44 protein-coding genes and 1 riboswitch (1 of these 45 only partly in view) are annotated in these 57,671 nt (G+C 60.1%); of the genes, 19 read left to right on the top strand and 25 right to left on the bottom strand.

The window, feature by feature from the left end; genetic code table 11:
- Window positions 1–27 precede the first annotated feature (27 nt).
- The 14 genes from INR99_RS15095 to INR99_RS15030 all read right to left on the bottom strand — a co-directional run bounded on the left by INR99_RS15095 (window position 28) and on the right by INR99_RS15030 (window position 13,699).
- Window positions 28–1,137, bottom strand: a complete 1,110-nt coding sequence (locus INR99_RS15095) for an MraY family glycosyltransferase (protein WP_194117202.1) — start codon at window positions 1,135–1,137, stop codon at window positions 28–30.
- Window positions 1,138–1,176: 39 nt separating this feature from the next.
- On the bottom strand, window positions 1,177–1,911 hold the full coding sequence (locus INR99_RS15090; RefSeq protein ID WP_194117201.1) for a glycosyltransferase family 2 protein: 735 nt from the start codon (window positions 1,909–1,911) through the stop codon (window positions 1,177–1,179).
- Window positions 1,908–3,143 (bottom strand): glycosyltransferase family 4 protein, encoded by a 1,236-nt coding sequence (locus INR99_RS15085; protein WP_194117200.1) that lies wholly within the window; start codon window positions 3,141–3,143, stop codon window positions 1,908–1,910. The genes INR99_RS15090 and INR99_RS15085 overlap by 4 nt, the downstream gene beginning before the upstream one ends.
- Entirely contained in the window at window positions 3,140–3,634 is a 495-nt protein-coding gene (locus INR99_RS15080) for an acyltransferase (RefSeq protein ID WP_194117199.1), read from the bottom strand. The genes INR99_RS15085 and INR99_RS15080 overlap by 4 nt, the downstream gene beginning before the upstream one ends.
- A gap of 9 nt (window positions 3,635–3,643) precedes the next feature.
- Complete coding sequence (locus INR99_RS15075; protein ID WP_194117198.1) at window positions 3,644–4,951, bottom strand: hypothetical protein; 1,308 nt, start codon at window positions 4,949–4,951, stop codon at window positions 3,644–3,646.
- A complete protein-coding gene (locus tag INR99_RS15070) occupies window positions 4,951–6,231 on the bottom strand; it encodes a lipopolysaccharide biosynthesis protein (RefSeq protein WP_194117197.1) in 1,281 nt (426 codons plus the stop codon). Before INR99_RS15070 ends, INR99_RS15075 begins: the two co-directional genes overlap by 1 nt.
- A complete protein-coding gene (locus tag INR99_RS15065; protein ID WP_194117209.1) occupies window positions 6,228–6,950 on the bottom strand; it encodes an acylneuraminate cytidylyltransferase family protein in 723 nt (240 codons plus the stop codon). Before INR99_RS15065 ends, INR99_RS15070 begins: the two co-directional genes overlap by 4 nt.
- On the bottom strand, window positions 6,922–7,980 hold the full coding sequence (locus INR99_RS15060) for a nucleotidyltransferase family protein (protein WP_194117196.1): 1,059 nt from the start codon (window positions 7,978–7,980) through the stop codon (window positions 6,922–6,924). The genes INR99_RS15065 and INR99_RS15060 overlap by 29 nt, the downstream gene beginning before the upstream one ends.
- A gap of 11 nt (window positions 7,981–7,991) precedes the next feature.
- On the bottom strand, window positions 7,992–9,155 hold the full coding sequence (gene neuC, locus INR99_RS15055) for a UDP-N-acetylglucosamine 2-epimerase (protein ID WP_194117195.1): 1,164 nt from the start codon (window positions 9,153–9,155) through the stop codon (window positions 7,992–7,994).
- Complete coding sequence (gene neuB / locus INR99_RS15050; protein ID WP_194117194.1) at window positions 9,149–10,183, bottom strand: N-acetylneuraminate synthase; 1,035 nt, start codon at window positions 10,181–10,183, stop codon at window positions 9,149–9,151. Before neuB ends, neuC begins: the two co-directional genes overlap by 7 nt.
- Window positions 10,180–10,800, bottom strand: a complete 621-nt coding sequence (locus INR99_RS15045) for a NeuD/PglB/VioB family sugar acetyltransferase (protein WP_194117193.1) — start codon at window positions 10,798–10,800, stop codon at window positions 10,180–10,182. The genes neuB and INR99_RS15045 overlap by 4 nt, the downstream gene beginning before the upstream one ends.
- Window positions 10,797–11,957, bottom strand: coding sequence for a LegC family aminotransferase (locus tag INR99_RS15040; protein ID WP_194117192.1), 1,161 nt, complete (start codon window positions 11,955–11,957; stop codon window positions 10,797–10,799). Before INR99_RS15040 ends, INR99_RS15045 begins: the two co-directional genes overlap by 4 nt.
- Window positions 11,957–12,976, bottom strand: coding sequence for an NAD-dependent 4,6-dehydratase LegB (locus INR99_RS15035; protein WP_308431504.1), 1,020 nt, complete (start codon window positions 12,974–12,976; stop codon window positions 11,957–11,959). The genes INR99_RS15040 and INR99_RS15035 overlap by 1 nt, the downstream gene beginning before the upstream one ends.
- Before the next feature lie 66 nt (window positions 12,977–13,042).
- Window positions 13,043–13,699, bottom strand: coding sequence for a protein-L-isoaspartate O-methyltransferase family protein (locus tag INR99_RS15030; RefSeq protein WP_194117191.1), 657 nt, complete (start codon window positions 13,697–13,699; stop codon window positions 13,043–13,045).
- Between the two features lie 90 nt (window positions 13,700–13,789).
- Window positions 13,790–13,904, top strand: a riboswitch (TPP riboswitch).
- Window positions 13,905–13,950: 46 nt separating this feature from the next.
- Between INR99_RS15030 and thiC the strand changes: the two genes are divergently transcribed.
- Window positions 13,951–15,867, top strand: a complete 1,917-nt coding sequence (gene thiC / locus INR99_RS15025; protein WP_194117190.1) for a phosphomethylpyrimidine synthase ThiC — start codon at window positions 13,951–13,953, stop codon at window positions 15,865–15,867.
- Window positions 15,868–16,010: 143 nt separating this feature from the next.
- A complete protein-coding gene (locus tag INR99_RS15020) occupies window positions 16,011–16,844 on the top strand; it encodes a calcium-binding protein (protein WP_194117189.1) in 834 nt (277 codons plus the stop codon).
- Between the two features lie 180 nt (window positions 16,845–17,024).
- On the opposite strand, the gene INR99_RS15015 is transcribed toward INR99_RS15020, so the two are convergent.
- Window positions 17,025–19,172, bottom strand: a complete 2,148-nt coding sequence (locus tag INR99_RS15015; RefSeq protein ID WP_194117188.1) for a TonB-dependent siderophore receptor — start codon at window positions 19,170–19,172, stop codon at window positions 17,025–17,027.
- Window positions 19,173–19,372: 200 nt separating this feature from the next.
- Between INR99_RS15015 and INR99_RS15010 the strand changes: the two genes are divergently transcribed.
- From INR99_RS15010 to INR99_RS14975, 8 genes are read left to right on the top strand one after another with little or no spacing between them, the layout of a single operon-like run.
- Window positions 19,373–20,686: a lysine N(6)-hydroxylase/L-ornithine N(5)-oxygenase family protein gene (locus tag INR99_RS15010; RefSeq protein ID WP_194117187.1), complete on the top strand. Its 1,314-nt coding sequence runs from the start codon at window positions 19,373–19,375 to the stop codon at window positions 20,684–20,686.
- Entirely contained in the window at window positions 20,677–21,852 is a 1,176-nt protein-coding gene (locus INR99_RS15005; RefSeq protein ID WP_194117186.1) for an MFS transporter, read from the top strand. Before INR99_RS15010 ends, INR99_RS15005 begins: the two co-directional genes overlap by 10 nt.
- Entirely contained in the window at window positions 21,839–22,435 is a 597-nt protein-coding gene (locus tag INR99_RS15000; RefSeq protein WP_194117185.1) for a GNAT family N-acetyltransferase, read from the top strand. Before INR99_RS15005 ends, INR99_RS15000 begins: the two co-directional genes overlap by 14 nt.
- Window positions 22,432–24,255 carry an IucA/IucC family protein gene (locus INR99_RS14995; RefSeq protein ID WP_194117184.1) on the top strand — a complete coding sequence of 608 codons (1,824 nt, stop codon included), beginning with the start codon at window positions 22,432–22,434 and terminating at the stop codon, window positions 24,253–24,255. The genes INR99_RS15000 and INR99_RS14995 overlap by 4 nt, the downstream gene beginning before the upstream one ends.
- Before the next feature lie 15 nt (window positions 24,256–24,270).
- Window positions 24,271–25,014 (top strand): siderophore ferric iron reductase, encoded by a 744-nt coding sequence (locus INR99_RS14990; protein WP_194117183.1) that lies wholly within the window; start codon window positions 24,271–24,273, stop codon window positions 25,012–25,014.
- Between the two features lie 36 nt (window positions 25,015–25,050).
- Window positions 25,051–25,815, top strand: a complete 765-nt coding sequence (locus tag INR99_RS14985; protein ID WP_194117182.1) for an ABC transporter ATP-binding protein — start codon at window positions 25,051–25,053, stop codon at window positions 25,813–25,815.
- A complete protein-coding gene (gene fhuB, locus INR99_RS14980) occupies window positions 25,812–27,776 on the top strand; it encodes a Fe(3+)-hydroxamate ABC transporter permease FhuB (protein WP_194117181.1) in 1,965 nt (654 codons plus the stop codon). The genes INR99_RS14985 and fhuB overlap by 4 nt, the downstream gene beginning before the upstream one ends.
- Window positions 27,773–28,633: an iron-siderophore ABC transporter substrate-binding protein gene (locus tag INR99_RS14975; protein ID WP_194117180.1), complete on the top strand. Its 861-nt coding sequence runs from the start codon at window positions 27,773–27,775 to the stop codon at window positions 28,631–28,633. Before fhuB ends, INR99_RS14975 begins: the two co-directional genes overlap by 4 nt.
- Before the next feature lie 231 nt (window positions 28,634–28,864).
- Here INR99_RS14975 and INR99_RS17840 read toward each other — a convergent pair whose 3' ends face one another.
- On the bottom strand, window positions 28,865–32,347 hold the full coding sequence (locus INR99_RS17840) for an Ig-like domain-containing protein (protein WP_194117179.1): 3,483 nt from the start codon (window positions 32,345–32,347) through the stop codon (window positions 28,865–28,867).
- A gap of 822 nt (window positions 32,348–33,169) precedes the next feature.
- On the opposite strand from INR99_RS17840, the gene INR99_RS14965 reads away from it, so the two are divergent.
- Window positions 33,170–34,525, top strand: coding sequence for a TrpB-like pyridoxal phosphate-dependent enzyme (locus INR99_RS14965; RefSeq protein WP_194117178.1), 1,356 nt, complete (start codon window positions 33,170–33,172; stop codon window positions 34,523–34,525).
- Between the two features lie 60 nt (window positions 34,526–34,585).
- Here the strand turns inward: INR99_RS14965 and INR99_RS14960 are convergent, their stop codons facing one another.
- Complete coding sequence (locus tag INR99_RS14960; protein ID WP_194117177.1) at window positions 34,586–36,163, bottom strand: inorganic phosphate transporter; 1,578 nt, start codon at window positions 36,161–36,163, stop codon at window positions 34,586–34,588.
- A 188-nt stretch (window positions 36,164–36,351) separates the two neighbouring features.
- Here INR99_RS14960 and INR99_RS14955 point away from each other — a divergent pair, with 188 nt between their 5' ends.
- Together INR99_RS14955 and INR99_RS14950 are read left to right on the top strand one after the other, a co-directional pair.
- Window positions 36,352–38,334: a peptidase U32 family protein gene (locus tag INR99_RS14955; protein WP_194117176.1), complete on the top strand. Its 1,983-nt coding sequence runs from the start codon at window positions 36,352–36,354 to the stop codon at window positions 38,332–38,334.
- A gap of 110 nt (window positions 38,335–38,444) precedes the next feature.
- Complete coding sequence (locus tag INR99_RS14950; RefSeq protein WP_194117175.1) at window positions 38,445–39,323, top strand: PilZ domain-containing protein; 879 nt, start codon at window positions 38,445–38,447, stop codon at window positions 39,321–39,323.
- Between the two features lie 5 nt (window positions 39,324–39,328).
- Here INR99_RS14950 and INR99_RS14945 read toward each other — a convergent pair whose 3' ends face one another.
- Window positions 39,329–40,405, bottom strand: coding sequence for a calcium:cation antiporter (locus INR99_RS14945; RefSeq protein WP_194117174.1), 1,077 nt, complete (start codon window positions 40,403–40,405; stop codon window positions 39,329–39,331).
- Window positions 40,406–40,630: 225 nt separating this feature from the next.
- Here INR99_RS14945 and INR99_RS14940 point away from each other — a divergent pair, with 225 nt between their 5' ends.
- From INR99_RS14940 to INR99_RS14930, 3 genes are all read left to right on the top strand, one after another.
- The gene (locus tag INR99_RS14940; RefSeq protein ID WP_228098351.1) at window positions 40,631–41,314 is read left to right on the top strand and encodes a glutathione S-transferase family protein; all 684 of its coding nucleotides are present in this window, start codon (window positions 40,631–40,633) and stop codon (window positions 41,312–41,314) included.
- 454 nt (window positions 41,315–41,768) lie between these two features.
- The gene (locus tag INR99_RS14935; protein ID WP_194117173.1) at window positions 41,769–42,089 is read left to right on the top strand and encodes an energy transducer TonB; all 321 of its coding nucleotides are present in this window, start codon (window positions 41,769–41,771) and stop codon (window positions 42,087–42,089) included.
- Window positions 42,090–42,140: 51 nt separating this feature from the next.
- Window positions 42,141–42,602: a DMT family transporter gene (locus INR99_RS14930; protein WP_194117172.1), complete on the top strand. Its 462-nt coding sequence runs from the start codon at window positions 42,141–42,143 to the stop codon at window positions 42,600–42,602.
- Window positions 42,603–42,607: 5 nt separating this feature from the next.
- Here the strand turns inward: INR99_RS14930 and siaD are convergent, their stop codons facing one another.
- From siaD to siaA, 4 genes are all read right to left on the bottom strand, one after another.
- A complete protein-coding gene (siaD, locus tag INR99_RS14925; protein WP_308431503.1) occupies window positions 42,608–43,393 on the bottom strand; it encodes a biofilm regulation diguanylate cyclase SiaD in 786 nt (261 codons plus the stop codon).
- Entirely contained in the window at window positions 43,390–43,773 is a 384-nt protein-coding gene (gene siaC, locus INR99_RS14920; protein WP_194117171.1) for a biofilm regulation phosphoprotein SiaC, read from the bottom strand. The genes siaD and siaC overlap by 4 nt, the downstream gene beginning before the upstream one ends.
- Window positions 43,774–43,856: 83 nt before the next feature.
- A complete protein-coding gene (siaB, locus tag INR99_RS14915) occupies window positions 43,857–44,402 on the bottom strand; it encodes a biofilm regulation protein kinase SiaB (RefSeq protein ID WP_194117170.1) in 546 nt (181 codons plus the stop codon).
- A gap of 2 nt (window positions 44,403–44,404) precedes the next feature.
- Window positions 44,405–46,447, bottom strand: a complete 2,043-nt coding sequence (gene siaA / locus INR99_RS14910; protein WP_194117169.1) for a biofilm regulation protein phosphatase SiaA — start codon at window positions 46,445–46,447, stop codon at window positions 44,405–44,407.
- A gap of 153 nt (window positions 46,448–46,600) precedes the next feature.
- Between siaA and INR99_RS14905 the strand changes: the two genes are divergently transcribed.
- From INR99_RS14905 to INR99_RS14895, 3 genes are all read left to right on the top strand, one after another.
- Complete coding sequence (locus INR99_RS14905) at window positions 46,601–47,311, top strand: TIGR01621 family pseudouridine synthase (RefSeq protein ID WP_194117168.1); 711 nt, start codon at window positions 46,601–46,603, stop codon at window positions 47,309–47,311.
- 280 nt (window positions 47,312–47,591) lie between these two features.
- Window positions 47,592–49,640 (top strand): glycoside hydrolase family 19 protein, encoded by a 2,049-nt coding sequence (locus INR99_RS14900; RefSeq protein WP_228098350.1) that lies wholly within the window; start codon window positions 47,592–47,594, stop codon window positions 49,638–49,640.
- 314 nt (window positions 49,641–49,954) lie between these two features.
- Complete coding sequence (locus INR99_RS14895) at window positions 49,955–52,177, top strand: carbohydrate-binding protein (protein ID WP_194117167.1); 2,223 nt, start codon at window positions 49,955–49,957, stop codon at window positions 52,175–52,177.
- Window positions 52,178–52,290: 113 nt separating this feature from the next.
- On the opposite strand, the gene INR99_RS14890 is transcribed toward INR99_RS14895, so the two are convergent.
- From INR99_RS14890 to topA, 3 genes are all read right to left on the bottom strand, one after another.
- Window positions 52,291–53,508: a cyclic di-GMP phosphodiesterase gene (locus tag INR99_RS14890; protein ID WP_194117166.1), complete on the bottom strand. Its 1,218-nt coding sequence runs from the start codon at window positions 53,506–53,508 to the stop codon at window positions 52,291–52,293.
- A 151-nt stretch (window positions 53,509–53,659) separates the two neighbouring features.
- Window positions 53,660–56,284, bottom strand: a complete 2,625-nt coding sequence (locus tag INR99_RS14885; RefSeq protein ID WP_194117165.1) for a bifunctional diguanylate cyclase/phosphodiesterase — start codon at window positions 56,282–56,284, stop codon at window positions 53,660–53,662.
- 20 nt (window positions 56,285–56,304) lie between these two features.
- Window positions 56,305–57,671 carry the 3' portion of a type I DNA topoisomerase gene (gene topA, locus INR99_RS14880; RefSeq protein WP_194117164.1) on the bottom strand. The gene runs 916 nt beyond the window's last position, so 1,367 of the gene's 2,283 nt are visible here — the last part of the coding sequence; its start codon lies beyond the right edge, outside the window — the gene reads right to left on this strand; its stop codon occupies window positions 56,305–56,307.

Below are 57,671 nucleotides of genomic sequence, written 5' to 3'. Positions count from 1 at the left end.
CGGAAACAAAAATCCGGAATTCTGCCGTTATTTTTTTTGTGTTCTACGATTTCTCAATACCAACCATCGTGGAACCTTAAATAACACCAGTGCTCGATAAAGCACCACATAAATTAGAATAAAAACAACCAACATGAGCTGTAATATCAACGACTGCTGCCAGAATAAAACAGCTGGAAATATCGACAGAGAACAGAGCAGCCAAAGATAGGGGGACGTCAAAGCATTTCGTGTAGTACGGTGGCGTGAGTCTGAACCACCCACAGTCCAGCGTACTAGTCGTTTATAGACCAGCATATGCAGGTGCACACCATCGGGAACACTAGGCGACATACCACGCACGAACCTCTTTCGATAGATGGAGAATAGGGTCTCGAACACCGGATAGATAACTACAAGCAGAGGGAACCACGGCGATACAGCTTCGTGGCGCGCAACCAAAAGTACAGCCATTTCACCGACCATGAAGCCGATCAGATACGCACCGCCATCACCGAGAAACACTAGGCCGCGCGGAAAATTCCAAACAAAGAACCCTAGGATCGCGCCGATCATCGCGAACGAGGTACGCCAGATCAACGGATCCTGCAGTTGCCAGCCCACGTAACCGAACGCGGCAAAGATCATCACCGACACCATCGCCGCCAACCCGTTGTAGCCATCGATAATGTTGACCGCGTTGGCCACACCCGCCACCGCCACGGCAGTAAAAAGCAGCGCCACCGGCCAGAACTGCAACATCGGCTCGAGCAGCGGTACATCCAGCCGGTTGATCGACGCGTCCAGCAACCAGAAGCCCGCCATGGCCGCTGCCATCGTCGCTAGGAGGCGCGCCAGCGGAGACACGTACTTGGTCAGGTCTTCGACCAGCCCGCCCAGAAAAGCCGGCAGGCTGACGAGGATCAGCAGCCAGAACGCGCGCGCCTCCAGAATGCCTTTGTACGAATACCAGCTCGCCACGCCCAGCAGCCCCACAATCACCGCTACGCCGCCGATGCGGGGCACGGCAACCGCGTGGAATTTCTGGACGCTGCCCAGATCGTGGTCGGCAGACAGGCTGCCATGCCAGCGGCTAGTGCGGATGATCAGCATGGTGCAGAGGAAGGACAGCAAGAAGCTGATAAACAATACCTGCATGAAAGTCTCTTTACATCGAAATAGCGCGAGCGGATGGCCTCAACGACGCTTGGCCAGCGCATGAAAAACATAGAACCCCATCAGGCCAACCGACTTGACCCACGATAGCTTCAACGCGCGCCGATAGATCGCCCATTGCCAGCGCACAGTGCGCAACTTGTTGGCCGAAACAGACTGCGCGCGCACGGTATACACCGCCAGCACCTGATCTCCGCTGCGATGGGCAATGCCGGCGGCACGTACCGCCTCCAGCCACATCAGATAGTCTTCGTGATGGATAGGCTGAAACCCCACCTTCCCCAGCGCACTCACCCGGTACATCCCGGTTAGGTTGCCAATCCAGTTACTGCGCAGCATATCGCGATAGCGCACTTTCGCTGGCGGCAGTACGACGCCCAGTAGCGCACCGTCCTCGCTGCGTCGTTCGTACGGCGCATAGACGACGTTGACGCCTTCGTCCTGCATGCAGCGCAACTGGAACGCGAGTTTGTCCGGAAACCATAAATCATCGGCATCCAAAAAGGCGATGGCGTCGCCGCTGGCCTGCTGCAATGCGCGGTTGCGCGATTGCGCCACCCCCTGGTTGTAGGCGCTAGGCAAGAGCACGATGCGTTCGTCCTGATAGCCCCGCACTAGGTCTGCCGTGCCATCGTTGGACGCGTCATCCACGACCAGCAGTTCCCAGTCGGTGTGCGTTTGCGCACGCACCGAATCGATGCTGGCCCGGATGGTGCCGGCTGCGTTGTACGCTGGCATGATGATGGAAACTTTCACGTGTCGGCCTTATCCGGTGCACCCAGTGCGTTCAGCGTCTGCATCAGCGCGCGCCACGTGTAGCGTGCCTCTGCCAGCGACCGCCGCGTGAGTCCAGCCTCATCACTTTCCAGCTGCACCGCGGCAATCGCCGCTGCCAGTCCTGCAGCGCTCACGTCTCTAGCGTACACCGCCACATCGGCCAGCAGCTCTTCGGTAGCATTGGTGACAGTTAGGCCCGCGCGGAAAGATACCACCGGCAACGCCGATGCGATGGCCTCCAGTACCGTCTGCCCCAGCGGCTCGTACAACGACGACATTACAAAGATATCTGCGGCGCGGTAGTAGAGCTCGGGAGTTGCGACCTTACCGGCAAAGTGCACGCGCTCGCGGACGCCGGCTTGCACGGCCAGCGCCTCCAGTGCATCCCGATTGGGGCCGTCGCCCACCAGCACCAGGCTGTAGCCCTCCGGCAGCGACGCCACGGCGTCGATCAGCAGATCAAACCCCTTCGCCCCCACGAAGCGCCCCACGCCGAGTATCAGTCTGGCCTGTTTCGGTAAACCCAGTTCGCCGCGTAAAGCAAGTTTGGCCGCAGCACTGGCCGCTGGCGCAAACCGATCCGTATCCACACCGGGTTTGGACAGCACGCACTTGTCGGCAACTCCAGCCCAGACCCTCCGAGCCTGCGCCTGCATGTTCTTGCTGAACACCACAACCTGCTGGGCCAAACGCAGCGCTGCATAATCAAAGCAGTGATGAATCCGGCGTTTGACACGCTGCAGCAACGCTCGCAGACAGCCATGCCCCACCGTGTTTTGCGGCCGCTGCTGCTCCAGCGCAAAGCCGGGCGCTACATAGATAACCGGGCACGACAGCAGCACCGCACTGAAGGTCGCCACAAACTGGTTGCGCGACACGCAAAAGAGCGGAGACTTTTCGCGCCGCAGTCGTCGCAGCAGGCCAACGAGATCCACCATCATGGCCAGCGGGTTCAAGAGTTTCAGCACCGCCCAGCGGCGGCAACGAAAGCGCCAGATCTCGACACCATCAACCACCTCATGGCGCGGCAAGGTGTCGAATGCCGGCGGATCTCCCACCAGCAGGACCGGCTGATAGCCAGCGCGCACGTATTCCAGCGCCAGATGGCGCAGCGAGTTTTCTACGCCGCCATAAGCCGGTAGGTAGGTGTAGCTCGTCAGGAGGACGACCGGGCGTGCTTTGGGCGCGCCAGCAACAGAAACGACACTCACGATGTTACCTGCTGTTCGCGCAGTTGCCGATAATGCTCAGGATCGCGCTGGGCAAACACTCTGGCCGGGTGGCCACCAGCGATCGCCATGGCGGGAATATCGGACACCACCACACTGCCGGCCTGAATAATGGCGCCATCCCCGATCGTCACGCCGCCCAGCACCATCACGCGGGTACCCAGCCAGACGTTGTGTCCGATGGTGACGTCGCGCGCAATCATGGTGTGGTCGTACGGCAGCGCGTTGCCACGGTAGTTGTGGATTTCCGAAATGATGATGCACTCCGGGCCAGAGTGGAAATGATCGCCAATCCGCACCACGCCGCAGCCCCGCACCGACATGCCGTTGAAATGCGTGTTGTACCCCAGATGCGTCGTGCGCGTAAAACGGGTACGTCCGTGTATGGTCGGCAGCCCGGCATGGCTGCCGATCCGGCGCAGCGCCAGCATGCGAAAAATCTGTGAACGGATACGACGCAACCAGCCTCGCATGACTACACCTCAAATAAGCTCGAAATAGCCGCCGGGCGACTGCCAGCGGATCAATCTGTTCTGCGCAATATCACGCCCCTCGACTAGCTCGTCGAGCAACTGGGCCGCCACCTCCGCCACCCGCGCTTCGTTCTGCGCACCAATCGACGCAAAATAATAGCGGGCGCGCTGACGCGGGCTGGGCCCGGCTGGGTCGCGAAGCAACCACTCACGCAGCGCTTGCGCACTGTCCGCAGCCGGACACAGGCCGGCACGCACGAAACCGTAGCTGTCGGTACTGCCCGCGCCCAGCAGGCCGCAACACACCGACTCGATATCGAGCAAGGCCGCGTCCAGATGAATCCCGCAATCGGCCGCAATCATACGCTGCAGCTGGCCAAGGTACTGCGTACTGGGCTCGGAGCGCGAATCGGAAAACCCGACGGCAAGCCGCTCGGCCAGACGTCGCCACTCATCAAAACGCGCATCGCCGGGATGTGGACGCAGCACAATGGGCCAGTCCCCACTCGCCATTACCACACCGATCATTGCCGCGACGTCATCAAGCCTGTCGATGGTATTGGTCGCCACGCCGATAGCTGGCACCGCCCTGGAAGGTACAGCGGACAAAACCAGCCGCACCGGCCCCGTCAGCACGATGCGCGAGCGCGGCGGGCCGGCGTGACGATACTTGTCCAGCGCATCTTGCCCGTCAAGCAGAGAGACATCGTGCTCAAGCAGCGGGAAGTAGGCAGCCACCGGCGCGTGCTGCAGGTAAACCGTGGTGATGCCCAGTGACTGAGCTGCACGCAACACTGCCCGGTTCAAGGGGTTATGGTCGTTGCTTTGCACCAGCACGCGCGGTTGCAACCGCCCCAGCCAGCGCTTGGCCAGCCAGCTGGCCGGCAAAGCAAGAACAAAGCCATCAAAAAAATACATGACCCGACGCCGCGTCTCGCTCTGTAGCCAAGGCAGCGCCAACCAGAAGAACGGCAGCAGGAACAGGCCCCAGAGGTGCAACGCCAGCATCGGAAACGGCACATCAACCGGAACACCGTGACCAGCGCGCAACGCAGGCGCTACTACGGCCTGCTGCAACGGAGCCATCGCCCGCATCTGGTTGACGGTATTGGCGTAGAACAGCAGATCGGTCCTAGGCTGTGGCACGGCTTTGCCGCGGTGCAGGACGTGGTAAAGCACGCGGTAGCACAGCGACAGGTTCAGGCGCAAAAAGCGCTTGAGCGGCTGCCCGTATACCTGCCGGCTCACCCCATCAAATTGCGGGTTCAAGTACAGCGCATTCAGGTCACGCAGAATGTGCAACAACCGGGCAAACATCAGCGCGGTCCTCTGGTATAGCCGCGCCAGTTCAAGCCCTCGCGCCATGGCATCGGATAATGGCGCGCGGCAAACACCCAGGTCGTCGCAAAGAAACAGACCTTGGACAACGCAAACGCCAGCGCCGCGCCAACCAGCCCCATCACGTGAACCAGCAGCAAGGCCAGCAGCACGCTCAATACCGCGCAAGACAGCGTGATACGAGAAAGGACAGCGCTCTGCCTAGCGTAAAAGAGATAGTTGGTCACCATCAGATACATGCCGTGAAACGCCCCGCCCAGCGCAATGAACATCACAATCGGCGCAGCGCCTTCGTAACGCGGCCCCAGCACCCAAGCCGCCAGCACCGGCGCCAGCCAGCCCAGCAGCAAAGCCGCCACCAGAATCGCACCAAAGTAGGCGTAAGTGGCCCTCACCACACGGGCTAGCGAAGCTGGATCGTTGCGCTTGAGCACGCCAAACAGCCAGGGCGCGAACGCCTTGTTCACCGCATCGGCCGCCAGCTGGATGATCATGCCCAGCTGCAAACCCGCGGTATACAAGCCCACCGCGTGCGCATCAAGTGCACCGGCAACAATAAACCTGTCAGCATTGGCCAGCGCCACGCCCCCCAGCGCGTGCGGCAACAGCGGCACTCCAAACTTCAGTAAATCGTTGAGCGAAGCGCGGTCTACGCCCCATTGCAGCTGACCACGGCGCGACAGAGACACGAGCGCCAGCACCGCCGCCAGCACAGCCACCACAACGAGACCAACGGCTCGCCCGCGCCAGTCCGGCAGCACGGTGGCAATCAGCCCGAGCGAAAGCAGCACATTGCCGGCCGACTGTGTGAGCTGGAACGCCGCGTACGGCCGTGCCTCGCCGGCAGTCTGCCAGCTCATCAGGCGCACCTGCACTACCAGCTGCATCGCCGCCAGCGCCACACTCAGCACCAGCCACTGCGGCGACAGCCACAACTCGCCCGGCCACAGCAGAGCCCCCGCCCAGACCACGCCCGCCAGCACCAGCGCCGACGTCCACACCAGTGTCACTGCACTGCCGACAAAACGCGGGAAGGCTTCAACCGGATGCTGGTGATAGAACACATTGAGCGCACCGGGAGCAGACAGCCCGACCAGCGCCACCATCAGGGCAGTCAGCGCCTGAAACAGCGCGGCGATACCGAACTGCTCGGGCGTCAGCAGCCGCGTCATCAGCGGCAGCGCCAGAAACGGAATCGCGCTGCTGCCCAGATTGGCCATCAGATACCACGAGGCCGAGCGCGCCAGATGACCACTCATGCGCCGCACGCCTCGCGCAGCAGAATATCGGCCAGCAGCAGATCGGTGCGGTGGTCGATGTCGATGGACCGTTCGGCCGGCATCACGCTGGCAAAGCTGCCCGGACCGAAAAAGCTGCCGCGCGCCTGCAGCACGCGGGTACGGGCCAGATAAATGGCACCGTTCAACCGGTAGTACTGCGGCAGCTCCTGAGAGCGCTTGCCCAGCACTTCTGGGCGCAGAAACGCTGCGAGCGAGCCGTCAGCCGACAGGGTATTACTCCACAGCGGGCTGTGCTCCACTTCGGACACCGAGACCACACTGTCGCCGCCAGTCTCTTGCAGTCGCGCAAACGCCGCGCGGATGTCACCGGCGTTGCGTAGCGGGCTGGTTGGCTGCAGCAGCGCCGTCAGCGCCGGAAGATCGCCTGCAGAAGCCAGCTGATCCAGCGCATGAAAAATCACGTCCATCGAACAGGCAGTGTCGCTCGCCAGCGCCTCCGGTCGCAAAAAGGGCACTTCGGCTCCGGCTGCACGCGCGACCTCGGCCAGCTCCGCGCTATCGGTGCTGACCACCACGCGATCAAAGCAGCCGGAATCAAGCGCCGCCACAATCGTCCAAGCAATCAGCGGCTGGCCGGCCACTGGCAGCAGGTTTTTGTTGGGCAGGCGCTTGCTGCCGGCGCGGGCGGGGATCAGCGCCAGTGCAGTTTCAGCCACCGAAAAGCCCCACCACGTCATGTTGCGCACGTTCGAAATCATTCATTTTGCCAATGTCGAGCCAGTATTCGGTCAGCGCATACGTCGCCACCTTGCGGCCGGTGCCCACGGCCTGCATCAGCAGATCCGGCATGTCGATCCGCTGGCCATGGGCCACGGCACGGCGCACGTCAGGGCCAACCACGTAGATGCCGGCGTTGACGTGAAAACTCAGCGATGGCTTCTCGTCGATACCGGTCAGCCGGATGCCGTCGCTGCGCACTACGCCGTACGGCACCTGATGGCTGTATTCGCGCAAACACATCGTAGCAGCAGCATCTTCGGCAGCATGAAAGTCCAACAGTGCCGCCAGATCGAGCCGGGTGAGCAGGTCACCATTCATCATGATGATGGGCAGCTCACCCACCGACTCCGGCAGAAGGCCGAGCGCGCCGGCCGTGCCGAGCGGGGTCTCTTCGTGCACGTATTCGATCGTCACGCCAAAGCGCTCGCCATTGCCGAAGTGCGCGTAAATCACCTCGGGCAGATAGTGCGTCGAAACGTAAAAACGGTGAAAACCGGCGTCGCGAAAGCCCTCGAGAATGATTTGCAGAATCGGCTTGCTGCCCACCTTGAGCATGGGCTTGGGACAAGTTTCAGTCAGCGGCTTGAGGCGCGTACCAAAACCGCCCGCCATCAGAAACACGGCGTTATCGCGCCGCGGCGCCGCCAGCAGCGTTTCGGTCAACAGCACGTCGACGAGTACGCCGTTTTCCAGTACGGGCAGGTGCAGAAAGCCGCGCACTTCTAGCAGTTCGCGCACGCGGACAGTCGTGAGTTCGGCACGGTTAAAGGCCATCGGCTGCGCGTTCATGATGGCGGTTACCGATGCGTCTAGCTCTACGCCGCGCAGCAAACCCCGCCTCAGGTCGCCATCGGTCACCAGCCCCACCAGATGCATGGCGCCATCCACCACAAAGGCAGCGCGAGAGCCCAGTCGGTCAATCAGTGCGACGGTATCTCGCACCGACGCGGTGGGCGACACCAGCATGTCTTTCCAGTTTTTCTGCATGTTTTGAGTTCCTAGCGCACAACAAGGTCGTGGAACGACTTCACGCTCAGCGTGGCCGGATCGATCCGGCGCAGCACATCCATGATCCGCGCCGTTGTCCCGCCGTTGCCGTACGGATTGGCCTGCATTTGCGCTGCGGCGCGGGCGGTTTCGCTGTTTACCCGCGCCAGTCCGGCGGCAATCGCCTTCTGTTCAGGTAGCACGTGGAGCACCGACGGCGCGCGCACCCGCCCTTGCTGGCGCGCACCGATGTCGAGTGTCGGCACGCCCAGCGACGGCGCTTCGATGATGCCCGACGACGAATTGCCGACCACCGCCAGCGCGTGCTTCACCGCCGACAGATAGCGCAGAGAACCGAGCGAGGCAAACAGCCGAATGCGCTCGGGGTGGCGTGACTGCCAGTGCTGCCAGCGCGCGTTGACCACGCGGCCGCCAGTATCGGCGTTGGCGCCCGTCACGACGATGTGCGCATCCGAGGCCAGCAGTGCCGATACCAGCACATCCACCTCGGCCACCGCATCACTCTGCGCCAGAGTCACCGGATGGTAGGTCACCATCCAGTAACGATCCTGCTCGGCCAGCCCCAGCTTGGCCAACATGGCGGCGCGTTCCAGTAATGGCAGCGTGCGGATGCTGTCGATACCGATGGCTCCCACATCGAACACCCGCGCCGGGTCTTCACCCAGCTGGATCACCCGGCGGCGATAGTCCGCAGTCGCGGTAAAGTGCAGATGTGCGCACTTGGTGATGGCATGGCGGAAGGCTTCGTCGTACGCGCCTTCGGTGGTTTCGCCACCGTGCAGATGTGCGATCGGGATGCGGAACAACGTAGCCGCGCTGGCTACGCCAAGCATTTCGTATCGGTCGCCCAGCACCACCAGAAGATCGGGCTGCAGCCGCTCGAACACGTCGGCAAACCCGGCCACCGCCAGCGCAAGACTCTTGGCCGTCGCTGCCGCGCTATCGCCAGCCAGCAACATGTCAACACGGGCGGTGATGGCAAAGCCGTCGGCTTCGATTTGCCGCCAAGTCTCGCCAAATTCGCGCACCAAATGTGCGCCGGTGACCACCAGCTGCAGCTCGAACAAGGAATCGGCCGCCAGCGCGGCGATCAGCGGCCGCAACAGACCGTATTCGGCGCGCGTGGCGGTGACGACGCAGACCTTTTTCACCACGAAATCACCTCGTCCTCGGCAAAGTCGCGCGGCGCCACTCGCCCCACCACCTCGGTCCAGCGCATCGGGCTGATGCCGGTGCCGGGGCGCTTGATAGCCAGATTGTCGGCGCTGAACACGTCGCCGGCGCGGATAGCCCGGGCGGCGACGATGCTCTTGCGCGCCACCGGACGGTTGCGGGCTTCGGAAACGCTCGGGCGCTTGATGCCATCGCCCAGCGCGACCTCGACCGCACGGATGGCACTCACCATGCTGGCCAGCTCATCGGGTTCGAGCGATGCCTTGTGATCGGGACCAGGCAGGCTGCGGTCCAGCGTAAAGTGCTTTTCGATCACGCGCGCGCCCAGCGCCACGGCGGCCACGGCAATCGTTTCGCCCAGCGTGTGATCGGAATAGCCAAACGCGGTACCGAACAGCGCGCCCAGATTCGGCATGGCGCGCAAATTCACATCCGCGGCCTGCGTCGGGTAGTCGGTATTGCAATGCAAAATGGCAATCTGCTCGCGCTTCAGGCCGTTTTCCAGCAGCACGCGTACAGCGTCGTCAATCTCAGCCACAGTGGCCATGCCGGTCGACACAATGGTCGGGCGGGCCTGCGCAGCAATCTGGCACAAATACGGGTAGTTGGTTATCTCGCCTGATGGAATCTTCCACAGCGGGATGTCGAGCGACATCAGATAATCGACGCTGCCGGGGTCAAACGCTGTAGAGAAAAACAGTATGCCGCGTTCGGCAGCACGGACACGCACGGCGTCCTGCGCGTCACGGGACAGCTCCAGCCGCTTCAGCATCGCGTACTGCGATTCTTCCACGCCGGTGTTGGCCTTCTGGTAGTCGGCCATCACCGCGCTTTTGGCCACCAGCGCCGCAGCGTCAAACGTCTGGAACTTGACGGCATCGGCGCCGGCATCCGCCGCCGCATCCACCAGCTGCAAGGCCAGCGCGACGTCGCCATTGTGGTTGACGCCGGCTTCGGCAATGACAAAAACACGGTCTTGCCACGGTACGGCTGGTGCTGCTGCGCTCATTTTACTTTCCTTGCCGGAACACCCACCCAGGTGCCAGCCTCCGTTATATCGCAGGTGACCACGGCACCCGCGCCCACCACCACATCGTCAGCAATTGATACGCCCTGCAGCACCACGGCGCCGCTGCCTATCATGCAGCGCTGGCCGATCACCGCGCAACCATTGACGATTGCTCCGGTGGAAACATGGCAGTGCGCGCCGACGCGGGCATCGTGCTCGATGATGGAGCCGCTGTTGACGATGACGTTGTCGCCGATCTGCGCATGGCAATGCACCAGCGCACGATGCAGCACCGCGCAGCCGGCGCCGAGCAGGGCGCTTGGCGACACCATCGCCGTCGGGGCCTGCAGGCTGGCCAGCGGCAAGCCGTGCGACTGCAGTGTGTTGAAGAGGCGGACACGCACCACGGCACTCGCCACCTGCCCCACGGTCACTAGAAAGGTGTAGCCAGCCGGCCGCGTGGCCAGCCAGTCATCACCGCCCAACCAAGGCACGCCAGCCATACTGACCGAAGGGTCGCGATCGACAAAGCCGGCGACTTCGATGCCGGCGCTGCGCGCCACGTCGAGGCACGAGCGACCGTGGCCGCCGCCACCGACCAGCACCAGCGCGCTCATGGCCGCACACTGCTGGGCAGGTTAACAAGACGCGCGGCCAGCCATTCGGCGTGCGACAACGGTCCGCACTGCGCCTGGCTGAAGGCCGGCAGCGTGGGCATCAGCTGCCAGACTGGCCGCGTCATCACACCTGCGCCGTTGCTGTACGCCAAAAACGCGTCACGCTCGGCTTCATCCTGCAGCAGCACGGCATTGAGCCAGTAGTTGCTGCGAGTGCCAGCCGGTTCACCGACAAAGGCCACGTCGTGCCCGACGCAGAAGTCAGCGTAGCGCGCGGCAGTGTCGCGCTTGCTGGCGATGATGTCGTCCAGCTGTTCCAGCTGGGCGCACGCCAGCGCGGCATTGAGGTTGGGCATGCGGTAGTTGTACCCGACCGTGTCGTGCGAGAACGCCCACGGATGCGGCTGCTTGGCCGTGGTCGTCAGATGCTTGGCCAGCCGGCCCAGACCTTCGTCGTTGGTGACGATGCAGCCGCCGCCGCCGCAGGTGACAGTTTTGTTGCCGTTAAAGCTGAACGCGCCCAGGTGGCCGATGGTGCCGGTGTGGCGATCGCCGATGTAGGATCCCAGCGACTCGGCGGCGTCTTCGATCAGCACAATGCCCCACTCGTCGCACACACGCAGCAATGCATCTGCCTCGCACGGCAGGCCGAAGGTGTGCATGGGCACGCAGGCACGAATACGGCGACCACTGCTGCGGTTGTAGCAGCCATCGTCGCGGCGTTCGGCGTGCTCGGACAGAAATTCCGACAAAGCGGCTGTCGATAGCCCCAGCGTTGCACGATCGACGTCGATAAAGACCGGAAGTGCGCGCTGGTAAGAGATGGCATTGCAGGTAGCAACAAAGGTCAGCGGCTGCGTGATGACCTCGTCACCATCTGCGACACCAGCCAGAATCAGTGCCATATGCAATGCTGCAGTTCCGTTTACCGTCGCGATAGCATAGCGAGCACCTGTCAATTCCCGCATCATGGCCTCAAAACGATCCACGTATGCCCCAACGGAAGAGACAAAAGTACTATCTATGCAATCAAGCAGGTATTTTTTCTCGTTCCCGGCAAAATGAGGAGCATGTAACGGAATAAAGCCATCGGAACCATACAACTGGCGCACGAAGGCCACCAGCCCCTGAAGTTTAGGGTCGATGGTAGAGGTCATCAGACGTTGTAAATATCAGGCTTGTACTTGGCCAGATTGGCGGGCTTAAGAAACCAATCTACCGTGGAGCGCAATCCAGCCTCAATACTGAACTTCGGAACAAAGCCTGTAAGCGAATTAATCAGGGTGTTGTCACACCACAAGCGGAATACTTCGGATTTTTCTGGGCGGAGACGTGCTTCGTCAACGATGAATTCAACATCCGAGTTCATGATCGATTTGATCAGATTAAGCGTGTCACCAACCGAAATTTCGTAATTCGAGCCAATGTTTACTGTTTGCCCAACCGCCGCATCGCACTCCGCCAGCGCAATGAAGCCCCTGCAAGTATCAGTTACGTAATTGAAATCTCGGGTTGGACTTACGTCACCAAGCTTGATTTGTTTCTTGCCTGCGGCAATCTGGCTGATGATGGTTGGGATTACAGCTCTAGCGCTCTGCCTGGGGCCGTACGTATTGAAAGGCCGCGCAATCGTCAGCGGCAAGCCAAACGCATTATAAAAACTCATCGCCATGGCATCGGCGCCAATCTTGCTGGCCGAATATGGGGATTGCGGCTGCAGCGGGTGTTTTTCATCAATTGGAACATACTGGGCGGTGCCATATACCTCGGAGGTTGAGGTATGAATCACCCGCCCTACGCCATTTTCCTTGGCAGCCTGACAGATGTTGAGCGTGCCTCGAACATTGACGTCGACGTAACTATCCGGAGCTACATAGCTGTATGGAATGGCAATAAGGGCAGCAAGATGGAATACAACATCTTGCCCTTTGGTGATCATCTTGCAGAAGTGCGGATCTCGCACATCACCGCTTACCACTTGGATCTGCTCGCGGCAACTGACGTCCTCAAGCCACCCCCAGTAGTTAAAGGAATTGTACTGGGCAAGCGCGGTCACTTCGTAACCACGCTGAACCAGCATTTCCACCAGATGGGAGCCAATAAACCCATCTGCTCCTGTTACTAGCGCTTTTCTCATACTTTGCACGACCTGCCCGCCTGACTCAGAAATGAGCACGGGCGGCGCCCGCGCTGCTTTAACTGCGCGTAAAAGAGAAGCAACTCTTTTGCACGTTCTACTCGTTTACAGTGTAAACGTCTGTTCCTTGCACGCGGGAGAGTACAAAGAAGCAAGTGGATATTCAAACAGGACTTCTTCATTCCACACATCAGCCGAACTACGAACTATGCGGGTACAGCCCTTAACCGGAATGTGGCCAAGCACGGCCAGAATACGTCCAGAAACAACCAATTGCTCTTTTAGGGCTTCAGGCAAGCTCGCGAACGCGCCAGAGATCAGAATCACATCAAATGGCGCTTGTTGAGCAAGGCCGCTCAGCATGTCGCCTTGCAGTACTTCGGCATTTTTGATGCCTGCAGCCTTCAGACTGGAATTTGCAGCGACAACCAGTCCGGCATCGCTTTCGACACCGTATGCCTGCTGAGCCAGACCTGAAGCCAGTGCAACCAGATACCCGGTAGCGGCACCAACGACCAGCACCTTGTCGGTTGGCTTGATGGAGGCAGCCTGCAGGAACTTGCCTTCGATCTTGGGGGCCAGCATGAAGCGCCCGTTGCCGACCGGCAACTCGATGTCGGCAAACGCGAGTTCGCGCTTGTCTGCGGGAACGAAATCCTCGCGCTTCACATCCATGAAGCGCTGCAGCACCTTCAGGTCAGTGACGTTCCAGGTACGAATCTGTTGTTCTACCATCAGGTAGCGGGCGCGTTCCCAATCCATATTTGCTCAACCTCAAAGCTTGCTTGATTCACGTGGCCAATGGCCGGATATAACTTGCAATTATCCCATAACTCTTTAAGCTCTACACACATCAATCGCTAGGGGTTCCGGCCCCGTGTCTGATTCGACACGGACCTCCGGATGAGAATCACCCTTGGAACCTGATCCGGTTAATACCGGCGTAGGGAAGCGAGTTGCATCGTCTGCTACTCCCTCTGTGCCGGGCCATACAAGACCACTGGAGAGTAGTCATGAACAAGCCCACCGAATTCCGTGCCGAGACCGCGCAGGTCGACGAAGCAGCCATCCAGCCACTGCCCAACTCCCGCAAGGTGTATGTTGAAGGCTCCCGCCCGGATATCCGCGTACCGATGCGCGAAATCAGTCAGGACGACACACCGACCATGTTCGGCGGCGAGCAGAACCCGGCCATCTACGTCTATGACTGCTCCGGCCCCTACACCGACCCGGCAGCCAAAATTGACGTCCGCAAGGGCCTGGAACCGATTCGCGCGGCGTGGATTGAAGAGCGCAACGACACCGAAATTCTCGATGGCCTGACCAGTGAATACGGCCGCATGCGCGAGGCCGACGCCAGCCTCGACCATCTGCGTTTCGACCTGCAGCGCAAGCCGCGCCGTGCCAAGACCGGCGCCAATGTGTCGCAGATGCACTACGCCAGGAAAGGCATCGTCACGCCAGAAATGGAATACGTCGCGATCCGCGAAAACCTGCAGCGCGAAAAGTACATCGAAAGCCTGCAGGCACTGGGCGCCAAGGGCGAGAAGATGGCCAAGATGATGCTGCGCCAGCATCCGGGGCAGAACTTCGGCGCCAATATCCCGGAGAAGATCACCCCGGAATTCGTTCGCGACGAAATCGCCGCCGGCCGCGCCATCATCCCGAACAACATCAACCACCCGGAATCCGAGCCGATGATCATCGGCCGCAACTTCCTGGTGAAGATCAACGGCAATATCGGCAATTCGGCGGTCACCTCATCGATCACCGAAGAAGTCGACAAGATGACCTGGGGCATCCGCTGGGGCGCCGACACCATCATGGATCTGTCGACCGGCAAGAACATCCACGAAACACGCGAATGGATTCTGCGCAATTCGCCGGTACCGATCGGCACCGTACCGATCTACCAGGCGCTGGAAAAGGTGAACGGCAAGGCTGAAGACCTGACTTGGGAAATATTCAAAGACACACTGATCGAGCAGGCCGAACAGGGTGTCGACTATTTCACCATTCACGCGGGTGTATTGCTGCGCTACGTGCCGATGACCGCCAACCGCATGACCGGCATCGTGTCGCGCGGTGGCTCAATCATGGCCAAGTGGTGTCTGGCGCATCACAAGGAAAACTTCCTCTACACCCACTTCGAAGAAATCTGCGAAATCATGAAGCAGTACGACGTGGCCTTCTCGCTGGGCGACGGCCTGCGCCCCGGCAGCGTTTGGGATGCCAATGATGAAGCGCAACTGGGTGAACTGAAGACACTGGGCGAGCTGACCCAGATCGCCTGGAAGCACGACGTACAGGTCATGATCGAAGGCCCGGGCCATGTGCCGATGCAGTTGATCAAGGAAAACATGGACAAGGAGCTGGAGTGGTGCCACGAAGCGCCGTTCTACACCCTTGGCCCGCTGACCACCGACATCGCACCGGGCTACGACCACATCACCTCCGCGATTGGCGCGGCACAGATTGGTTGGTATGGCTGCGCGATGCTGTGTTACGTGACCCCGAAGGAGCACTTGGGCCTGCCGAACAAGGATGACGTGAAGGAAGGCATCATCACCTACAAGCTGGCCGCGCACGCCGCCGATCTGGCCAAGGGCCACCCGGGTGCACAGATCCGCGACAACGCGTTGTCCAAGGCACGCTTCGAGTTCCGCTGGGAAGACCAATTCAACCTCGGCCTCGACCCGGATCGTGCGCGCTCCTTCCACGACGAAACGCTGCCGAAGGAAAGCGCCAAGGTTGCCCACTTCTGCTCGATGTGCGGCCCGCACTTCTGCTCGATGAAAATCACACAGGACGTGCGCGAGTTTGCCGAAAAGCAGGGCCTGGAAGCCAACGAGGAAGCACTGGCTAAGGGCATGGAAGCCAAGGCCATCGAATTCGTTCAGGGTGGCGCCAAGCTGTACGACAAAGCCTGATCGATCTGGCCCGACAAAAAGCCGCAGCGAATGCTGCGGCTTTTTAATTAACATTGATCACTGTCAACCTGCAGCTTTACCGCCCTGCTTCATCCTAGGAGGATGCACTTGATGCAACTTCGACTGCGCATGGGAGATTGAGAATGGCCACGTTCACCGCCAATAAGGCATTCAACTACGCGACACTCACCTTTCCGGACTTGAAGCCATTCGGCTTGACCAGCACCACAATGAATTACAAGTCACCTGATGGTGGATTTATCGCAAAAATCACCGGCAGTGGGTTCCGGGATGTCAACGGTGATGGTGATTATGACTATGGCACGATGGCATCGGTGACTCTGATTACCGGCGGCAGTACCTTGCTTAGCGCAACCGGGCTATCCAAACCTGTCGAACAGGATGTCAGTGTTACCGGCTACGTTGTCGATGGAAAGATACTTACTGGTGCACTTGCTGAACAGGCTGTTTGGCTTAGCGGTCATGATATTGTCAATGGCAGTAACGCCTCTGACAGGCTATCTGGCTTCGCGGGGAACGATAAGATTTCAGGTCTGGTCGGCAATGATGTACTCGAAGGCTGGTCAGGCCTTGATACTCTCAATGGCGGGAGCGGCAACGATTTGATTGTGGGCGGCATCGGTAAAGACACACTCACTGGCGGCATCGGTGCGGATCGGTTTGATTTCAATACCATCAGCGAATCTGGCTTAGGCTCTCTTGCAGACATCATCACTGACTTTAAGCATGCTGAAGCAGACAAGATCGATTTAGCCGGGATTGATGCCAATCCCTACCTCGCTGGTGATCAAGCATTCCGCTACATCGGTACCTCAGCGTTCAGCGGCAATGCCACTGGGATGGTGCGCTTTTCTGCAGGAAAACTACAGCTAAGCACGGATACGGATACGGCGCCCGAGTTGGAAATACAGCTTACTGGTGTGAGTTCCTTGAGTGTGGGTGACTTGATCCTCTGAGAGGATGAGTCGGTTACGACTAAGCAAACCTCAGACGGAGGCCTAAAAAACTACGCCATCCGCAACCGAATGGATGGTGGAGCGGTTCAATGGCCGGATCAGGGAGGCTCTGGCCACGCACCGTGAATCGCCCCTCCGATTGCGAACTGGAGTATGCCGCTTTTCAGCGGCATACTCCAGTTAGTACTTCCAGCTCAAAGTCACACTGGCATTGAAAGGTGCCCCGTAATAGCCCTGCCCGGTATTGCCCCAGTACAGGCTGCTCAGGTATTTCTCGTTGGTGACATTGTTCAGGTTAATCGCGGCACTGAATTGCTGGCTGAACTCATAGCGTGCCATCAGGTTCAGGATTGCGTAGGCCTCCTGCCGCAGCGTGCCAGCATCCGCGGTAGCCGACGTTCCATCCTGCCAGTTAACGCTCCCACCGACCTTCAACCCCGTAACGAAGGGGAGCTGATAGGTCGTCGCCAGCCGCAACAGATGGCGCGGTACATAGGTGCGCACGGCATCCCCCTGCGGGTTATCCAGTGACAGCCCGGTATAACCGGCACTGGCCTGCCAGCCTGGCGCCAGCTGGCCGGATACATCTAGCTGCACCCCTGTCGACTCAGCATCGATGCCACGATAATACGCATCCGCCCCCTTGTACCCCGCCTGTTCGGCAAGGTTGTTCTGCGACGTCCTGAATACGGCCAGCGAAGCATTCAGCGTCTTGTTGAAGAACTCGCCCTTGATCCCCGCTTCGCTGCTTGCTCCACGGACAGGCGCCAGCACATCCCCATTTACATCCAACTGGTGCTGGGGATTAAAGGTCTTCGAGTAGCTCGCATACAGCGCAAGGTTATCGTTCAGATCAAAAGTTGCTCCTACATACGGCGTGGTATCGCTGGCGGAGGAGGCGCGCGATTGCCCGTAGCTCTGTCCCGTGATGTCCACGCTCGTCCAGCGCGCCCCTGCGATCAGGTGCAGGGGATCAAGCAAATGCAGGCGGGTCGCCAGGTACAGGCTCTGGCGCTCATCCTTGAAATTCGCGCCATTGCTTGAGGCATTGAACTCCGGCTTGGGGTAGCGGCCATCCCAGCTCCACAACGGCGGCAATGCCGTGCCGATGTCGTTGCCATACCGCGAAAGCGCGTCCAGCCTGGAAGTCGACCAATTTCCTCCGAAGGCCAGCTCATGGTTGCGGCCACCCAGGGCAAATTTACCGCTCAGCGCCAGATCGGCAATATTCTGGATGTTTTTCTCGCTGTATTGCGATGGATAGCTGAACACGCCCTCCCCTGTTACAGCGTCCGGGGTGCCATAAACATAAAACAGCTCGCCGTTATTGCGGTACTCGTTGCGGGTGAATGCCAGCCTGGCCTTCCAGTCGGCGGAAAAATGATGCTCCATTTCGGCAAAGGCACTCTGGATTTCGGTATTCCAGTAAGACCAGTCAGCGGCCGAGCTGATCGACGTCGGATAGTCGATCTGCTGCCCCTTGCTGTCCAGCATCGGCACCGCGCCCCACATATTCCCGCTGGAATTGTTCTTCTGGTAATGGAAACCCAGCGCGGCTCGTGTGTGTTCGCCCAGCTCGGCTTCGGAAATGCCATATGCCAGCGCGCGCTCGTTGCTGTAACGATCGATATAAGAGTCCGCCGTTGACCCGGCCACCACCAAGCGCCCCTTGACACTCCCTGCCTCGTTCAGCGGCGCGGAAATGTCACCATCTACCCGCAATGCGTTCCATGAACCTACCTGCACATCGGCACTGGCATGGAACGTATCCAGCGGGCGCTTGCGGATGAAATTGATCGCAGCCGATGGCATGCCCGTCCCCGTCATCAGGCCATTCGCACCATATACAACCTCGATTCGATCATAAATGGCGGTGTCCAGTGCCCCGACCACTTCATTGTTGGCAAAGGGCACACCCAGCCCATCCACCTGAAAATTTGTCACATCAAAACCGCGGGCCGTGTAATACGTCCGGTCGGTTTCGACCTTTTCCACGACGACCCCAGAGCTGAGCGTGAGCGCATCATTCACGGTCTTGGCTGCAAAATCCTGCATGACCGGATTGCTGACGATGGAAACCGTCTGCGGCGTCTCCTTCAGCGACATATCGAGTTCGGTCGCAGAAGAACTGCGTTTGATGGTGTAGAGGGTACTTTGTTCGGTCGGCAAGGTATCAAGGGCCACCAGCGAAGCGCTGACCTGCACTTCAGGGAGGGTAACAGCACCGTCAGCGGCGAATGCGGATGCCTGCGCGCCCCCCAGCAGCGTGGCAATCAGCAGTGAAACGGGCTTGCGTGCAAACCCTGCGGGTTGAATAGCGTTAATCATTTACACCTGTCCGGTAGTTGCTGCGGGAAACCATACGAGGCACGGCAGGAATGTCCCGCGAGACATGCCATCCCTGCGGCGAAAATGAGAATGATAATCGTATTGATAATGATTGTCATTATGTGTAGCATTCGCCGTCAGTCAATGCCTGCGGAGCAATACCGGCCCACATCAGACACAGGCAGACTCAGGAGACGAGCATGCAAACCCAGATCTACGACTTCATCGGTATCGGCCTTGGGCCGTTCAACCTTGGCCTGGCAGCGCTGAGCGCACCACTGGGGAAGGTCAACGCCCTGTTTCTGGACATGGGTGATGGCTTTGACTGGCATCCGGGCATGCTGCTGGAACAGGCAACGATGCAGACATCCTTCATCGCCGATCTGGTGACCTTCGCCGATCCGACCAGCCCCTACAGCTTTCTCAATTACGCCAAACAGACCGGACGGCTCTATGCCTTCTACATCCGCGAAGATTTCTTCCTGCTGCGGCAGGAATACAACCAGTACTGCCAATGGGTCGCCGCCCAGCTTGCGAACCTGCGTTTCAACCAGTACGTCCAGCACGTGCATTTCGACGAAGCCCTGCAGTGCTACGTGCTGAACTGCCTCTCCACCCGCACCGGCGAGGCTAGCCAGTATCTGGCGCGCCGGCTGGTATTGGGAACGGGCACGCGCCCGACCCTACCGCGCTGCTGCGAAGGCAAACCGGTACTGCACAGCAGCCGCTATCTGGATTCGCGCAGCACCCTGCAGCAGCGCAAGCACATTGCGCTTGTCGGCAGCGGTCAGAGCGCGGCCGAAATCTACCTCGATCTGCTGCGGGAGGCGCGCCGTCATGGTTACCAAGTTGACTGGATCACCCGCTCGCCGCGCTTTTTCCCGCTGGAATACACCAAGCTCACGCTGGAAATGACCTCGCCCGATTACATCGACTATTTCCATGCCCTGCCCGATGCCATACGCGATCCGCTGCTGTCAGCCCAGAAAGGCCTCTACAAGGGAATCAACCGCACGCTGATCAATGCCATTTTCGATGAGCTGTATCGCCTTGGGCTGGAGGGTGCGCCCCCCAGCACCCTGCTGACCAACACCGAACTGCAGTCGGTGCAGTACTGCGCCGAACAATGCCGGTTTACGCTGGATGTCTGCCACCAGGAAACCGCGCAAACCCGCAGCCTGCACTACGACGCCGTGATTGTCGCCAGTGGCTATGGCTATCAGGAGCCGGCCTTCCTGCAAGGCATCCAGTCGCGGATTGCCCGCGATGCACAAGGCCGGTTTGCCGTCCAGCGCAACTACAGCATCGACCTCGGCAGCGGGGATATCTTTGTCCAGAATGCCGAACTGCACAGCCACGGCCTGGCAGCTCCCGATCTGACCATGGCCTGCTACCGCAACTCGGTAATCCTGCGCGAAATTCTGGGGTATGCGCCCTACCCGATCGAAGAGCGTGTGAGCTTCCAGACCTTCGGCCTGCCCGGAACGGCCCGCCGGGAGCTGGCATGGGCCTGACTTTCTGGCTGATCGGCATGACCGCTGTTGCGGTCATCGCCGACACGATGCTGCTGCCCTTCTACCCCCAGTATTTTGCCGAACGCTTCGGCGTAACCGATCCGGAACATATCGGTCTGTATACCGCAGCAATCTGCCTGGTTGCGATGCTGGCCCTGCCGGTCTGGGCTCGCATCGTGCGTCCCGGCGGTACCTTGCGCCTGCTGATGTGGACACAGGTGGCAGCTGGCGCACTGTGCGTGGCGTGCAGCGTGGTCAGCCAGCTCTGGGCATTCTGGTTGCTGTCATTGGGAATGGTGGCCTGCAAGGCCAGCTATCTGCTGATTTATCCCTACATGATGGAAGGCGTCGCGGAAGAACGGCATGCGCACACCATCGGGCTGCTGTCGATTGTCGTGCACTTCGGTCACATTCTGGCGGCAGTGCTCGGGGGCCTGGTGCTGGTGTACTGGCCACTCGAGCACGCCTTCCTGCTGATGGCGACCGGCGATCTGGTGCAGATCATCGTCTGCGCAGGGCTGATTCTCACCGGCAAGGAACGCCAGCCGCCGGCCACTGAAGCGTCCACTCAAGCCAGAGTCAGCACATCCCCCGGAATTCATGCACTGGGCCTGCTGATGCTGCTGTTTTACTTCAGCGAATACCAGATCGTGCCCTTTTTTGTCGAATACTGGCAGCAGATTGCGCCGGAACACGGCGTGCAACTGGCAGCCTGGGTGTATGCCATCCCTGCCGGCGTGGGTCTGCTGGCCTTATGGTTCAACCACCGCTGCGCGCGTGGCGAATGGGCTCGCGGCATGAGCTTTTGCCTGCTGCTGGGTCTGGCCGGGCTGGTGCTGCAGGGCAGCGGCAAACCGGGCTGGGTGCTGCTGGGCCGACTGCTGTTCGGCTGGGCATCCTTCCAGCTGACAGTGCGCCTGGATGCAGTGATCTTCCAGCACAGCACGCCGGCCGCCTACGCCCACGATTACAGCAAGATCAACATCTACCAGAACATCGGCGTGCTGCTGTCCTATTACAGCGCCGGCTGGCTGGTTGCGCGCACGGGGCTTTCCGCCCCCTTCTGGCTGGCTGGCGCCGGCCTAGCACTGACCCTGCTGCTGCTGCCGCTACTGAATACGTCCCCCCGTTCGCTTTCCCGGAGTACCGCTGATGTCCTGCCGTGACCCATTCGACACCCCCTGCCACACCCTTACCATTGAAGGTATTGGCGAATTCAGCCTTAGAAAGCTAGCCTACAGCGACATACCCCTAGTCCATGCATGGGTCACCGCACCCCGAGCCCGTTTCTGGGGCATGCAGGGACAGACGCAGGAACAGGTAGGTGCCGTATATGCAGCACAGATGTCGGCGCCGCATTGTCAGCCCTATCTGGCCTCGTGCAACGGCCAGCCGGCCTTCCTGCTGGAAACCTACGCGCCGGCTCACGATGAGCTGGGCACCCACTACGCGGTGGAAGCGGGTGATCGCGGCATGCATTTTCTGGTAGCCCCTCCGAGTGGCCCGGCCATCCATGGCTTCACCCGCGCGGTGATGCACGCGATTCTGGATTTTCTGTTTGCCGACCCGGCTACACGGCGTGTCGTTGTCGAGCCCGACATCAACAACGCCCGCATCCATCCGCTCAATCGTGCCGCGGGTTTCCGCTATGTGAAAACCGTACCGCTTTCCTACAAGACCGCCTGGTTTGCCATTTGCACCCGCCAGGATTTTCTGATTCACGCATTGCCTTCGGAGACCACCGCATGACCGCCCGCCTGCCCCAAGCCCTGCCCGCCGACTGCCCGCACCTGAACCCTGGCGTCTGGAGCAAGGTCAATCGCCTGCTGGTACGCAAGGCGCTCAGCGAGTTCGCTCACGAAAGCCTGCTCGAGCCCTTGGAAACCCGCGCCGGCCACTTTGTCGTTTTCAGCGACGATGCGCGCACCGCCTACCATTTCGCCGCCAGCCGCCTGCCGCTGAACCACTGGAGCATTCCGGCCAACTCGATCCGCAAGGAGATCGACGGCGTCGAGCAACCACTCGATGCACTGCAATTCATGATCGAGCTGCGCAACACGCTGAAACTGCAAGACCACGTGCTCCCGGTGTATCTCGATGAAATCAGCGCCACGCTGTACGGCAGCGCGTTCAAGCACGACCGGATCGCACCGAGCGCCGCCGAGCTGATCGACGGGGACTTCCAGAGCGTGGAAACCGCGATGACCGAGGGCCACCCCTGCTTTGTCGCCAACAATGGCCGGCTGGGCTTTTCGGCCAGCGACTATCGCTCGTACGCACCGGAAGCGGCCCAAGCCTTTCAAGTCATCTGGCTGGCCGTGCACAAGGATCGCGCGACGCTATCGATTTCCAGCGGGCTCGATTACGCGCAGATGCTCGCCGAAGAACTGGGCGCCGACCTGCTGGAGCGCTTTGACGCGCGACTGGCCGAGCTGGGCCTGAACCGTGACGACTACCTGCTGATGCCGGCGCACCCGTGGCAGTGGCAGAACAAGCTCTCAATGGCCTTTGCCGCCGAAATCGCCCAGCGCCAGATCGTGTACCTGGGCGCGAGCGACGACCATTACCTGGCGCAGCAGTCGATCCGCACCTTCTTCAATATCAGCGCCCCGCACAAACGCTACGTGAAGACCGCGCTGTCGATACTCAACATGGGCTTCATGCGCGGCCTCTCGCCCTACTACATGCTGGCGACGCCGGCGATCAACGACTGGGTTTACGCACTGGTCGAAGCCGATCCCTACCTGCAGCGACAGGGCTTTCACATCCTGCGCGAAGTGGCGGCGATCGGTTATCGCAACCCCTACTACGAAGCGGCGATCAAGGAAAACAACGCCTACAAGAAGATGTTCTCGGCCTTGTGGCGTGAATGCCCGCTGACCCACGTTCGCGACGGCGAAAAGCTGATGACGATGACGGCGCTGGTGCATCTGGACAACGACGGCCACGCGCTGGTGGCCGAGCTGATCCGCGCGTCGGGCGTGTCGGCTGATCGCTGGGTGGATGGTTATCTGGATGCCTATTTCGCGCCGCTGCTGCACTGCTTCTACCGCCACGACATGATCTTCATGCCGCACGGCGAGAACCTGATCATGGTGATGAAGAATCATCGTCCGGTACGCGTGCTGATGAAGGATATCGCCGAAGAAGTCGGTATCCTCAACCCGGCCGTCGAGTTGCCGGAAATCATGCAGCGCGTCTCGACCAACATTCCGGACGAGATGAAGACGCTGTGCCTGTTCATCGACGTGTTCGACGGCTACCTGCGCCATCTGGCCGCCATTCTTGATGCGCAGTGCGACTACCCCGCCGAACGCTTCTGGCATGCTGTGGCGCGCTGCACGCACCGCTATCAGAGTGAGCATCCGGAACTCTCCGCGCAATTTACCCGCTACGACCTGTTCGCCGCGGACTTCGAACACTCGTGCCTGAACCGCCTGCAAATGGCCAACAACCAGCACATGCTCAACCTGGAAGATCCAGCCAGCGGCTTGCAGATGGCTGGGCGACTGGTCAACCCGCTGGCGCGATGGAAATCCGCAGCCAGCGTCGCCCCGGTGGCAGACTGAGCAATCCGGTATCCGATGAGCATCCATGCACAGCAAGCACTGCTAGCGCAGATTGCCGGCATCCTGCCGGCACTGGCGGGGCGCGTTGAACCGGTGCCCTGCCGGCAACTGGATCTTGCGGCCAGCCTGCTTGAGCACTGGCAGCGCGCCCAGCCTGCCGCCGGGCGAGCCTACTGGACGGCGCGCAGCTGGAGCATGCTGATCTGGCAGCCCGCCTATCTATCCGTGCTGACTGTCCATTGTGGCGGGCAAGTACTGGATCTCGCCGGCATGCAGCAAGTCTGCACGGAGGGCTCAACGGCCGGTTTCACCCTGCCGCCACAGCAGCCCATGACCGGTGAAACCGGGGTGCTGCTGCAGCATGCCGCTGCCGGACTGCTGGCCTACCGGCAAGCGCAGCTGCCGCAACTGCAGGCCATTCAGCCGTATTCGGCCCATCAGGCCAGCTGCCTGATGGTGGATTGTGTGCTCAGCGCACTGCAGCTTGCTGGCAGCACGCTCGGCTGGCCAGCCACGACCGAGGAATGGTGGGCCGGGCAATGGCTGGGAGCACTGCAGCTCACCCGCCACGGGCGGCTGATGCGCATTGAAGTCGAACCAGGCCGCTGCCGCACGGCGCTGGAACGGCAAGGCTGCTGCCAGCATTTCCGCATTCCCGGCGCTGTGGCCTGCAGCACCTGCCCGCGCTGGCCTCTGCCCGAGCGCCTGCAGCTGATCCGGCAGGAATGGCAACATACCCAGTCATGTATCTGCGCGTAACTTATAAATATAAATACTTCAGTAGATATACCCACAATGTATGCATTGCACAATATTCTAGTACAGCGCCAGCAGCGTACGATTCTCGCCATCCCCGAGCTGGTGCTGCCCGCACACGGACTGACCGTGATCCTCGGCCACAACGGCTCGGGCAAATCCACCCTGCTGAAGCTGCTGGCAGGCCAGCTGGCGCCCGATCACGGACAAATACTGCTTGATGGCCAGTCCGTCCGCCGCTACCGCCCAGGAGCCCTGGCACGCAAGGTCGCCTACATGCCGCAGCAAATCCCGCAGCCACCACTTTTGAGCGTGCGCGAACTGGTCGAGCTGGGGCGTTTTGCCTGGCGCGGCTGGCTGCGCCGCTGGTCACCGGATGATCTCGCGCATGTCGATGCGGCACTGGACGCCACCGATGTCGCCCACCTGGCCGGGCATGCGGTTGACCGCATCTCCGGTGGCGAACGCCAGCGCGCCTGGCTGGCCATGCTGCTGGCCCAGGCCTCGCCCTGCCTGCTGCTGGATGAACCCAGCGCCGCGCTGGACCTGGCACATCAGTACCAGCTGCTGGCACTGCTGCGCCGCGAAGCCGACCGCAATGGTCATGCGGTAATCGCCATCCTGCATGATCTCAATCTCGCATTGCGTTACGCCGATCGCATCCTCGCCCTGCGACAGGGGCAAATCTGGTTCGATGGCAGCCCGGAGGTGCTGCTGGCACATCCGGCACTGCATCAGCTCTACGACATCGCGCTCGATATTCTGCCGCGCGAAGGCAAACATCCGGTGGCGGTGGTGGCATGACGCGCTCCCGGCTGATCCTGCTGCTCGCCAGCGTACCGCTCTTGGCGCTGCTGCACCTTGAACTTGCCAGTCCACTGCCGCTGAGTGGCCAGCTGGCACTGCTGCAAGGCAAGCCCGCGGTCAGTGCAGATGAACTGCTCTTCCTGCACAGCCAGCTGCCTCGCACCACACTGGCACTGCTGCTGGGCATGGCGATGGCGCTCTCGGGCAGCCTGTTGCAGCAGCTCACACGCAATCCGCTCGCCTCGCCAATGACACTGGGCACCTCGGCCGGTGCCTGGTGCGCCATTGTGCTGGGAGGCCTCGTGCTGCCGCCGGGCTGGCAGCTCCCACTGGAATGGCTGGCACTGGCCGGTGGACTGGCTGCATTGCTGCTGGTCGTCGTGCTGACTGGCTGGCGCGAGCTGCACGGGCTGGGCGCGCTGCTGGCGGGGACCGCGCTCAATCTGCTGCTGGGCAGCCTGGCCAGCGTGGCCATCATGCTCAACGACCAGTACAGCCGCGCGCTGCTGGTGTGGGGTGCGGGCGATCTGGCACAGAACGACAGCTACTGGGTCAGCTGGACCTTGCCACGCCTGTTGCCCGCACTTCTGCTACTGCCGCTCTTATGCCGTCCACTGCGTTTGCTGCAGTTGGGCAATGTCGCGGCCGCCGCTGCCGGGCTGAATGTCGGGCGACTGGCGCTGTGCGGCAGCCTGCTGGCGCTGTGGCTCAACAGCATTGCCATCAGCGCGGTGGGACTGATCGGCTTCATCAGCCTGCTGGCACCGGCGTTGGCACGCCTGCTGGGGGCCCGCAGCCCAGGGCAGCAATTTGTCGCCAGCGCATTGCTGGGGATGAGCACATTGCTGGGTGCTGATCTGCTGGCGCAGCAATTATCACACTATCTGGCCGACATCCTGCCGACCGGCGCCGCGGCCGGCTTGCTGGGAGCACCATTGCTGATCTGGCTGTGCCTGCGTGCAAGTACCCCGGACAGCCAGTTCGGTCAGGTCTTCGTTGCCGGCCAGAGCGTACTGCCGCTGCGCGCCTGGTTCGCAGTAACCATCATCATGCTGGCCGGCTGCGCGCTACTGGGGCGGGATGTCGCGGGTGACTGGCAGCTGGTTTGGCCCGATGCCTTGCTGTGGGAGTTGCGCTGGCCGCGCCTGCTTGCCGCCTGCGCAGCGGGCTGCGGGCTGGCACTGTCCGGCATGCTGCTGCAGCGCCTGTTTGCCAATCCGCTTTCCAGTCCCGACCTGCTCGGCATTTCTGCCGGAGCCAGCCTGGGGATGCTTGCCGGCATGCTGCTGGGCAGCCTGCCGGTGCTGGCGGTGCTGCCGCCCTGGCTGTTCGCAGCCGCCGGAGCCGGGCTGGTACTGCTGCTCCTGGCCTGGCTGGCGCCACGCCAGCCCCCTGCGCGGCTGATCCTGCTGGGTGTGGCGCTCTCGACACTGCTGGAAGCAGCCGTGCAGTTTGTCATCGCCCAGGGCAGCAACGACAGCTTCAGCCTGCTTAACTGGCTGGCGGGGTCGACCTACCAGATTACCCCGCAGACTGCGCTGGGCCTCGCGACACTGGTTGGAATGCTGATGCTGTGCGGCCTGCCAGCACAGCGCATCCTTACTCTCTATCTGCTGGGCGAGGAGGCGGCCCGCACTGCCGGCCTGAACAGTCGCCGTGCCCGTGCGCTGATCCTGCTGCTGGCTGGCGCGCTCAGCCTGATCATCAGTAGTCAGTTCGGTCCGCTGGCCTTTGTCGGACTGGTGCTGCCACAGCTAGCGCTGCAACTGGGGGCGCGCAGCACCACACAGCAATTCACCCTGGCTGCGCTGTTGGGGATACTGCTTTTGGGATTGGCCGATCTGGGCAGTCGCACGCTGATTTACCCGGCCCAGTTGCCAATGGGCGCGCTGGCTTCACTGCTGTGCGGCAGCCTGCTGCTGGCAGGCCTGCTGAAAAACTGCCGGAGGTCCCTGTGAAACACCTGCTCGCACTGCTGCTTGCGCTCCCGCTTCTTGCAACAAGCCCGGCCCGTGCCGCCGGCCCCCGGGTAGTTGCACTCAGCTGGGAGGCGGCCGAATACCTGCTGAACATCGGGGTGACACCACTGGCTGTCGCCGACCGTACCGACTACCGGCAATGGGTGATCGAGCCGGCACTGTCCGCCAGCGTGCTCGACGCCGGCAGCCGCCTCGAACCCAATCTCGAACGCCTGCATGCACTCAAGCCCGACCTCATCGTGATCAATCCGATGCTGGCCAGCATGCAAGCCAATCTGCAGCGCATCGCGCCGACGTTGATGCTGGATGCCTACCGCAAGGACCATGACAACACCGCCGCGGCCGAGCGCCTGCAGCGCCAGCTGGCGCTGCAGCTGGGCAAACTCGCGGAGCACGAGGCCTTCCTGCAGCGGCAAGCAGCACAAACCGCCGCGCTGCGCCAGCAGCTGGCAGCGCACTTCGGTACGGCGCAGCCGGCCGTGTGCGTCGTACGTTTTGCCTCGCCGACCAGCTACTGGGTCTACGGCACCAATTCGCAACCGGATGCGGCGCTGCGCTCGCTGGGTCTGCGCAATGCCTGCCCCGATTCGGACACCTCTGCCTGGGGAACACGCGTACGCAAGCTCCCCGATCTGCTACGTTTACAGGCTGCAGTGCTGGTGCACATCGCCCCCTTTTCCCGGCAGGCGGAACTGGAGCGCAGCCCGCTGTGGCAGGCCCTGCCGGCCGTACGCCAGCGCCAAGTGCTGGCGCTGGCACCGGTATGGACCAACGGAGGACTGGCATCGCAGGGACGGCTGGAAATCTTGCTCACCCAAGCGTTTTCAAGGCAATAAGAGCACGTATGGCCGTAAGCGCATTATTCTGAAAGTCTTTCAAGGCAATACAATGCAGTGTATATATCGACACGCCATACGGGAAAGAGTGTGGATTCCCCGGCCAGAGGCTGCAAATCGACACTTGTATTCATGGCTATCTGTAAGTATCCGAACGGCATTTCTGCGCTGAACGTAGTGGCGGGCCAGCCAGTCAGAAAAGAAGCACCACCCACTAGCGATTCACACGCCCTAGAGGATGAGACTGTCGGCCGTGAGCGTGCCTACACCGGTCAATGCGATTTCATATTCAGCCGCAGTATCGGCATCGGTACTGATTTGCAGGACGCCGCTGGCAAAGCGAATCCGCCCTGTGCAGTCACCCGCGAAGGCGGCGCTGCCGATAAAGGTGAATGCATCATTGTTATCCTGCGTCAGCGGATTGGCATCGATGCCTGACAAGTCGATGCGATCCCCCTGCACGGCGACAAAATCAAGAATAGTGTCCCGGGTTGTGGCGATCCCCAATTCGGACACAGAGGCAAATACAAAGGTATCCGCTCCCAGGCCACCTTTGAATTTGTCGACCCCGCCCCCGCCGCTCAGAATATTGTTGCCCGCATTGCCTTCCAGCTGATTGGCGCTGGCATTACCGGTTGCATTCAGGTTATCACTGCCGGTGAGCAGCAGCTTTTCCACATTGGCAGACAGGGTGTAGCTCACATTGGAATACACCGTATCGACTTCAGTCGTGGTTATGCCTGTCTCGATAATGACATCACCAATATTGTCCACATAGTAAATGTCGTTACCGGTGCCCCCGATCAGTGTGTCGGCGCCCGCGCCACCAATCAGCGTGTCATTACCGGCACCACCATCCAGCACGTTGTTTCCCGCGTTGCCGGTGAGGCTGTTGGCCAGGCCATTACCAATGGCATTCAGATTATCGAGGCCGACAAGAACGACATGCTCGATACCTGCACCGGCCGAATAACTGACACTGGCATGCACGGTATCGATGCCACCAGTGTCACTGGCATTGTCGAGCGCGTCATCCACATAGAACACGTCATTGCCGAGCCCCCCCAGCATTGTGTCTGCCCCCTGCCCGCCATCCAGCGTATCGTTCCCTGCACCACCGTCAAGCACATTGGCACCACTGTTACCAGTCAGCACATTGTTCAGACCATTGCCGGTAGCCTTGAGGTTATCACCGCCCTGCAGCACGATGTTTTCCACATAAGCTGGCAAGGAGAAGTTCACGCTGCTGTAGATGGTGTCGATCTCGGTCGCCAAGACTACGGTCTCCACGACCTTGTCTGCGACGTTGTCGACGAAGTAAGTGTCGTTGCCGGAACCACCGATCAGCGAATCTGCACCAGCACCGCCGATCAGTGTGTCGTTGCCGGCAAAACCCTGAATCTTGTCCGCCTGTGCTCCACCCAGCAAGCTATTGGCCGAATCGTCACCATTGACCGCAAACATGCCGGTAGTGAATTTCAGCGCCGTCGTGGTGCTCAACCCAGCATACTTGTTGCCTGCCAGATCGGTGACCACACCAGCGGCCATCTTGATGTAGTAGCTGGTTAGCGTGTTCAAATCGGTATCCGGATTGATGGTCAGTGTGCTGCCACCAATGCTGACCTGCGTGGCATCGAGAATATTAATCTCTTTCACCAGCGTACCATCCACACGATAGAGCTGGACAACACCACTGCCCGCCTTGATCGCCTCGCTGAAAGTCAGTACCAGATTGCTGCTCGGGTCGATATTGACGCTGCTATTGGCAGGCGCAGCAGATTTCAACGTCGGGGCAAGCAGGTCGGCCAAACTGGCGCTGAGCGTATATCCACCGATGCCGGCAGAAGCATCCCAGGCGCACAAGTAATACGTGCCGGAGACACTGGCCTTGAAGGTAATCTTGGCATTGCCTGCTGCGCCACCATCGTTGTTGTCCAGCAGCCAGTTGCCACTGGTCGAGTAAAGCTGCAGATACGGGTCGTCAAGCGGACTGGCACCAGAGCGCTTGAGCTCGAAGGTATAGGTCTTGCCAGCGGTGAGGCTAACCCGGAAAAAATCGTAATCGTCAGCGAAATTGATCACACCATTAGCGCTGCCGCCCACGCTGAGCAGGCCGGTGCTGCCGCTGGCGTAGTCATCCACCGGGCTGACTGTAGTGGCATCGCTGCGGGTTGTGAAATTGAACACCCCATTATCACTCAGCCCTGCGTAGGCATTGCCGGCCAAGTCACTGAGTGCACCAGCGTCAATCGTGACATAAAAGCTGCTGCCTGCCAGCAGATCAGCTAACGGGTTGATGGTAACGGTGCTGCCATTGAAGCTGACCTGGCTGCTGTCGCTGGCTGCGATACTCGCGGCGATACTGCCATCAGCATTATGGATGACAAAGTTGCCTGAGCCGGCCTTCACCGCTTCGCTGAAGCTGAGCACCAGATTAGCACCAACCCCGACATCGGCGGCATTGTCTGCAGGCGAAAAGGATTGCAGCGTCGGCGCGTAGAGATCACCTGCGCTACCGCCGGAGAGTTCGATCAACTGCTGAACAGTCTTGCCGGTGTCGCCAAACTGCACATATTCACAGCCATACAACCAGTCCAGTCCGGTACTGCCACCGGATACCGAAACGCCTTGTGTGGCAGGATCATAAGTAAAGCTGTACTGAGCAAACAGGCCGGTCACAACGACGGTATCACTGCCGGCACCGCCGAACAGCAGATCGTCACCACCACAGCCTTCGAGGCGATCATCCCCGGCACCCGCTTCGATACGGTTGGCGACATCATTGCCCTGAATGAAATCATTGCCGCCACCAGTCACAGCATTTTCAATTGTGGCGCTCCATGCAATCGACAGATTGTTGGTCATGTCATTGCACGACGAAAGTTTGCCGCTCTGCAGGTATAGCGTCGAGGCCGTATTCCACCCCCCCAGATTGATGGTGTCGATGCCAGCAGAATCGAACAGACAGAGGATGGGATTCTTGTTCAGAGCAAAGTCGTACAAGGCCTTGCTGTTGTCGGTAATGTTGCTGCCAAAACCATACACGGTGTCGCCGGTGCGGGTGGTCGTCGAAACACCGTACATGGTCTGAATGGCCAGCACATCATTCAGCATCGGGGTTTGGGCACAATAGCTACGACCATCGCTGCCAACCCAGTCGGCCTGCTGATTATCGGCGCTGGTATAGGGGGAAGATCCTTGCGGGCCAAAGTAGGACATCAGCGACAGCACCTGGGAATCCTGGAAGGAATTCGCCACGGTGGCACTGCCATTGTATTCACCCATATGTTCGAGCCCCATCGCATGGCCGATTTCATGAGTGACTGCCATGAAGCCGTAAGAGCCGACCATCGCGCCTTTCAGGCTGGCACTGCCAGAATTCATCCAGACGCTGCCGATTCCGGGGAAGTACGCATGGGCATAACTGACACCGGTGCTGGAATAGCCGAATTCTATGTTGGCACTTTGGTAGTTCGTGCTGCTGATCTGCTGGAAATTTTGCGGGATCAGGTCATCCCAGCTTTGCAGGGCAAGCTTGATCCACACCTGATCGGCAGCGCTGACGGCAGCAAATCCAGTCGCCTCCCCCTGCGAATACAGCCCGGTCGCACTGGTCGGGAAGGCGTAGGTATAGGTAGCCAGGCCGGTGTTCCACTTGTAGCCGGAATCCAGTTGGGCCAGAACCTGTTCGTTGGTCAAAGTGGCCAGAGCCATTTCACGCCCTCCTTGCTGCCGTTGCATGGCCGACCCGAAGCGCATCAGCACCTTCTAATATTATTCTCGCGGCCAGCGTTATGCCATTGCCATTCATCAGAAATCGCTGATAAACAAGGAGCTAGGTGCATAGGCACTGATTCAGCCCCAAAGAGTACCCCCTGCACCAAACGGAATGTGTGGCTGCTGCATGCATCAATGACGACCGCAGCCACATAGGCCAAATAATCAATCGGGCGATACATAGTTCCCACTGCAAAAGGCCGCGCTGCAGCGGGTTTGGCGAATCTGGACAGCCGCACACCGACCTAAGCCAGCCCAGTTACCGATGGGAGCGCTGCCTTCACTGCTGCGTGACACCCGGCTACTGGCCGAACGAGGCACTCGGATTAACCCGAGAAACATCTGCTCACCCAGTTACTGGCGCTACAAATATGCACGGGCTTGCGCAGCAATTGTCAGGCCCTGCCGGCCGCACGCCAGCGTCAAGTGCTGGCGCTAGTGCCGGTATGAACCATAAGGAGGACTGGCATCGCAGGGAAAGCTACCGAAGCTGCTAAGCAGCGCTCTGCTGGCTGCATCGCCAGCACAAGCGGGCTGTGTGCCCCTAGCGACCCAAACTTGCAGCGTACCGCAACAACAACAGCGCGAAAAACAAACCCAGATATGTATATACCCACACTCAATAATCTAAAAGGCTCATAGCCTTATACCCTCACAGCCGAACAAAAGGGCGAGCAAAGAGCACACTATTTGTAGTCAATCAAATGCTCACTACGGCAGCACTCTAAGATCAGCGTTTTCAACCTGCTGGAGCCCGTCATGCCACAGACCAAATTCTGGTTACCCGAATCTGACATCCCGACGCATTGGTACAACGTCGTCGCCGACATGCCCAATGCGCCCGCGCCGGTGCTGGGGCCGGATGGCCAACCCATCGGCCCGGATGCGCTGTCAGCAATTTTCCCGAATGCAGTCATCGAGCAGGAAGTCAGCCGCGAGCGGTGGATTCCCATCCCTGAGCCGGTGCGCGAGATTTATCAGATGTGGCGCCCGACCTGCCTCGTGCGCGCCCACCGCCTGGAAGCCGCGCTGGGCACACCGGCCCACATCTATTACAAGTACGAAGGCGCCAGCCCGGCCGGCTCGCACAAGCTCAATTCGGCAATCGCACAGGCGTATTACAACAAGCAGGAAGGCGTCACCCGCATGACGACCGAAACTGGCGCCGGACAATGGGGCAGCTCGCTGGCACTCGCCGGCCAGATGTTCGGCATCGACGTGCGCATCTATATGGTGAAAGTGAGCTACCAGCAAAAGCCCTTCCGCCGCTCGATGATGCAGACCTGGGGCGCAACCGTGCTGGCCAGCCCGAGCATGGAAACCGCCAGCGGCCGCGATGCGCTGGCCAAAGACCCGAACAACCCCGGCTCGCTGGGGCTGGCGATTGCCGAGGCAGTGGAAGAAGCCGCGTCGCGCGCCGACACCAACTATGGTCTTGGCTCGGTACTCAACCATGTGCTGCTGCACCAGACCGTGATCGGGCTGGAGGCAAAGAAACAGTTTGAGATGGCTGGCGAATATCCAGACATGATTTTCGCGCCGTGTGGCGGTGGTTCCAATTTCGGCGGCGTGGCCTTCCCTTTCCTCGCCGACAAGGCTGCCGGCAGTGATGTGCGCCTCGTCGCCGTCGAACCAGCCTCCTGCCCTAGCCTGACGCGCGGGCATTACGCCTACGACTTCGGCGATACCGTCGGCCTCACGCCGTTGATGAAGCAGTACACACTTGGGCATGATTTCATGCCACCGTCGATCCACGCCGGTGGCCTGCGCTACCACGGCGCCAGCACGCTGGTCAGCCAGCTTTACCACGAAAAACTGATCGAGGCCGTGGCGGTGCCGCAACTGGCGACCTTCGAGGCGGGTGTAACCTTCGCGCGCGCTGAAGGCATCATTCCGGCACCGGAGTCGTGCCACGGTATCCGCGCCTGCATCGACGAGGCCCTGCGCTGCAAGCAAAGCGGTGAAGCCAAGGTGCTGTTCTTCAATCTGTCCGGACATGGCCACTTCGACATGGCGAGCTATGACAAGTATTTCAGCGGAGAGCTGGAAGACTATGCCTACCCGGAAGAAGCCATCGTCGCCGCGTTGGCACGCCTGCCGAAGGTGCCCGCGTAAGTCAATGCAGCCAGACCCGGACGAACGTTCCTGGTCGTTCGGGTCTCGGGGTACCGCGCATCATGCCAGCAACATGCCGCGCAAGGTAAAGAACACCAGCGCCGCCATCACCGCTGATGCGGGCAGTGTTATGACCCAGGCGGCGACGATTTTCATGATCTGCGAGCGTTTCACCAGCTCCTGACGGTAAACCTTCTTGAGGTGCTTGCGCTCCATCTTGGAGAAATGCGCAGGGTCAAGCTGTTGGCGTGCCTGCTCTTTGAGCTCGGCCAGCAGCTGGCCTTTTTGCTGAATGGTGGCCGTATTGAACCGAGCCATAAAGACATCAATGGCCGCCTGATCGTCTTCGGGATGGTGTGTCTTGATTTCATCGATGATGCGGGCGTGATTGGCTTTGAGGTACTCGCGCAGAAATCCGACGCCGAATACGCCGCCCACGGCGATGTGCGTGGAGCTGACCGGCAAGCCAAGCTGACTGGCAACAATCACGGTAATCGTTGCGGCCAGCGCAATGCAGAAGGCCCGCATCTGGTCGAGTTCGGTGATTTCGCTGCCGACAGTGCGGATCACCTTCGGGCCGTACAGCGCCAGCCCGATGGCAATTCCTAGCGCGCCGATCATCATGACCCACAGGGGAATCTCCGCCTTGCCATGTACCTCGCCGGCGCTGGTCAGCGCGTCATTGATTGCGGCCAATGGCCCGATTGCATTCGCCACATCGTTGGCTCCATGCGCAAAACTCAGCAATGCCGCAGCGAAAATCAGCGGCACGGTAAAGAGCGTGTTCACGCTTTGCTTGGTGTTGCTGATGCGTGCCTGCCGAGCTTTGAGTAGCGGGCGCAGCAACAGCATGACCAGTACACCAACCAGCAAACCGTAAAGCATTGCGGGCAGGAAACCAACCTGCCAGACCTTGCTGAGCCCCTTCAGGATCAGGTAGGTGGTGAACGTCCAGGCCATGACACCAACCAGCAGCGGTACCATCGCAGTAGCGGCATGCACCATATCCTGCCGGTAAGTGATGGTGCGCTTGATCAGATACAGAAACAGCGCCGCAAACACCCCGCCCAAGAGGGGCGAGATCAGCCAGCTGGCGGCAATCGTACCGACCTGGGCCCAGTCGGCAATGCCGAAACCGCCGGCGGCAACGCCGGCCCCAAGTACAGCGCCAACTATCGAATGCGTGGTCGATACAGGTGCCCCGACCGCGGTCGCAACATTCAGCCACAGAGCCCCGGCCAGCAGCGCTGCCATCATGATCCAGATGAAGGTGTCGAGGTCAGGAATCAGCGCCGGATTGATGATGCCGCTGCGGATGGTACTGACCACTTCGCCGCCAGCAATCAGCGCCCCGGCTGCCTCGAAGATACCGGCGATGATCAGCGCCCCCCCCATGGTCAGGGCTCCCGATCCGACCGCAGGGCCGACATTATTGGCCACGTCATTGGCACCGATATTCATCGCCATATAGGCGCCAATCACCGCGGCTACAATCAGCATGATATTCGGCGGAGCGCCGCGCAGCGCGGTATAGAAGATGATGCCGACGATGAACAGCAGAGCAATGCCCAGGCGGATCAGCTCGGCATGGCCGGATTGCGCCGCACTGTGCAGCTTGTCGATTTGCAGATGGTTCATGGAGAGGAAGGACTGTCGATCACCCGAGGGGTGACCCGCTGCCAGTCCTGAAGTTTCGCCATTGCGCGTGGTATTACTGCCAGTGGAGACTGGCACGCAAACTGCCCACCCGCAATAACCAGGCATTCTGCACATAAGCCACTGATTGCTATATACTTCCGCGCCTTGTTGCCCCAACCGGAAGTCCCATGTCGCTGTTGCCCCACCAGATCGAACTGCTCGCCCCCGCCAAGAACATCGAAATCGCCCGCGAGGCCATTCTGCACGGCGCGGATGCGGTGTACATCGGCGGCCCGAGCTTCGGTGCGCGCCACAATGCGGTGAACACGGTCAGCGAGATTGCGGAACTGGTGAAGTTCGCGCGCCGTTACCATGCGCGCATCTTCGCGACGCTCAACACCATTCTGCACGACAGCGAGCTGGATGCAGCACGCGAGCTGGTGTGGCAATACTACGACGCCGGCGTCGACGCGCTGATCATCCAGGACATGGGCTTGCTGGAGCTCGACCTGCCGCCGATCGAGCTGCACGCCAGCACGCAGTGCGATATCCGTGGCAAGGACAAAGCGGTGTTTCTCGCCGACTCAGGCTTTTCGCAGATCGTGCTGGCGCGCGAGCTGACCATCCCGCAGATCCGCGAGATTTCTGATGCCTGTGCGGATCGTGCGACCATCGAATACTTCATCCATGGCGCGCTGTGCGTGGCGTTTTCCGGCCAGTGCTACATCAGCCACGCCGACAACGGCCGCAGCGCCAACCGTGGCGACTGTTCGCAGGCCTGCCGGCTGCCCTACACCCTCACCGATCAAAACGGCGGCGTGGTGGCATTCGACAAGCACCTCTTGTCGATGAAGGACAACGACCAGAGCGCCAACCTGGAAGCACTGCTCGATGCCGGCGTGCGTTCGCTGAAGATCGAGGGCCGCTACAAGGACATGGGCTACGTGAAGAACATCACGGCGCACTACCGCCTGCTGCTCGACGAAATCCTCAACCGCCGCCCGGAACTGGCGCGAGCCTCCAGCGGGCGCACCGACATCCTGTTTACCCCGGACGTCGACAAGAACTTCCACCGCGGCCACACCGATTATTTCGCCACCGGCCGCAAGATCGACATCGGTGCCTTCGATTCACCGAAGTTTGTCGGCACCGAACTGGGTACCGTCACGCGTGTGACGCCGAAGTATTTCGAGCTGGAAGCGCTGGAGCCCTTGGCCAATGGCGACGGCTTGAATTACATGAAAAAGCGCGAAGTGGTGGGTATGCAGGCCAACACGGTTGAAATCATCAATCGCGAGCAAAACACCTGGCGGGTATTCCCCAACGAAGCGATAAGCGAACTCGAAGGCCTGAAACCCGGCCTGACCATCCACCGTAACCGCGACCACGCCTGGGAGCAGGCGCTCACCAAGAAGTCGTCCGAGCGCAAGATCGATGTCTGGCTCACGCTGGCCGATTCGCACCATGCTCTGACGCTGACCGCCACCGACGAGGACGGCTTTAGCGCATCCAGCACGCTGGAGCTGGCGCTGGAGCCTGCCCAGAATGTCGAGAAAGCGCTGGCCGGCCTGCGAGACAACGTTGCCAAGCTCGGCAACACGATCTTCAATGCCGTCGATGTGCAGCTGTCGCTCAGCCAGCCGTGGTTCGTGCCGGCCAGCCAGATCAACGCACTACGCCGCGAGGTGATCGAACAGCTCGAAGCCACGCGCATTGCCGGCTGGCAGCGCCCGACCCGCAAAGCAGCGGTCGAGCCGCCGGTACCCTACCCTGAAACCTCGCTGTCGTATCTGGCCAACGTCTACAACCACAAGGCGCGCGAGTTCTACCACAAGCACGGTGTGGCGCTGATCGACGCCGCTTACGAAGCGCACGAGGAAGCCGGCGAAGTCAGCCTGATGATCACCAAGCATTGCCTGCGTTTCTCGTACAACCTGTGTCCCAAGCAGGGCAAGGGCATCATCGGCGTAAAGGGCCAGATCAGAGCCGAGCCGATGACGCTGAAAACCGGCAACGAAACCTACACCCTGAAATTCGACTGCAAACCGTGCGAGATGCACGTGATGGGCAAGATGAAGCCGCACATCTTCAAATCGGCACCACCCAGCATCATCCCGGCCACACCGCAGCCCATCACTTTCTTCCGGGAAAAACCGGCCAGTCTCAAATAGGCGGCAGCAAACCGCCATATATCGGACTGCCGCAACCATTGCGGCAGTTTTTTCTGTAAGCCGGCAATTGTTCTGCCATCCATGAAGTACACCTGTTTCTGGTGATGGTCATGTCAGCAAAAGCCCCGCTCCCGATGTGGGTCGCCGTTCCGCCCAGCTTGCTGGCCCTGAACGAAGCGGCACCACTACAGATCCGCGACCCTTACGGCGCAGTGCTGGTTGAGGCAGGGGAGCATATCGCCAGCGTTGCCCTGCTGCAGAAAATCCAGAGCATCGGCCTGTGCCAGATCGAAGACCTCGGCCGGCTGGCCTTGACCGAAACAGTTGCGGTCAGTCCGGTGCGCAACCGGGTAACACTGGCAGAATTCCCGCTGCCAAGCGGCACACTCGCGTTTGTCCATCCGCAAGACGATGAGGACAGCCAACCCGCGCAAGTGCTCGGCTGCATTCAGGGCGAGGAATTGCTGTTGCGCCCTACTCCCGGCACCATCCTCGAATCGATGCGGCTGAAACTCGCCAAAGCAAGCGATGTGGAAGTGCGCATTGCGGTCGGACAGGATGTCCTGCGTTTCAGCTGCTCAGTACGCATGCAGCACCAGCTACCCTACTGGTTCATGCATCTGGGCTGGCCAGCAGACGTATCCTTGCAGCAGGATAGACTCTGCCCCCGCCTGCCGGTACACCAGCCGGTTCTGATTGATCGCAGCAATGATGTACGCCGCAGCGCCCTGTTACTGAATTTGTCCGAGCAAGGGGCGCTGGTGCAGTACCACACCAAACTGGGCAAACCAGGTGACGAACTGCGACTGCATTTCGTATTGCCAACGGATCAGGGGCACGCGTCCTTTACGCTCGATGGCGTGATCCGCAACCGGCATGCCGGCCTTCATGCCGAAGACGAGGTGCTGCACGGCATCGAATTCCTGCACATCACTGCGAACGAAATGCAGTCAATCCGCCGGCATGTGCAACGCATGCTGGTAACCTGAGCGGATCAGGGCACAACCGAGACAAACAGGAATACGGCAAACAACAGCAGATGAACCATGCCCTGCAGCAGGGTGGTTCGTCCGGTGGCCAGCGTCAGGGTACTGACAAAGAGAGTGAGCACCAGCAGAATGCTGTCGCGCACCGGCAAGCCGACAATCAGCGGCGCCCCCAGGTACACATGCACCGCAGCCAATACCGGGATGGTCAGACCGATGGTTGCCAGCACCGAACCCAAAGCCAGATTCAGACTGGTCTGCAACCGGTCCGCTCGGGCAGCCCGCGCCGCCGCCAGCCCTTCGGGCAGGAGCACCAGCGCAGCAATCACGATACCAACCACCGCAGCCGGAGCGCCGACAGCCGCGACAGCCCCCTCAATGGCGGGTGAAAGCAATTTGGCCAGGCCGACAACCGCAACCAACGCCACAAGCAGCAGTACCAGGCTAGCCAGAGCAGTCCGGTTATCCGGCGGGAGGGCATGCTCTTCCTCGTCATGGCTACCTGGGACCAGAAAATAATCGCGATGGCGGATAGTCTGCACAAACACGAAAGCCACATAGAACAGCAGCCCGACTACGCCGAGAAAGGCCAGCTGGCTGCCCCCGATCGCCGGGCCGGGCTGGCTGAGCAGATAATTCGGCAGGATCAGTGCCACCACCGCCAGCGGGATCAGCACCCCGAGCGCAGCATTGGCACCATGCAGCTGAAATCCCTGTATGCGGTGGCGCAAACCTCCTAACAGCAAGCACAGTCCGACAATCCCGTTGCACACGATCATGATCGCGGAAAATACCGTGTCTCGGGCCAGTGTGGCTTTCTCGGCGCCTCCCCCCATCATCATCGAAATGATCAATGCCACTTCGATGATTGTCACAGCCAGCGCCAATACCAGCGTACCTAGCGGCTCGCCAACCCTGTGCGCGACAACCTCGGCATGATGAACCGCGGCGAAGACGGTGCCGGCCAGGGCCAGCGACAGTAGCAAGATGGTCAGGCCGTGTGCCGGCATCTGGCCAGCCAGTAGCAGCAGAGCACTGCCAAGCAAAGGCAGTGTGGTAGTCCAGTGAGGCATTCTTGCCAGCATCGCGTTCTCCTTCTTGTTATCTTGACGCATCCTAACAGAGAGCCCTGGCACCATCTGGCCTGCTGCGACCTTTTTACGTGTGACTTATGCACGCAGCATCCCCCTTGGCTGTTACCGAGTGGCACACCACACTGACAAAATTCTGACTATGATTCAGCGATCAACTGGATCCATTCAGAGGCCGTACCCATGACGGCCTAACCGCTCAGCCTTGAAGGAGTCGTCATGCTGCAACTGGTCATTGGCAACAAGAACTACTCGTCGTGGTCACTGCGCCCCTGGGTGCTGCTGCGAACACTGGATATCCCGTTCACTGAAATCCGCCTTTCATTCAATGACCCCGATTTCAAACTGCAGGCACATCAATACAGTCCAACTGCCAAGGTGCCGGTACTGGTCGATCACGACTTCGCCGTCTGGGATTCGCTCGCAATTGCCGAATATCTGGCCGAACATTTCCCGGATGCCGGCATCTGGCCAGCGGATCCTCAAGCTCGCGCAATGGCCCGTTGCCTGGCTGCGGAAATGCACAGCAGCTTCAGTGCCTTGCGTCAGGCGATGCCGATGAATGTCGAAGCCAGCCTGCCCGGCATCGGGATGAATGATGCCGTTGCGAAAGACCTGGCACGCCTGGTAGAAGCATGGCGAGACTGCCGCAGCCGCTTCGGGTCAGATGGCCCTTTCCTGTGCGGGCATTTCAGTGCCGTCGATGCTTTCTTTGCACCGGTCGCATTCCGCTTGCGAACCCATGCCGTTACCCTGCCCGACGATGCCGCGGCCTATGTTGACGCGCTCCTGGCTCTGCCGGCGATGCAGGAATGGCACAATGAAGCCTGCGCTGAACAGGATTTCGTCTCCTGTGACGAACCCTATCGCAGCGCTGACGAAGCCGCTGCAGCGTGGGCATAATCAGATACCCACCCCCCCCTTAAATACCCAGGCCATTCCAATGAATGGCAACAGCTAGATACCCATGCCAGAGCAACGCACAAACGGCAGTCCGCCAACATGGCGGCTGCCGTTGATTTTTGCCATAAGCCTGATTCTGCATGCGCTCATGCTCGGCGTGTTTGCGTACCGGCCCAATACTCCTGCCCCCCGCGCGAGTGCCCCAGAGCCCCTGCAAGTCGGATTGCTGCCTGCGCCCCCTAAGGCAGAGGCCAAGCTGAGACCACAGGTTCCCATAGCTCAGCGCCTGCGCCCCCCCGGGACCAGTCTACCTGCGGCACCCAGCCCAAAGCAGCCAAGCGAGGCTCAATCAGAGCCGAGCATCCTGCAGATAGGCAAAGAACGGGTCCGACTTGCCGACAATCCGCCAGCAACCAGCAAAGACAGCACAATTCCAGCCTCCCCCGGCGCGAACTTGCCTGCGAACCACACCGAACAGTTCACTCCGGCCAGCGCCGGAGCCGCCTATCTGCAAAATCCCCCTCCCGACTACCCGCCCGAAGCGCGACGCAATGGCGAAGAAGGGAGTGTGGTACTGCGGGTTGAAGTCAACGCGCAGGGGCGCCCAGAGAATGTCGGCTTCAGGCAACGCAGCGGCTATCGCCGACTGGATGAAGCAGCCCGACAAGCCGTACTGCGCTGGCGCTTTATTCCTGCACAGCGTAACGGGCAGCCAGTAGCAGATACGGCAGACGTCACACTCACCTTTCGCTTGACCACCGGCGCGGCACAATGAAGCAGTCATACCTGTCTGATACACTGCCTGCTCGAATCAACTGGAGCACACATGAATCCGCTGTATTTCTTGCTGGCATTGGCCATTGGCCTGGTAGTCCCGCTGCAAGCCGCCATCAACAACCAGCTCAAGGGACTGATCGGTGGCAGTACGGTACTGGCGGCGCTGGTATCGTTTCTGGTCGGCTCGCTAACGCTTGTGCTGGTCGCCCTGCTCAGCGGACAGAAATGGAACGGGCTGGTTCGTGTTGTCCATGCCGAATGGTGGATGCTGCTGGGTGGCGTGCTGGGAGCTTTGTTCGTTTTCGGCACGACCTTGCTGGCCCCGCGTATCGGCGTAGCGGCCATGCTCTCGCTGATCATTGCCGGTCAGGTCGCCGCATCGCTGCTGTTTGACCGCTTTGGCTGGCTGGCAATGCCACTACGCGACATCAATGCCTGGCGGATTGCCGGTGCGCTCTTGGTCGCAGCCGGCGTGGTACTGGTCAATTTTGGCGACCGGATTGGCCGCTGATCAGCTCAGGCACACTCCAGACAATCCCGTCCGGCATGTTTGGCCCGATAGAGAGCTTCATCCACTCGCTTGAGAATGGCTGTAGTACTCTCTCCCTGGCGGTATTCGGTCACTCCAAAACTCAGGGTCAGCGGGCATACACGACCATCATGCACGAAAGGCTCATCCTGCAGGCGCTGCCGGATGCGCTGGATACCCTGCTGTGCGGCCTCGAGATCTCCGCCGGGGAAAAGCAGAAGGAATTCCTCCCCACCCCAGCGTCCGCATAAATCATACTCCCGCAACGGCGCCGCGAGCTGTCGGGCAACATGGCAAAGCGCCGCGTCACCGATATCATGCCCATAGCTATCGTTGATCTGTTTGAACAGATCGACATCCGCCATGGCCAGTGCAAACTGCCCGTGACCGCGTGCGGCCTTGCCCAGCTCCTCTCCCAGGCGGTCGTAGAGGTAGCGGCGGTTGAACAACCCGGTCAACAGATCATGGGACGCGGTACGCTGCAATTCCTCATTCAGCTCACGGAGCATTTGCTGGTACTGGTCACTGATGCGGATTATTTTTTCCAGCTGGCGCAATTGGCGCTCATAACGCTGTACAAAACTCAGACCGCGCTCCCGCTCGGCCAGCTGATAACGGTCGGCGATCCGTGTCAGTCGCGCCATCATGGCGCCCCGCTCATCGTAGCGCGCGTTCAGTGCCTGCAGGGCATGCTGCAGGGGGTGTCCCTGCCACTGCGGATCCTGCAGCAGTGCGGCAACTTCACGCTCGAACTCGTCCCGGTCTTCACTCACGCACGTTCTTCCGCAATGATGTCGAAAGGAAAGGTGCAATCCTCGCGGAATTCCTCGGCCAGATCGGCTACGCGCTCATTGCGGGCATCATAGAACCACTGCAGCCGCACGGACTTGCCGGCCTGATGCGCAACTTCCAGCTGATCAAACAGATCCATCATGATGCGGATCGAGCTGGTATTCAGATACAGCAGACTGAGTTCGAGACGCAGCGGCTGCCCCGCTTGAGCCAGATAGGCGCTTACCCAGTCCAGCAGCGGCTGGAAGAGTTCAAATGCATTTTCGGGGTAGGAGTCACCCGCGAGGATAACCCGCCCCTCGTTCCAGTCAGTGGCAATGGCAGGCGACGAGGTTGTCGCGATGATATTCAGGTCTTGCATGGAGATTCCTTCCCGCTGCAGGTCGGCTGCAGCGGTACTTGTCTGCGGCCTGCTGGCCGGCTGATTGTAGGCAAAAAAGGTCATCAGATCACGACTTCCAGACTGAAAAAGGCCATTGCGTCCGGCAAGACCTGCAGACTGGCCGCCAGCGGTTCGCTGGAGCGACGTGCCATATCGATCAGGCCGAGTCCGGCCCCGGTTGTCGCGGCCGGATCACGCGGCTGGCGCATCTGCTCCTTATAGGCGGCTTTCAGCGCCGCCTTGTCCATGGAAGCCAGCTCGCGCACCCGCTGCAGCAGCCGCTCACCATCCGCCGGTAGCAGCTTGTTGCCGGCACTCACCAGATAATGGCCATCCTCTCGCTGCGAAATCACCACGGTCGCCCGGGTAAGCTCGTCCGGCAAACCATTCTCGCGGACGTAATGGCGAATATTCTGGGTCATTTCGATATAGACCGAAAAGACATCCATCACCGCAGAGGGCGAAGCCGCGACATTCTCCAGATGATGGCGCAGGGCCAGTCCGATTTCCTCGATCAGGCTGGCCGAGAATGGCCCGTTGAAACACATCAGAATCCGGCGCTGCTCGAAGATCTCGCGCAGACCGAGCACATCGATCGTGGTTGTCATTTCTACTCCTGTTGTACCGTGTCAGGCTGGGAGAGCACGACCCCGACCACGGCCATGTCATCGCGCAATTCATGGCGCCCGCGCCATGCCTGCATCGCCTGCTCCAGCTGCTGCTCACGCCCAGCGGCATCCTGAAGCCCGCTCAGCACGACCAGCCAATCTGCAAATCGCCGCTCTCCCAAGCCGAATCCTTCTTCACCGCCTGCCTGATCAAACAGGCCATCGGTCGCAAGATAAAGTGCGCTCACTCCGGCCAAGGGGCGAATCTCATTGTGCCATTCCCCCTGGCGCCGCTCGGCGATCGCACGCCGCCCCCCCGGCAACCGTTCGATGCCATTCTCTGTGTGCACAAACAGAGGGAGCTTGGCTCCGGCAAAGCAAAGCAACTGCTCGCGTTCATTCACATAGCAGAAGGCGGCATCCATATTGGTGGCAAGTAGATGACCGGCGCCTTCGGCGGGCAGCATGCTGCGCACGCGGGTATCGATCAGGGAAATCAGACGTGCCGGATCGGCAAGACCGGCCTGATCCAGGGCCAGATCTGCCGCAACATGCGCCAACATGGTCATGAAAGCCCCGGGAACACCATGCCCGGCACAGTCAATGACCCCGAGCAGATAGCCAGATTGATCGGCGCGGAAGATAAAGAGGTCACCACCGACGACATCGCGCGGCTGCAGCCACAACAAGGCCTGGTTGCCAAGCCGCAAACGGAACTCGTCTTCCGGCAGCAGTGAGCGCTGGATCAGCCGGGCATAGCGCAGGCTTTCCTGGATATGCTGGTGCGCCACCGCCATGTGCTGATTGGCCTCCGACAGCTCTTGCGTACGTTTGGCAACCTCATCTTCCAACTCGGCCGCATGGCGATCGACGCGCTCGGCCATGGTATCGAACACACGAGCCAGCTGCCCTAGTTCATCCTTGCGGCGTGAAGCAATCCGCACCTGATACTCGCCGCGGCCAAAAGCAGAAGCGACGGCGGTCAGACGCGCCAGCGGTCGCAGCAGACCGCGATCCACACCGAAGACCAGCAACGAAAACAGCAAGGCCAACATGCCGAGCGCGGCAATCAGCCAGGGAAGGATGCGATCCATCGAGATCAGTTGTGCCCGATCCCAATCCAGCGCCGTCACGGCATACCATTGCAATTCGGGCAGATAGCTCAGTGCCAGCAATTGCCGGCGCCCATCCAGTACGGCCTCCAAGGTGACAACGTCTCCGGAGGCGCTGCGGCTGCGCGCCATGGCGGTCTGCAGCGCCTGACGGTCCTGCTCACTGCCCAGATAGCGCGCGAGCGTGTGGTCGATACGCGTACTGCCGGCAACCTGATACTGAATCCGGGCGGGATCGGCGTGCGCCATGAGCGCCCCTTGCCCGTCGATCACCATTGCACTGACCCCGGCCTGGGTATTCTGCACGTAGTCACGCAAAAAGCCGGTCAGATCAAGCCCGGCAGAAATGAGCCCGAGCCGTTGCCCCGCTTCGCCAACCATGACATTCAGCCAGACCTTGGTCGTCTTGAGGTGCTCGTCCTGCGACACATTGAGCTGCACTGGATCAGGACGCTGTATCAGTGAGAAAAACCAGCGATCATTCTGATTATCGGGATGAACGGTGTAGCGGGGTTGCTCACTGAATGGCAGCTTGCCGTCATTGAGGTAATAGTTGCCGCTTGCAGCAACCACGAGCGCGTACAACTGCCCAGCCATCAGCTTGCGATAAGCCTCGGCCTCGCCGATCGCCGCGCTGCGGCGACCCGGGGACTTTTCCTCACGGAAAAAAGCCGCAACAAGCTCTTCGCTCGCCAGCCGCTGAGCCAGCGCGAGCTCACGGTTCAGCGGTGCCAGCAAGCGTTGCTTGTACAACAGGGTATGCTCGCGGGCAAAAGCTTCGCCATAATGCCTGCGGATACTCTCGACCACCTGCATGCCGATCAGCCACGCCAGCGCCACAATCAGTGCAGCGCACAGCGCAAACAAGAGCATCGATTTGGCCCGCAGACCCAGATCAAGCCCGGCCGAGCCGCGGCGGTCAGATTCAGCCACGAGGAACTCCGCAGTCAGTTATTTGGCAGCATTGCATTAGGCCATACCGCAGGTGCATTACGCAAAAAAACAGCAACAACTAAAATACCCACCAATGTATTAGCCGATAAGCACGGATCTAAAATACACATATACCCATACCCCATGCCCACCATGTCTGAAGTACGCATCCATGCCTGGCACGAGGATTTTCTCGTGATCGACAAAGCCGCCGGCCAGCCCTTCCATCACGACGCGGAGCAGCCCGGTCTGGCAGAACTGGTACGTCAGGCCACCGGCATCGCGGCGCTTTATCCCGTGCACCGGCTCGACACCCTGACGTCCGGACTGATTCTGCTGGCACGCAGCAGCGATGCGGCAAGAGCCCTCTCGGACCAGTTTGCTTCACACCGCATCGACAAATTCTATCTAGCACTGAGCAGCAAGAAGCCAGCCAAAAAACAAGGTTGGGTCAAGGGCAGCATGAGCAAGGGACGCAACGGCAACTGGAAGCTGGGCCATGGTGATGAACTACCGGCGGCAACCCAGTTTTTCAGTGCCGGGCTTGGCAATGGCCTGCGCGCCTTCCTGCTGCGACCGCTCAGCGGCCGCACCCATCAGCTGCGCGTCGCACTGAAAAGCCTGGGCAGTCCGATTCTGGGGGATACACGTTACGGCGGTATGGCAGCCGACCGCGGCTACCTGCACGCCTATGCCCTGCAGTTGAACTGGCAAGGCGAACGGCTGCGCTGGACGCTGCCCCCCGCCACCGGCACGGCTTTTGCGGATACCGCCTTCAAGGACTGGCTCGCCCGCTCGCCAGCGCCGTGGGACTGGCCCTGGCCTGCGGCCAGCAGACCTTCCGCACGTCAGGAAAACGAGTAAGACCGTACCCCCCACATCCTTAACGGCACCAATTAGGAGGCCACAAGCCTGGATTAAGACAGAATGATATTTACCTTGCATGCAATAAAAAACCGGCCCAAGCGCCGGTTTTTTTATGAATATGCGCTCGGCAATCGTTCCCAAATAGCGGTAGCTCGATTAAGATTCGTAGCTGGTCGCAAGCTCACTACATACGCATGTCATTTCTGTTAGCTTCGCACCGAACTGCAAGGTTGCCACCAATGAGCGGCCTGCTATCCAACAAGAGATGGAGTGATTGATGAAGACTCGTATGCGTACTATCGCAGGCGCCTGCCTGCTGGCGCTCGGCACGCTGGCGCCTCTGCCGCTGCTGACTGCAACCGCACATGCCGCCACCGCCTGGGCCGAAGGTGTAACCTATAACGCAGGCACCATCGTTACCTACAACGGTAAGGATTATCAGGCGCTGGTAACCCACACTGCTTACGTCGGCACCAACTGGAATCCGGCTGCGTCCCCGACCTTGTGGAAACTGATCGGCACCAGCACTGCCACACCGACCCCGACCGCCACACCGACCGCTACACCAACACCGGCTCCAACCGCTACGCCGACACCGAAGCCGAGTGCAACCCCGACACCGGCACCGACAGCAACACCTGCACCGACCGCCACCCCGACTGCCACGCCAACAGCGACCCCGACGGCTACACCGACCCCAGCCGGCAGCTGCTATGCCGCCTGGAAATCCGGCACCGCCTATACCGGTGGCCAGCGCGTGACCTATAACGGCCGCAACTGGGAAGCCAACTGGTGGACTACCGATACACCAAGCAATGTCCAGTACGGCCCGTGGAAGGACTTGGGTTCCTGCACAGGTAGCGGCGCCACTCCGACGCCGACTGCCACTCCGACGCCGACTGCTACTCCGACGCCGACTGCCACTCCGACTCCGACGGCAACTCCGACGCCGACTGCCACTCCGACACCGACTGCTACTCCGACACCGACTGCTACTCCGACACCGACTGCTACTCCGACACCGACTGGCACCGTTGCAGCTTACAAACCGCAGGTCACCTACATCGCAGCGCCGTCGGGCTATCCGACGGATGCGCAGTTCACTGCGGCTGAAAGCGCCCTGGCCAGTCAGGCTGGTACCGACACCCAGGCGATTGCCCGCATTCGCGCGGCATTGCGTGTCCTGCCGGATGCCCAGGTTGAAGCTGTTACCGTTGGTGGTGCAAGCAACCCTGACAACGTCAAGCGCGTCGAGCGCGTACTGGGCCAGGCCAAATTCGAGGCCCTGTTCCCGGTTCGCCACATCAACTACACCTATCTGAATTTCCTCAAGGGTGTAGCCAAGTTCCCGGCATATTGCGACAACTACACCGATGGCCGCGATGCCGACGCCATCTGCCGCAAGCTGCTGGCGACCTCCTTCGCGCACTTCACCCAGGAAACCGGTGCCAACTGGCCGGCATTGACTCCGGCCACGGCTCGTACCTACCCGGAACACAACAATGCCGTGCTGGCGACGATGGATCAAAACACCGCCATCCCGTCCTACAAGCAGGCACTGTGGTATCTGCGTGAAAACGGCTACAACGAAGGCTCTGCCGTTGGCAGCTACCAGGATTGCTTCCGTGGTGCCGGCAGCTCGATCTTCTCGATCTTCTATCCCTGCGCACAGAATGCCAGCGGCCAGACCATCGACTACTTCGGCCGTGGCTCCAAGCAACTCTCGTGGAACTACAACTTCGGCGCCTTCAGCAAGTCGATGTATGGTGATGTCAACGTGCTGCTGGACAACCCGGGCCGTGTTGCCGATACCTGGCTGAACTTCGCTTCTGCCATCTGGTTCGCGGTGTACCCGCAATCGCCGAAGCCGCCGATGACCTGGGTCGTTGATGGCACCTGGAAGCCAAATGCGGTCGATGTGGCCAACAATATGTCTCCGGGCTTTGGCGCTACCGTACACATCATCAACGGCGGCATCGAGTGTGGCGGCGGCGGCGCAGAGAAGCCGCAGGTACAGAACCGCATCGCGGCCTACAAGGAATTTGCCCGCGAACTCAATGTACCGGTTCCGGCCGATGAAGCACTGGGTTGTGCCGCGATGAAGGGCTTCCAGCCCGGCTCCGCCGCCGCGACCAAGGCTTATCTGGACAAGAACTGGGGCTACAACGGTAACAACCCGGGCGGTGTATCGTGGGCGTGCCAACTGGTTGATTACCAGATGCCGTTCTCGCTGGCCAATCCAGGCGACTACAAGCAGTGTGTCGACTACATGTTCCGTGGCCAGGTGAAGTACAACGGCCAAGTGGTGATCGACAACACCAAATAAGCATCTCTGCCACATGCACAGGCTCCCTGCGGGGAGCCTGTTTTTTTGCCCTGCATAAGTACACTGGCACGTATCAAGGCAGCCCCCGCGTTAGCCATGACCTTGCAAGCAATACCCATATCAATCATGACAGGCGTGCGGCCACCAGCACTGCAGTCGCCAAACCCACCATCATCATTTTCTTACATAAGAACCTGCTGTTTGTTTTTGCTTCGTAAGCAGCAGTAGAATCAGGTAGTCGGCAAAATCCTTACTACACAAGCCGATGCGCAAGAACGGGCCCACCCGTCTTACAACCCGATGATGGAGTAATGATGAAAAATCGCATGCGACTCTTCGCAGGCGCCGCGCTGCTTGGCGCCGTGGTTACCGCTTATGCGGCCCCGGCCTGGCAGGAGGGTGCCACCTACACGGCCGGAACGGTCGTTTCCTACAATGGCCAGGATTACACCGCTCTGGTCACCCACACGGCTTATGCCGGTACCGGCTGGAATCCAGCAGCATCGCCAACCCTGTGGAAATCCAGCGGCAGCAGCACCCCGACTACGGTAGTGACACCCACAGCAACCCTCACCCCGACAGCAGTCATCACGCCCACCCCGACTCCGATCAGCAAACCGACGCCTTACCAGTGTCCAGTCGTAAGTGCCATTCCGGGCGCAGTGATTACTGGCTACGACCAGAATGGTTGCGCCATCTATTCGATTCCGACCCCGACGGTTCAGCCGACCCCGACTTCGGCACCCACAGCCTCAAACTGGGACAAAGCCGCCACGTATACCGGCGGCCAGCGTGTAAGCTACAACGGCCAGCTCTATGAAGCCAAGTGGTGGACTCAGGGCGATGTTCCCGGTGCCAGCGAGTGGGGGCCCTGGAAGTTGCTTGGTGCCTTGCCTACACCAACACCGACCGTGACACCGACTCCGCCGACACCGACCCCCACCGGTCCGGTCCTGCCCCCGCCGATCCCGAGCTGGACCACGATCTCGGCGCCCGCGGATGGCGGCCTGGTCTTCAGCTGGCAGCTGGGCAGCGGCCCCTACATCAACAAGCAGAACTCCGCGCTGGCCTGGCTGGCCATTGTCGACGGCCGCGACGTCCACAGTGGCACGGCCAGCTGGACCTTCAAGGGCAGCTGCGCCTCGAACGGGCTGTGTGGTGACTCCTACGTCCCGTCCGGCGGCTATCGCTACATCCAGACCACCGGCGGCAGCACCTACAAGGCGGCAATCTGTATTGATCCCAAACCGATTCCCGCCGTGATGCCGGTGCCGCCGCGAGATGCCAGCAACTGCGGCGTGTTCTTCGAACAAACCGTCACCGTTCCGCCGCAGATGGGCATCAGCCCGACACCGACGGCCACTCCGCTGCCATCGCCCACTCCGACCAGTGCCCCCAGCTACACACCTGGCACCATCCCAAGCAAAGCTCAAGCAGACGCACTGGAAGTCGAGCTGACCAAGGATGCGCCGGCCTATGTGAAATTGGTGAAGGAAACCCAGCGCGTGATTGATGACAGCATCGTTGATCAGGTCGCTCCGCTGGCGGCGACCAACCCGGACAACGTCAAGCGAGTCGAACGCATCGTGCCCGCTGCCCGCTTTGACTACCTGTTCGCGATCCGCAACGCCAAATACAGCTACAGCAACTTCCTGAAGGCCGTCGCCAAATTCCCGGCGTTCTGCCAGACCTACAGCGATGGCCGCAATTCGGACGCCATCTGCTCGAAGCTGCTGGCGACGATGTTTGCGCACATGGTGCAGGAAACCGGCGCCAACACCACCTGGCTGGACGGCATCGGCGCGATCGACACGCCGAAGTGGCGCCAGGGCCTGTACTGGGTCGAGGAAGTGGCTTACCAGAACAACCCCAACCTCTCGGGCTACACCGACAGCTGCGGCGACCCGTACTGGGGCAAGATCTGGACCTGCCCGAAGCGGGCTGACGGCCAGTACAACTCCTACCACGGCCGTGGCGCACACCAGCTGACCCACCATTACAACTACGCGCCGTTCTCCAAGGTGCTGTATGGTGATCCGAATGTGCTGCTGCAGGATCCGAAGCGTGTGGCCGACACCTGGCTGAATCTGGCCTCGTCGGTGTTCTTCATGCTGGAAACCCAGCCGCCGAAACCCGCCATGATCCACGTGATCGATGGCAGCTGGGTTCCGAATGCGGTTGACCAGGCCAATGGCCTGACCGCCAGCTTCGGCACCACCATCAACATCATCAATGGTGGCTTCGAGTGCTCGAAGGGCGCGGAAACCAGCCAGGCGCAGAACCGCATCTACGCCTACCAGAACTTCGCGCAGGAACTGGGCGTGCCAGTAGCCGCCAACGAGCAGCTTGGTTGCGCGAGCCAGAAGCAGTTCAGCGAAGGCGGTGCCGCCTCCTTCCCGCTGTACTGGGACAAGGACTGGGGCTGGCAGCGTGACTACATGTGCAAGCCGGTGAACTACCAGACTGGCTTCCGCACGATTTCCAAGGGTGATTACGCCAAGTGCGTGGAATTCATCTGGAATGTGCAGGTGAAGTAATCCGCTCATAACAAGCATGACAAAGGGAGGCATTCGCCTCCCTTTGTTTTTAATTACCCGCCAATGTATAACCCTGAAAGGCTCGTCATAAATAAATGCGTGGCAATACCCAGCTACGCCATGAACCGTGCCACATCGATCTTCCAGCGGGCTGGATCTTCGTGACCGGTGATCTTGTCGGCGCCCCCTTTGCCCATCGGCTTGGCCAGATCGATCTCCAAAGGCGTGATGTAGCTATTGGATTTGGTACTGAAGACCGCTTTGACTACGGGCTGCAACAGGGAGCCCTCATTCTGCTCGGTGACAATCGCCAGCCGGCCGGACTCCAGCTTGACCAGTGAACCAACCGGGTAGATGCCGACACACCGCATGAAGGCCTGCACCAGCTCGGGATTGAAGTGGAATTTGCTCCACTCCCACAGCTTGCGCAGTCCTTCCGGGGCTGGCATGCCCTTGTGGTAGCAGCGGTCCGAGGTGATCGCGTCATACACATCCACAACGGCCGCCATCTGCGCCATCTTGCTGATCGCCGCACCCGGCAGCTTGTGCGGGTAGCCGCTACCATCCATGCGCTCGTGGTGGTGCAGCGTGATATCCAGTGCGATTTCGTCGATGCCCGGGATATCTTTCAGGATTTTCCAACCCTCCTCAGGGTGCGAGCGCATGACGGCAAACTCATCGTCCGTCAGGCGCCCGGGCTTGTTCAGAATCTCGTTGGGAACTTTCATCTTGCCGGTGTCATGCAGCAGACCGCCAACACCGGCGAGCTTGATCAACTCCATCGGGAAACCCAGACTTTTGGCAAAGGTAACCATCAGCGTACATACGCTGACCGAGTGCAGAAAGGTGTATTCGTCCTTGTCCTTGATGCCGGATAAGCCGACCAGCGCGCCGGCATTACGCAGAATCGAGTCAGTGATCGCTTCGACCACCTCCTCCACCGCTTCCATCTGCACCGCCTGTCCGAGGCGCACGTCACGCATCACGTTTTTGACGACGTTGTGCGCCTGTTTGTGGATGCGGCTGGCGCGCTTGACCTCTTCGGCAAATGACACCTGAATGATGGCAGAGGGCTCACTGGCCGCCTGCAGGATTTCCGCTTCGATTCCGGCTTTGACTTCCTCTTGCGTCGGCGCATGATCGCCGACGTCAAGCCCCTGCTCGGTATCGATGTACACCTCCCTCACGCCGGTTGCCAGAATGCGCCCCATATCCTCGTCACTGGTGACCGGAAATTGGTTACGCAAAAAGGGATGATCCATCCAGCCGACATTGAGGTCGTGGATGAACATGCCTGGCTTGAGTTCGGATACTGGGATTTTCTTGATCATGGGTGCAGCCACATTGCAGGGACTCTGGCTGCAGCATAGCCCATTAGCCCACCTTGCGGCCAGTAATGGCCTCGCATTACATACACCACCACGTATAAGATCAAGAACGATTCAAAGCAAGCAATACAAGGACATACCCGCAAAAAACGGATCAGGTTCGGTTCCCTAGCCCCAGACGCAGATACAGATCGACGACGCCGGCCGGCACGGGCTCGCTGAAATGGAACCCCTGCAGATAGTCCACTCCGAGCCCCTGCAGGAAGCGCGCTGTTTCCAGATTTTCCACGCCCTCGACGACAATCTGCAGACCCAGTCCGCGGCCAAGCTGGACGATGGCCTGCATCACGCGGCGACCTTCTTCCGTGTGCAGACGCTGGGCAAAGGAAACGTCAACCTTGAGCAGATTAGCCGGCATTTCATGCAGCTGTGACAGTGCGGAATATCCGGTGCCGAAATCATCGATCGCCAGCTGGAAACCTGCCATCACCAGATGCTTGAGGTGCTTGAGCTGGCGGGCATAGTCGGTCAGCGCCACACTCTCGGTAATTTCCAGAATGATGTCCTGCGGTGAGAGTCGCTTTTCATCGAGCCACTCGATCAGTTGCGAAATAAAGCGCGGGTAGAACAGCTGGCTGCGCGAAATGTTGATCATCAGCCGCTGCTTCAATCCCGCATCCCGCCATGAGCGCAACCGTTCGAGCGCGATGCGTATCACCAGTTCGGACAGCTCCTGGATCAGGCCGACCTTTTCCGCCATCGGGATAAAGAGCTCCGGACTGATCCAGCCGCTCTGGTCGTCCTGCCAGCGAGCCAATGCCTCGACGGCCATGACCTCTCCGCTGCGCGCATGAATGACCGGCTGGTAATACACCTGCAGCGCACCGTTGCGAATTGCATCGGACAATCGAGACTGGATGGCGACATGTTCGCGCCCCAGAGCTTTCAGATGCACAATATCGCTGTAGAAACAGACATTGTTCCGCCCTGCATGCTTGGCGTGATACATGGTGTGATCCGCCGCCGACAGCAATTCCTCGCCCGATTCCGCGTTATCGGGGAAGAAGGCAAAGCCAGCCGAGATAGTCGGTCGGGTTTCAAGACCATCAATATTCACCCCCTGACGGGCTGCCATGCGCAAGGCCTCTGCCTGCTGGCGAACTTCATTGATATCGTCCTGATCGGGAATCAGCACGATAAATTCATCGCCCCCCCAGCGAGCCAGCATCGCCCCCTCGCCGAGGACTGCAGTCAGCCGCTGGGCAACATTCACCAGTAATTCATCGCCGACCTTATGACCAAATGCGTCGTTGATCTGCTTAAAGTGGTCAAGGTCGATGAAACCCAGCGCCACCTTGCGCTGATCACGCCGGGCACGGTCAATGGCCTGATGCAGCGCGTCATCAAGCATCAGGCGATTTGGCAGATGGGTCAGGTTGTCGTAGAGCGCCAACCGGGTAATGTGTTGCTCGTTCAGGTGCGCAACAGTGACATCCCGCAGGATACCGCGTAACGACGTCACCTCTCCGGAGGGGTTGCGATGTGCTATCAGTCGAGCCTCAACCCACAACCAGCTGCCGTTGCTCTGCTGCAGGCGGAAACGAATAGCCTCAGGCGTCGCGGTACGCTGCAGCTTGGCCAGGGTTCCCAGCAGCAGATCGTGTTCTTCAGGGTGAATCCATTGCAGGATGCACTCGCCTCGCGCGGCGAGCAGGGCCGCATGATCAATACCGCGCAACTTGGCCCACGCGGGCGTGAGCTCCACCATGTGCCCGGACGGCAGCAAATCGACAATGGCCTCTTCCAGTAAATTGAGCGTGTCGAGCATGGTCTTGCGCTTGGCCGCATCCTGCATCAGCGTACTGACATCTTGGATGAGCACCACCGCATGCAAGCGACCGCTTTCAGCGACCACCGGCTGCAGGCGTACCAAAAGATACAAAGGGCCGGAAGGCAGATTCAGCGCGCAGTTGAATGAGGCACTGCGCCGGCCATTCAGGGCATCCGGAAGCAAGCGTACCAGCTCTACGGCCAATTCTTGCGGCAAGGCGGTCCGGATTGACTGTCCTAGCAACTGTCCAGCCGAAGGCAGCGCCGGAAGGACCGACCAGACACGCTCTACCACCCCATCGCCGTCCATTTCGAAGACCATGTCCTGCAAGGTGCCGGCCAGCGCCTGCAGTCTGTGCTGGCTGGCACGGACCTGCTGCTCCATCTTACGCTTGAGCAGTGCTTGGGCGACGTGGTTCGCCAGCATTGACAAGAGACGCAACTCGACTGGATCGCGGGTTGGTTCGACTTCTTCGAACACAAATGCCAAAAAACCGAAGGGTTCACCCCGATCCAGCAAGGGGATGCACAGCAGTTGCCGCCCACCGACCAATGCAAGTAGCATCTGCTCGGAAAGCGGCAGCTCGAGCAAGGATTTACTCAGCACCATACCCACAGCCATGGAATCGGCCAGTAGCGGATAAACGGGATAGTGCAACTCGAGAAATACGTCGGGTAACACCGGGGGCACCCGACTTGCAGGATCACGCCACGCCGAGGTAAGCCGGGCCCGCTCTCCATCCGTACTGTTGAGATAAAGCGCTGCGAGACTGCTGCGACAGGCGTCGCCGAGGATATGCACCGATTCCGCCAGTGCTTCAGGCTCATCCGCTGCCAGCAGCGATGCCACAACGCTGTCGAACGCATTGAAATAGGTGTGGTAAGTGGCGACCTCCTGCCGGAGGTCGAAATCGATTCCACCTTCACCACCAAGCAAATGCGACAACACCGTTTATCTCCCGGCGCAGATTACGCCTTCGGTTCAGGCGGGATCACCACCTCACTGTACCCGCATTCCTTCTGCGGACAGACCTTTTCCGTTCCACGGCGCTTGGTTGTTTTAAGCGTGAGGATCGGCCAGTTGCACTTGGGGCAGGGCTCGGCAATCGGCGGGTTCCAGGTTGCGTACTTGCAATCCGGATAGGTATTGCACGAGTAGAACAGCTTGCCGTATCGGCTCTTGCGCTCAATGAGCGTCCCCTTGTGGCACTCAGGGCATTCTACTCCGGTGTCCTTGGGTTTTTCCAAGGGCTCGATGTGCTTGCACTTCGGATAAGCGGAGCAACCGATGAATTTGCCATAGCGCCCCATCTTGATGTGCAGTGCCGAATCGCACTTTGGACAGGTGCGCCCCTCAACCACTTCCGGCTCAAGCGGTGCGGATTCGGCATCCTCGCCCAGATTACGGGTGTAGGTGCATTCCGGATAGCCGGTACAGCTGATGAAACGGCCACGCTTGCCAAGCTTGATCGCAAGCTTCTTGCCACACTTCGGACAATCTTCGTCGATTTCTTCGTGCGTCACATCCTTGCGGGACAAGCTCTGCTTTTCTTCGATCTGCTTGTGGAACTTCTTCCAGAAATCATCAAGAACCGGAATCCACTCCTGCTTGCCGGTGGACACCTCATCAAGACGATCTTCCAGCTTGGCAGTAAAGTTGTAATCGACGTATTGGGTAAAATGTTCGGTCAGGAATTTGTTCACCACCTCACCGGTATCAGTCGGGGTAAAACGCTTCTTGTCGAGAATGACGTATTCGCGATCCTTGAGTGTCGAAATGATCGAGGCATACGTGGAAGGACGGCCGATTCCAAATTCTTCCAGCGCCTTCACCAGCGACGCTTCAGAGTAACGCGGAGGTGGCTGGGTAAAGTGCTGCTCGCCGGACAGACGATCCACCGGAAGCTCATCGCCTTCTTCCAGAGGGGGCAGGCGAGCCTCGTCTTCATCTTCAACATCATCGGTGTCTTCCTGATACACCGCGATAAACCCCGGGAACACAAGGGTCTGACCGGATGCACGGAAAATGCCTTGTCCGACAATGATATCCACGCCAACGGTATCGAATTTGGCAGCAGCCATCTGGCAGGCAAGCGTACGCTTCCAGATCATCTGGTAGAGCTTGAACTGCTCTGGCGACAGAAATGCCTTGACCGAATCGGGGGTTCGGAAAATCGAGGTCGGACGAATCGCCTCGTGAGCCTCTTGGGCGTTTTTCGCCTTGTTCTTGAAGGCCACCGGTTCTTTGGGCAGGTAATCCTTCTCGAAGTGCTGGCCGATATAGTCCCGGATCTCCAGCACAGCCTCATTGGCCAGCGCTACCGAGTCAGTACGCA

The sequence above is a fragment of the Chitinilyticum piscinae genome (genome assembly GCF_015223195.1).
Lineage (GTDB): Bacteria > Pseudomonadota > Gammaproteobacteria > Burkholderiales > Chitinibacteraceae > Chitinilyticum > Chitinilyticum piscinae.
The sequence above is the reverse complement of the archived record's forward strand: the minus strand, read 5'-3'. Positions and strand labels throughout refer to the sequence as shown.

What these genes read in the sequence shown, in the direction of transcription:
- INR99_RS15095 (WP_194117202.1), bottom strand. Translation starts at nt 1,137, where the DNA reads ATGCAGGTATTGTTTATCAGCTTCTTGCTGTCCTTCCTCTGCACCATG.
- INR99_RS15080 (WP_194117199.1), bottom strand. Translation starts at nt 3,634, where the DNA reads ATGCGAGGCTGGTTGCGTCGTATCCGTTCACAGATTTTTCGCATGCTG.
- INR99_RS15075 (WP_194117198.1), bottom strand. Translation starts at nt 4,951, where the DNA reads ATGTTTGCCCGGTTGTTGCACATTCTGCGTGACCTGAATGCGCTGTAC.
- INR99_RS15070 (WP_194117197.1), bottom strand. Translation starts at nt 6,231, where the DNA reads ATGAGTGGTCATCTGGCGCGCTCGGCCTCGTGGTATCTGATGGCCAAT.
- INR99_RS15065 (WP_194117209.1), bottom strand. Translation starts at nt 6,950, where the DNA reads ATGACGTGGTGGGGCTTTTCGGTGGCTGAAACTGCACTGGCGCTGATC.
- INR99_RS15060 (WP_194117196.1), bottom strand. Translation starts at nt 7,980, where the DNA reads ATGCAGAAAAACTGGAAAGACATGCTGGTGTCGCCCACCGCGTCGGTG.
- neuB (WP_194117194.1), bottom strand. Translation starts at nt 10,183, where the DNA reads ATGAGCGCAGCAGCACCAGCCGTACCGTGGCAAGACCGTGTTTTTGTC.
- INR99_RS15045 (WP_194117193.1), bottom strand. Translation starts at nt 10,800, where the DNA reads ATGAGCGCGCTGGTGCTGGTCGGTGGCGGCGGCCACGGTCGCTCGTGC.
- INR99_RS15040 (WP_194117192.1), bottom strand. Translation starts at nt 11,957, where the DNA reads ATGACCTCTACCATCGACCCTAAACTTCAGGGGCTGGTGGCCTTCGTG.
- INR99_RS15030 (WP_194117191.1), bottom strand. Translation starts at nt 13,699, where the DNA reads ATGGATTGGGAACGCGCCCGCTACCTGATGGTAGAACAACAGATTCGT.
- thiC (WP_194117190.1), top strand. Translation starts at nt 13,951, where the DNA reads ATGAACAAGCCCACCGAATTCCGTGCCGAGACCGCGCAGGTCGACGAA.
- INR99_RS15020 (WP_194117189.1), top strand. Translation starts at nt 16,011, where the DNA reads ATGGCCACGTTCACCGCCAATAAGGCATTCAACTACGCGACACTCACC.
- INR99_RS15015 (WP_194117188.1), bottom strand. Translation starts at nt 19,172, where the DNA reads ATGATTAACGCTATTCAACCCGCAGGGTTTGCACGCAAGCCCGTTTCA.
- INR99_RS15010 (WP_194117187.1), top strand. Translation starts at nt 19,373, where the DNA reads ATGCAAACCCAGATCTACGACTTCATCGGTATCGGCCTTGGGCCGTTC.
- INR99_RS15005 (WP_194117186.1), top strand. Translation starts at nt 20,677, where the DNA reads ATGGGCCTGACTTTCTGGCTGATCGGCATGACCGCTGTTGCGGTCATC.
- INR99_RS15000 (WP_194117185.1), top strand. Translation starts at nt 21,839, where the DNA reads ATGTCCTGCCGTGACCCATTCGACACCCCCTGCCACACCCTTACCATT.
- INR99_RS14995 (WP_194117184.1), top strand. Translation starts at nt 22,432, where the DNA reads ATGACCGCCCGCCTGCCCCAAGCCCTGCCCGCCGACTGCCCGCACCTG.
- INR99_RS14990 (WP_194117183.1), top strand. Translation starts at nt 24,271, where the DNA reads ATGAGCATCCATGCACAGCAAGCACTGCTAGCGCAGATTGCCGGCATC.
- INR99_RS14985 (WP_194117182.1), top strand. Translation starts at nt 25,051, where the DNA reads ATGTATGCATTGCACAATATTCTAGTACAGCGCCAGCAGCGTACGATT.
- fhuB (WP_194117181.1), top strand. Translation starts at nt 25,812, where the DNA reads ATGACGCGCTCCCGGCTGATCCTGCTGCTCGCCAGCGTACCGCTCTTG.
- INR99_RS17840 (WP_194117179.1), bottom strand. Translation starts at nt 32,347, where the DNA reads ATGGCTCTGGCCACTTTGACCAACGAACAGGTTCTGGCCCAACTGGAT.
- INR99_RS14965 (WP_194117178.1), top strand. Translation starts at nt 33,170, where the DNA reads ATGCCACAGACCAAATTCTGGTTACCCGAATCTGACATCCCGACGCAT.
- INR99_RS14960 (WP_194117177.1), bottom strand. Translation starts at nt 36,163, where the DNA reads ATGAACCATCTGCAAATCGACAAGCTGCACAGTGCGGCGCAATCCGGC.
- INR99_RS14955 (WP_194117176.1), top strand. Translation starts at nt 36,352, where the DNA reads ATGTCGCTGTTGCCCCACCAGATCGAACTGCTCGCCCCCGCCAAGAAC.
- INR99_RS14950 (WP_194117175.1), top strand. Translation starts at nt 38,445, where the DNA reads ATGTCAGCAAAAGCCCCGCTCCCGATGTGGGTCGCCGTTCCGCCCAGC.
- INR99_RS14945 (WP_194117174.1), bottom strand. Translation starts at nt 40,405, where the DNA reads ATGCTGGCAAGAATGCCTCACTGGACTACCACACTGCCTTTGCTTGGC.
- INR99_RS14940 (WP_228098351.1), top strand. Translation starts at nt 40,631, where the DNA reads ATGCTGCAACTGGTCATTGGCAACAAGAACTACTCGTCGTGGTCACTG.
- INR99_RS14930 (WP_194117172.1), top strand. Translation starts at nt 42,141, where the DNA reads ATGAATCCGCTGTATTTCTTGCTGGCATTGGCCATTGGCCTGGTAGTC.
- siaC (WP_194117171.1), bottom strand. Translation starts at nt 43,773, where the DNA reads ATGCAAGACCTGAATATCATCGCGACAACCTCGTCGCCTGCCATTGCC.
- siaB (WP_194117170.1), bottom strand. Translation starts at nt 44,402, where the DNA reads ATGACAACCACGATCGATGTGCTCGGTCTGCGCGAGATCTTCGAGCAG.
- INR99_RS14905 (WP_194117168.1), top strand. Translation starts at nt 46,601, where the DNA reads ATGTCTGAAGTACGCATCCATGCCTGGCACGAGGATTTTCTCGTGATC.
- INR99_RS14900 (WP_228098350.1), top strand. Translation starts at nt 47,592, where the DNA reads ATGAAGACTCGTATGCGTACTATCGCAGGCGCCTGCCTGCTGGCGCTC.
- INR99_RS14895 (WP_194117167.1), top strand. Translation starts at nt 49,955, where the DNA reads ATGAAAAATCGCATGCGACTCTTCGCAGGCGCCGCGCTGCTTGGCGCC.
- INR99_RS14890 (WP_194117166.1), bottom strand. Translation starts at nt 53,508, where the DNA reads ATGATCAAGAAAATCCCAGTATCCGAACTCAAGCCAGGCATGTTCATC.